This is a genomic window from Micromonospora sp. NPDC048170, assembly GCF_040652795.1.
Classification (GTDB): Bacteria; Actinomycetota; Actinomycetes; order Mycobacteriales; family Micromonosporaceae; genus Micromonospora.
In genome coordinates, this window is sequence record NZ_JBEZMR010000012.1 from 128,950 (window position 1) to 186,620 (window position 57,671).

Consider the following 57,671-nt stretch of genomic DNA (forward strand, 5'->3'; position numbering starts at 1 on the left):
GCCGACCACGTGCGCCGCGCCCCTGAGCTTGGCGATCTGGCCGACGAGGCTGCCCACCGCGCCGCCGGCGGCGGAGACGAAGACGCGCTCGCCCGGCTTCATCCCGGCGACCTCGAGCAGCCCGGCGTACGCGGTCAGGCCGGTCATGCCGAGCACGCTCAGGTAGGCGCTGGCCGGGGCGACCTCGGCGTCCACCTTGCGGGCGGCCCTCGCGTCGAGCAGCGCGTACTCGCGCCAGCCGAGGCCGTGCAGCACGGTGTCGCCGGGGTGGACGCCCTCGGCCTCGCTGGCCACGACCTCGCCGACCGCCCCGCCGTCCAGCGGCGCGTCGAGCGCGAACGGCGGCACGTACGACCTGACGTCGTTCATCCGCCCCCGCATGTACGGGTCGACCGACATGTACTGGTTGCGGACCACGATCTGACCCGGTCCCGGGGCGGGCACCTCGGTCTCCACCAGCCGAAAGTTGTCCGCCGTCGGCCAGCCCTCGGGCCGGGAGGCCAGGTGGATCTCGCGGTTGCGGGTGGTCACCGCGCCTCCCGCACGGTGTGGGCGACCTCGTCACGGCGGGTGGCGTACGGGTGGGGGCGGACCTGGTGCGCCCACCCGATGGGGGCCCAGGCTGATGCGGTGTGGAGCACCTGCATGGTGGTCGCGGCTCCTTCTGTCGGTGGATCAGGTGGCGCACAACGGTACGTCGGGCGGCACCGTCTCGGCGCGCTTCACCACCGTGCTCTGCGAGCCGAGCTGGCCGGAGCTCTCGATCGGCCTGGTCCGGAAGACCTTCAGGAAGAAGTTGACCACGTCGGCGACCACCTGCGGGATCGAGTAGCCGATGCCGTACCGCATGGTGACGTTGATCCCCGCACCCCGGCAGACGATGAGTCCGGCGCCCGAGCCCAGGGTCGCGCCGACGGTCGTGCGCAGCCCCACGTAGACACCGGCGCTGAAACCGAGCGCCCCGATCCCGACGGTGAACTTCACGTCGTAGCTGAGCAGCATCCCGTTCACGCCGATCGAGACACCCGTGATGGAGTTGGTCAGGCTGTCGCGGACCGCGAATCCGGCGGGCACCAGGGGCCCGAAGAACGGGCGACGGTACCCGTAGCCGACCGCTCCGGTCAGGGCGTATTCTCCGGCCGCCCGGAAGTACCCGTCCTTGGCGGTGAAGACGGTCCGGACCTCCAGCAACTGGTCCACGGTGGCGGAGAACGGCACCCCGAGGATGCTGCCGATCGGCACGCTGAACTGCACCGGCACCACGACGGACTTCGCCACGTTGCGGTCGTTGCCGACCCGGGTGGCGGCCTCGATCGAGACCCGGAGGCCGGCTCCCCCGGTGACGCTGAACTCGGCCCGGGTCACCGTGCCGCCGCTGATGGCCACGTCGAAGCTCGCCGTCGGCCGCCGCATCACGAAGGTGACCGCACCCAGCATCCGGATGTCACCGTCGTCGTAGGCGAAGCGCAGGCCGACCCCGTCGGCGCAGCACTGCGGGGTCAGCTTCATCCCGCCCGCCGTGGCGGCGGTCGACCCGCCCGAGCGGGCCGGCGGCTGCGGCGGCCGGGGCGCCGGACCCGCGCGGAGGGCCACGGCGCGACCGGGCAGGCGGGAACCGCCGGACGCGCCGCCCGCCACCGCCCCGGCGCTGTCGACCACCGCGCCGGCGCCGTCGGGCCCGGTCCCGGAGGGCGCCGGGAGCAGGCCGCCGCCCTTACCGCCACGGTCGGGCAGGTCAGCCGCCGCCCAGGCCGGCTCACCGGCGGCGTACGCGACGGGCCGGTCCAGCGGCACGGGCCGGTCGGTGCGGAAGGTGCCGTCCCGGACCACCTCGGTCAGGCTCACCGGGCCGATGGTCACCGCGAGGTCGTCGCCCTCCGGACGCACGTCCACCACCCGGCCGACCGCCCGTCCCGTCAGGAACATCACCCGACCCGGGGCGAGTTCGTCCGCCCGCTCCGCGTCCGGGTCGATCCGCCAGGTCAGGCCGTCGTCGGTCACCGACCGCACGGACCGCCCGCCGCCACCGACCAGCACCACGTCCGGCTGGTACGTCACGTCGGGATGCGGCTGCGGTGCCAGGCCGTGGCGGATCGCGTCGGCGTGGTACGGGTCCGACCGGTCCCCACCCGGCGGGGCGTCACGCTGGCAGGCAGCCGCCACCGCCACCAACAGGACCAGCACGGTCGCCGCCGCGAGCGACCGGACGACGGGATTCGTCCTCATCGCAGCCGCTCAGAGCCGTCCGGCCACGGTACGGGCCACGCGTTCCAGGGGTGCCTGGTTCTCCTCCGGGTCGTTGAGCCGGACCAGTCGCACCGACGCCCACCGGCCGGCCTGGTGGACGAAGACGGCCTCGTGGGTCGCGTACGCCTCGTCGCCGACCCCCGGCAGCGGCCGCAACTCGTGGCCCAGGTCCCGCTCGATGTCGAGGAACTTCTTGGCACCGTCGCCGACGAAGACCTCGACCTGGGCGGTCGGCCCGGTGACCGGACCGGTGTAGGTGCACGTCTCCCGCACCGGGTTGGCGTCGTCCAGCGGGGTGCCGGCGAGCTGCTCGGCCTCCCGTTTGGACACCAGCGCGCAGGGGTCCGGCGCCGCCGCTGCCGACGGTGCCGGGGGCTGCTCGGCCTCGGCGGTCGTGGTGACCACCTCCGGCGGCGCCTCGACACCGGCGGTCGGTGTCTGCTCGCTCCCGTCCCCACCGCAGCCGGCCACCGGCACGGCCGCCAGGCCGAGCAGCCCGGCCAGCAGCGCGGACCGCCCGTGACGGCGAATCTGCTTCAACACGACATCTCTCCCTTGTCGATGGTGGTCAGCTCCGCTCACCGACCAGGGCGGCGAGCCGGACCAGGGTGGGTCGTTCGGAGTCGTACGCCGCGAGGAGGGCGGCACGGGTCGGGTGACGGACGGGACGACGGCACGGTCATGGCCGGTCTCCCCGGGTCGACGGCGCCGGGCCCTCCGGCGCGGTGAGCCACTCGGCCGGGCCCAGCCGGTCGACCCGCCAGCCCACGGCGGCGGCCACCGCGGCGACCGTCTCCGCGTCCGGTCCCTCGACCAGCGCGAGCACCACCTCGTCGGCCACGATCCGCACCGCCGCCCGCAATCGGGTGGCGTCGGTGGTCAGCGCGCCGACCGGCCCGTCGGCGCACTCCCCCGCGACGCCGTCGTAGCGTTCGAGGACGAAGAGTCGAGTGGCCATACGTCGACGCTAGGTCGGCCCGCCGCCGGGGTAATCGGGTGTTTCCCTATCCTTCGCCGTCGGCGCGGGCCATCACGGCGCCGAGTTCGGCGCGGCTGGCGACCCCGAGCTTGCGGTAGATCCGCGCGAGATTCGCCTCGACCGTCTTGGGGCTGATGAACAGGGTGTCGGCGATGACCCGGTTGGTCCGTCCCGCGGCCGCGAGTCGGGCCACCTCCCGTTCGGTGCCGGTCAGCTGGCTCGGCGCCGCCGGGCGGCCCCCCGTGCGGTCGGCCTCCGCGCGGGCCCGGGCGGCGAGCGCTGCCGCGCCCAGCGCCTCGAACTCGACGGCGGCCGTGGTCAGCGCGTCCCGTGCCTCGCGCCGACGCCGGACCCGCCGGTACGCGATACCGGCCACCAGCAGGCAGCGGGCCCGGTCCAGGGGCAGCACGTCGGCGGGCACCTCGGCCCTGGCTGCGGCCAGCTCCGCCAGGGCGCCCGACGGGTCCCGGCCGAACGCGCCCGCGAGCAGCACCCGGCTGCGAGCCAGCCCGAGCGTGGTCCACGGCCGGGGCAGCCGCCGGTGCCGCACGGCCAGCCGGTCCAGCACGGCCTCCGCGGTGACCAGGTCGCCCGTCCCGACGCAGGCCTCCAGCCAGTCCGGCTCGAATCGCTGGGCGATGGGCTCCACCAGGCCCACCTCGTCGACCGTCGCGGCCAGCTCACCGTAGTGCCGGGCGGCCGCCGGCAGCCGGCCACCGGTCAGCGCGGCGAACCCGGCCAGCTGGGCGAAGATCCGGCGTCGCCAGCGGTCGTCCAGCTCGGCTGCCCGCCGCAGCCCGTCCTCGGCGATCCGGGTGGCCCCGGTCAACTGCCCCCGGTACGCCTGGAGCAGCCCGTCCAGCCAGTGCTCGCCGGCCGCGTCGCTGCCGTACTGCTCCCCCAGCTCGCGGGCGGCGGCGATGTGCGCCGCGGCGGCCGGGTAGCGGCCGGCGAGCAGCTCGCTCTCGCCCAGGTGGCAGAGGAGTTCGTGCTGGAACGGCTCGTCGCCGCGGGCGACGGCCCGGTCCAGCATCCGATGTAGCCGGTCGCGGGCCCGCCCGTGCTCGTCGACGGCCTTCCACCAGGCCGCCGGAACGATGCCCGCCAGCCAGGACGGGTCCTCCCCCTCCAGTACGAGCGCCCGCTCCAGCAGGTCGGTGCGGGCCGGCAGCCCGGCCCGGACCTCGTTGAAGAACAGCAGCAGCAGCGCCGCGGCCTGCACCGGACGGTCGTCGGGGCTGGCGGCCAGCAGGGCCACCGCCGCTTCCGCGTGCCGCCGCGCCGGGTCCGGAGCATCGCGGAACAGGCTGAGGTGGGCGTGGATGCGTCCCGCCAGCGTCGAGGCGTCCGGGGCCGCCGCCAGCGCCCGCTCGGCCGCCACCCGAGCCGCCTCCGGCGGTTCGTCGGAACTCCAGGCGACGACCGCCCGCAGCAGCAGCGCCTCCGCCCGGGCCGGGCCGGTCAACTCCTCGGCGGCGAGGTCGGCCGCCACCTTCGCGGCGGGATAGTCGCCGCTGTCGAACCGGCACTCCGCGGCGGCCAGCCGCCACCGCGCGAGTTCGTCGGGCACGTCCGGCGGGACGAGCCGGGCGGCCGTGTCGTACAGCCCCGCCGCCGTCTCGGGCGCTCCCCGGGCCCGTTGACGGGCGGCGGCCGCCGCGATCTCCGCCGCCGCCTCCGCGTCGGGTGCGCTGACGCAGCGGGCGAGCTGCCGGGCCCGCTCGTCCGGGTCGTGCGCGGTGTCGGCGAACAACCGGTGCAACCGGCGGCGCACCCCCGGCGGCACCTCGGCGCGGACCCCGGCGGCGTAGACGGGGTGGGTGAACGCGACGGCCTCCCCGGTGACGGTGACCAGGCCGGCCTCCTCCGCCGCGTCGAAGGCCGTCCCCGACACCCCGGCCCGGGCCAGCCCGACCAGCGTCGGCACGCCGGAGAGGGCGGCGAGACGGATCGCGTGCCGGGTGTCCGCCGGCAGGGCGGCCACCCGGTCGGCGACCAGCCGCCGCAGCGACGGCGCGGCCGGCAGGTCGGCGCCCGGGGCCGGCAGCTGCGGCATCCGCAGCACCGCGCGGGCCAGTTCGATGGCGAGCAGCGGGTTGCCCCCGGCCTCCTCGGCGATCCGTACCAGCAGGGGACGGGGCAGCGCGGTCCCGGTCTCGGTACGCAGCACGTGGTGCAGCGCGCCGACGCCGAGCGGGCCGAGTGCGATCCGGTCGAGCCGGGCACCGGTGGCGCCGTGATCGAGCCCCAGCGGGGCAGGACCCGTCCCCGCCGGCTCGGCGCGGGCGGTGACCAGGACGGCGACGCGCGGCACCAGCCGGCGCAGCGCGAACCGCAGGGCGCGCTCGCTCGGCGGGTCGAGCCACGGGGCGTCGTCCACGGCCACCAGCACCCGGGGCACGACCCGCTCGGCGGTGCCCGCATCGGCGGTAGCGGTGCCCGCATCGGCGGCGGCAGCGAGCAACGACGCGGTGGCGACGCCGACCGTCCGCTCGTCGACGGGCTGCGTCACCTCGCCGGAGAGGAGTACGCCGGCCAGCGCCGCGCGCTGTGGAGCGGGCAGCTCGGGAACCCGGGCGGCGAGTGGGGCGACCAGGTCGGCCAGCGCCGCGAACGGCAGCGTCGACTCCGACTCGGTCGGCGCGCAGGCCAGCACCAGCCAACCGGCCCGGTCGGCCGCGGCCAGCAGCGTCCGGTGCACGGCCGTCTTGCCGATCCCGGCGGGCCCCTCCACGAGGACCGGCCGTCCCTCGGCAAGGCTCCGCCGGACATGGTCGACCACCATGTCCCGACCGGCGGCCGCCCCGCTCACCGGCTCAGTCTGGCACCGGCCGACGACAACGGTCGAGAACCGGACGGCGGGTCGCGGGTGACCGGTCGGCCCGCATCCTCACCGCCGGGCTCAGCGGTCGCCGAGGTACGCCTCCAGCTCCACCTCGACCAGGTGGTCGGGGTCGAGCAGGCCGGCCACCACGACCATGGTGGCCGCCGGACGGACCGCGCCAAAGACCGCGTTGTGCGCCCGGCCCACCTCGTCGGCGTACGCCCGGTCGGTGACGTACATCCTGGTCCGCAGCACGTCCCCGGGCTCCGCGCCCACCTCGGCGAGCGCGTCCAGCCCGATCCGCAGGGCCTGGGCGGTCTGCGCCGCCGCGTCCCCGACGTGGGTGACCACGCCGTCCACGGTGGAGGTGCAGCCGGCCGTCAGGGCCCGGTCACCGGCCCGCACGACCCGGCAGTAGCCGTACAGCGACTCCCACGGGCCGCCCGAGCCGAGCCGCGTGACGGTCACGCCGCCGCCAGGGTTTCCAGCGCCTGCGCCACGGTGAAGGCGCCCGCGTACAGCGCCTTGCCGGTGATCACGCCCTCCACCCCGATCGGCTCCAGGGTGGCCAGCGCCCGCAGGTCGTCCAGGGTGGAGACGCCGCCGGAGGCGATCACCGGGGCGTCGGTACGGGCACACACCTCGCGCAGCAGGTCCAGGTTCGGCCCGCGCATGGTGCCGTCCTTGGTGATGTCGGTGACCACGTAACGCGTCGCGCCGGCCTTGTCCAGCCGCTCCAGCACCTCGAAGAGGTCGCCGCCGTCGCGGGTCCAGCCCCGCGCCGAGAGGGTACGACCCCGCACGTCCAGCCCGATCGCCACCCGGTCGCCGTACTCCCCGCACACCCGGTCGCACCAGACCGGGTCCTCCAGGGCGGCGGTGCCGATGTTCACCCGGGCGGCCCCGGTGCCGAGGGCGGCGTGCAGCGACTCGTCGTCGCGGATGCCGCCCGACAGTTCCACCTTCACGTCGAGCTGCCGCACCACCTCGGCCAGCAGGTGCGCGTTGGAGCCGCGGCCGAAGGCGGCGTCGAGGTCGACCAGGTGGATCCACTCGGCGCCGTCCCGCTGCCAGGCCAGCGCGGCCTCCAACGGGTCGCCGTACGTCGTCTCGCTGCCGGCGGCGCCCTGGACGAGTCGGACGGCCTGGCCGTCGGCGACGTCCACGGCGGGCAACAGGGTGAGGCTCACGGTTCTTCTCCTCGAAGTCAGGTACGACGGTCCAGGGCGATCACCACGATCGCCGGCAGTACGAGCAGCAACAGCACGACCAGCGCGATCCGCAGCGCCAGATCGTCGACGAACGTCCAGATCAGCGCCATCGCCGCCAGGGTCAGCAGCACGATGGCGGCGCGTTCGCCGCGGCTGTGCCGGGGCAACCGGCCCGTCCGCCCCCGGCGCAGCGACGGCGTCAACCGGCGGACCAACGCCCGGCGTCGCGACCGCCGGGCGGCCCGCCGCTCGCGTACGACCCGGTCCCGGGCGGCCTGCGCCTCCCGGGCCGCCCGGCGCCGGGCCCGCTCCTTGCTCACGACGTGCCCCGCCGGCGGGCGGGAGCGGGCCACAGCGGGCCCGCCGCACCGGCCGGACGCTCAGTCACCGGTGGGGAGCGTGGCGAGCCAGTTGCGCAGCAGCGCGGCACCGGTGTCGGCGGACTTCTCCGGGTGGAACTGCGCGGCGTGGAGCGGACCCCGCTCCACGGCCGCCACGAAGTCCGTCTCGTGGTGGGCGGTGGCGACCGTGGCACCGGCGTCCGCCAGCCCGCCCTGATCCCCCACCCCGTACGAGTGCACGAAGTAGAACCGGCTGTCCGCCGGCAGGCCGGCGAAGAGCACCGACCCCGCCGGTGCGGCGACCGTGTTCCAGCCCATGTGCGGCAGCCGGGCGGCGGCCAGCCTGGTCACCCCGCCGGGGAGCAGCCCGAGGCCCTTGGTCACCACCCCGTGCTCGTCGCCGTACTCGAAGAGCACCTGCATGCCCACGCAGATGCCCAGCACGGGACGGCCGGCGACGACGCGCCCGGCGATCACCGGCCCGGCGCCGAGGGACTCGATCCCGGCCATGCAGGCGGCGAAGGCGCCCACGCCCGGCACCACCAGCCCGTCCGCCTCGGCGGCGGCGGCCAGGTCGTCGGTCACCGTCACGTCCGCACCGGCGCGGGTCAGGGCCCGCTCGGCCGAACGCAGGTTGCCCGACCCGTAGTCGAGCACCACGACGCGGCTCATGTCGTCACCGCCCGCCGGTCGGCGCCGCGACGTCGCGGGCGGCGGCCCACGATCCGTCCGCTCACGCGCCCTCCCCCGGCAGCATCCAGAGCACGCCGGCGGCCGTGGCCAGGACGGCGAGCAGCGCGGTGACGATCACCGCGCCGCGCGGGGCGCCCTGCTTGTGCAGCGACCACGCCCCGCCGACCAGCACGCCGGCCAGGATCAGCAGCAACGACGGCAGCACCCCACCCATCAGAGCGCACCCTTCGTGCTGGGGATCGCGCCCGCCGCGCGCGGGTCGATCGCGGTGGCCTCGCGCAGCGCACGGGAGACCGCCTTGAACTGCGCCTCCACCACGTGGTGGGCGTCGGGGTGGCCGCCGGGGCGGGCCGCCCGCAGCACGTCCACGTGCAGGGTGATCCGGGCCGCCTGGCCGAAGGACTCCCAGACGTGCCGGGTCATGCTGGTCGGGTAGACCGGCCCGATGTACGGCGCCAGCGCCGGCTCGTCGTGCACCACGTACGGGCGGCCGGAGAGGTCGACCGCGGCCCGGACCAGCACCTCGTCCATCGGGACGGTGGCCGAGCCGTACCGCCGGATGCCGGCCTTGTCCCCCAGCGCCTGGTCGAAGGCGGCGCCCAGGGCGAGCGCGGTGTCCTCCATCGTGTGGTGGGCGTCGATCTCCAGGTCACCCGCGGTGCGCACGGTCAGGTCGAAGCCGCCGTGCCGGGCGATCTGGTGCAGCATGTGGTCGTAGAAGCCGACCCCGGTGCTGATCTCGGCCTGGCCGGTGCCGTCGAGGTCGATCTCGACGAGGACCTTCGTCTCCTTGGTGATCCGCTCCACGCGGGCGGTCCTGCTCATGCTGGGCAACCTTTCGTTCGCGACTGCGGGGCTCGCAACACCGGCTCACTCCTCGCGCTCACCGAGGCAACCTTTCGTTCGCGACTGCGGGGCTCCGCAGGACCGGCTCACTCCTCGCGCTCACAGCTTCTCCATCGCAGCGAGGAACGCGTCGGTCTCGGTGGGGGTGCCGGCGGTGACCCGCAGCCAGCCGGGCAGGCCGACGTCGCGCACCAGCACGCCGGCTTCGAGCAGGGTGCGCCAGGCGGCGGCCTGGTCGCCCCCGACCTCGAACAGCACGAAGTTGGCGTCGCTGTCGGCAACCCGGAACCCCCGGTCGCGCAGCCGCGCCACGATCCGGTCGCGCTGCTCGGAGATCGCAGCCACCGTGCCGAGGAGGGCGTCGCGGTGCGCCAGCGCCGCCCGCGCCGCGGCCTGGGTGAGCGCCGAGAGGTGGTACGGCAGCCGGACCAGCTGCACCGCCGCCACCACCGCCGGGTCGGCGGCCAGGTAGCCCAACCGGCCGCCGGCGAACCCGAACGCCTTGCTCATCGTCCGGGTCACCACCAGCCGCGGGTGCCCGGGCAGCACCGCCAGGGCGCTGACCGTGCCGGGGCGGGCGAACTCGGCGTACGCCTCGTCGACGACCACCATGCCGGGCGCGGCGTCCAGCACGGCCGCGACCACCGCCGGGTCGAGGGCGGTGCCGGTGGGGTTGTTCGGCGAACAGAGGAAGACCACGTCCGGGGCGTGCTCGCGGACCTGCGCGACCGCCTCGTCGGCGGTCAGCCCGAAGTCGACGCCGCGCCGGGCCGGCACCCACCGGGTGCCGGTGCCGAGCGCCAGCAGCGGGTGCATCGAGTACGCGGGGGTGAAGCCGAGCGCGCTGCGCCCCGGCCCGCCGAACGCCTGGAGCAGCTGCTGCTGGATCTCGTTGGAGCCGTTGGCGGCCCACACCCCGTCGACGGTGAGCCCGTGGCCGAGGTAGCCGGCCAGGTCGGCGCGGAGCGCCACGGCGTCGCGGTCCGGGTAGCGGTTGAGGTCGCGCAGCTCCGCCGCGAGGGCCTTGCCGATCGCGTCCACCACCGGCTCCGGCACCGGGTAGGAGTTCTCATTGGTGTTCAGCCGCACCGGCACGTCGAGCTGCGGCGCCCCGTACGGCGACAGCCCGCGCAGGTCGTCGCGGATCGGCAGGTCGCTCACGCCAGCTCCCCCGGGAAGCGCACCTGGACCGCCCGGCCGTGCGCGGGCAGGTCCTCCACGTTCGCCAGGGTGACCACGTGCGGGGCCACCTCGCGCAGCGCCTGCTCGGAGTAGTCGACCAGGTGCACGCCGCGCAGGAAGGACTGCACGGACAGCCCGGACGAGTGCCGTGCGCAGCCGCCGGTGGGCAGCACGTGGTTGGAGCCGGCGCAGTAGTCGCCGAGCGACACCGGCGACCAGGCGCCGACGAAGATCGCCCCGGCGTTGCGTACCCGCAGCGCCCACTCGCGGGCGTCCCGGGTCTGGATCTCCAGGTGCTCGGCCGCGTACGCGTCGACCACCCGCAGCCCCGCCGCCAGGTCGTCGACCAGTACGACGCCGCTCTGTTCACCGGTGAGCGCGGTGGTGACCCGTTCGGCGTGCTTGGTGGCGGGCACCTGCCGGGCCAGTTCCCGCTCGACCGCCTCGACCAACTCCACCGACGGGGTGACCAGCACGCTGGCCGCGAGGGGGTCGTGCTCGGCCTGGCTGATCAGATCGGCCGCGACGTGCGCCGGATCGGCGGTGTCGTCGGCCAGGATGGCGATCTCGGTCGGACCGGCCTCGGCGTCGATGCCGACGACGCCGCGCAGCAGCCGCTTGGCGGCGGTCACCCAGATGTTGCCCGGGCCGGTGATCATGTCGACCGGGTCGCAGTGGGCCGTGCCCTCGGCGTCGACCGCCGCGCCGTACGCCAGCATCGCCACGGCCTGGGCGCCGCCGACGGCGTAGACCTCGTCGACGCCGAGCAGGGCGCAGGCGGCGAGCACCCGGGGATCGGGCAGGCCGCCGTTGTCCTTCTGCGGCGGGCTGGCCACGACCAGCGAGCGCACCCCGGCCGCCTGGGCCGGCACCACGTTCATCACCACGGTCGACGGGTACATCGCCAGGCCGCCGGGGACGTAGAGACCGACCCGGTCGACCGGCAGCCAGCGCTCGGTCACCGTGCCGCCGGGCACCACCTGGGTGGTGTGGTCGGTGCGCCGCTGGTCGGCGTGCACCTTTCGGGCCCGGCTGATCGACTCCAGCAGCGCGGCGCGTACCTGCGGGTCGAGGGTGCCCTCCGCCTCGGCGATGGCCTCCACGGGCACCCGCAGCACCTCGGGCGAGACCCCGTCGAACCGCTCACTGGCGTCCCGGATCGCCGGGTACCCATGCTCCCGGACCGCCTCCACGAGCGGGCGGATCCTCTCGACCGCCACGGAGACGTCGAGCTGGGCACGGGGCAGCAGGCGGCGCGGGTCGCGGACGCCGCCACGCAGGTCGATCCGGTTCAACACCCTTGCGAGTCTAGGCGGCGCATCCGGACGACGGCCGGCACCGCCCGTACGCCGGGACGGTGAGCCGGGACACGCCGCCGCGCCAGGATCGGGCTACGCTCGACGCGTGACTGCGCGGCTGCCGGTGTTCCCGCTCGGAATGGTCCTCTTCCCCGGTCTGGTGCTGCCGCTGCACATATTCGAGGAGCGCTACCGCGCCCTGGTCCGGCACCTGGTCGCGCTGCCCGAGGACGCCCCGCGCGAGTTCGGCGTGGTGGCCATCCGGGCCGGCTGGGAGGTCGCCCCGACCGGGCCCGACGGCCAGCCGCTGCCCGGCGGCGACGTCACCCTGCACGAGGTGGGCTGCACCGCCGAGCTGCGGCAGGTCACCGAGCGCCCCGACGGGGGCTTCGACATCGTCACGGTGGGCAAGCGCAGGTTCCGCATCGCGGACGTCGACCGTGACGCCGAGCCCTACCTCACCGCCGCCGTGGAGTGGCTGCCCGAGCCGAGCGGGCCCGACGAGGCCGCCGACCTGCTCGCCGCCCGGGTGATCTCGGTCTTCCGGCAATACCTGGGCCTGATCCGCGCCGATCCGGAGGAGCTCTCCGAGCAGCTTCCGGAGGATCCGACGGTGCTGTCGCACCTGGTGGCGGCGACGGCCGTGCTGACCCTGGCCGACCGGCAGCGGCTGCTCGCCATCGACGACACCGCCGCCCGGCTCCGCGCCGAGCTGCGCCTGCTCAACCGTGAGGCGGCGCTGCTGCGCCAGGTGCGGGCGGTTCCGGTGCCGCTGGCGGAGCTGGCGTCCCCGCCGACCCCCAACTGAGTTCAGCTGGGCCGGGCTCGCGCTCCGGGCGCAGCGACGGCCACCGGGACCAGCCGGCCAGCAGGGTGTACGTCACGGCCGCGCCGAACGCGGGCAGCAGCAGGTTGCCGTGCGGCACCGGCAGCACGCCGAGCACCCAGTCGATCCCGCCGGCCCGCAGGTCGACCGGTTTACTGAAGGCCTGCCCGACCGGTGCGCTCTCCAGCAGCCGCTCATAGTCGGCCAGGCCCATCCGCCGGCCGACCTGCCAGGCGACCAGCGCCGCGCCGAAGGTGCCGAACACGGCGGCGAAGAGGCCGACCGGCCCCCGTACCCGGCGCAGCAGGAACCACAGCGCGAGCGCGACGAGCACCCCGAAACCCAGCCCCAGCAGGCTGAACCAGCCGTCGGCGGCGATCGGCTGCTCCGGCTGCGGCTCGGCGTAGATCGCGCCGTCGGGGACCTTGACCACCGGCGTGTCCGGCGCGAGCGCGGCCCAGAGCAGCCCGAGCGGCACCCCGAGCACGCTGGCCGCGAGCACCGCCAGCAGGGCGAGCCGCACCGCCCGCCCGCGCGGCAGGTCCGGCTCCGCCGGCGACGGGAACGGGTAGCCGGCGGCGTACTCCAGGCCGGTGCCACCCGGGGCGTACTCCACGGCGCCGCCCAGCGGCGGGGCGGCGGTGGCGGCGTACGGCGCGGGCTCCCGTTCGGTGGGGCCGCCCCGGGCCGGCGGGTCAGTTTCCGCCCGCGCGGCCGGTGCCCCCGGCTCGTCGGGCCGGTCGGGTTCGGGGGTGTCCGCGCTCACCCGGTGATCCTCTCAGGCCCGGGGGCGGCGTGGACGGCCGGTGGCGGCACACCCGCTCACCGGGCGAACGGCTCCAGCATCACCGCCGCCGCCTTCAGCCACGCCTGCCGGGTCTCCTGCTGGAGCTGGTGGTACTCGATCGAGGAGCCGGTCTCCAGCGCCGGGTCGTACGGCACCACGGCGACGGCCCGGGTGCGGGTGGCGAAGTGCCGCTCCAGGTCGTCCTGCAACGACGAGCGGCCCGGCGTGGGGCAGGAGATCAGGGTGACCGCGTTGTCGGCCAGCTCCCCCATCCCCACCTCGTGCAGCAGGTCCAGCATCCAGTCGGCGCTGAACGCGGCGTCCTCGCGCGGCACGGTGGTCACCACGAGCTGGTCCGCCGCCTGCATGATGGTGCGCCAGTTGGCGCTCTCCACGTTGTTGCCGGTGTCCACGCAGACCACGTCGTGGGTGCGCCGCAGCAGCTCCAGCACCCGCCGGACGGTGAACTGGTCGAGCCGCTGGGCGAACCGCGGGCTCTCCTCGCCGGCCAGCACGTCGTACGAGCCGTCGGAGGCGTGCCGCAGGTAGTCGTCCAGGTGGGCCAGCAGCTCGGGGCCCTCCTTGATCTCGACGTGGGCGAGATCGCTGACCAGGTGCCGGATCGTCCGGGCGTGCCGGGCGCTGCCGGCGCGCAGCCCGAGCGTGCCGCGCAGTTCGTTGTCGTCCCAGGCCAGCACGCCACGCCCGCGTACGCTGCCGACGGTCGCCGCGGCCAGCACGGTGGCGGTGGTCTTGTGCACGCCGCCCTTCGGGTTGGCGAACGCGAGCACCCGGGGGGTGCCCAGGTCGCGGCGGAGCACCCCGGCGGCGCGCTCCAGCTCGCTCTCCGTGCCGCGTGGGCGCCACTCGACGCGGGCCGGGTAGCCCCGCTCGGGGACCACCGGCGCGGGGGGCGGAGCCGGTGGTGGCGGCGGGGCCGGCGCCTGGCGGGCGCGCTGGGAGCGGTAGCCGTTGTCGAGCACCGCGTACCGGGACTCGACCGGGGGCGGCTCGGGCCGGTAGCCGTTGTCCAGCAGCGCGTAGCGCGACTCGGCCGGCCCGGGCCCCGGGCCCCGGCGTGGCTCGGACTCGACGCGGGGCGGCGGGGGCTGGGCGGGCACCCGGTACGCCGCCTCGGCCGGATACCCCGGTTCCACCCGGTAGGACGGCTCGACCGGCTCGGCCCGGTAGGAAGGCTCGACCGGTTCGGCCCGGTAGGACGGCTCGACCGGTTCGGCCCGGTAGGACGGCTCGACCGGCTCCACCCGGTAGGACGGGTCGAGCGGGTCCACCCGGTAGGCGGGCTCGACCCGGTAGGTGGCCTCGGCGCGGTAGCCCGCGTCGACCGGGCGGTCGAACTCCTGGCCGTAGGACGGCGGGCCGGGCTCCGGCGCGTACGGCGGCTCGGCGGCCCGCCCGATGGCCGGCACCCGCGCGGAGTAGCCGTTGCCCGACGAACGGCGGGGCAGCGGCTCCGGCGGGAGCGGTGGCGGCTCGGCGTGCCGGTCGGTTTCGGCCTGCTCGGCCGTGCGGCCGCCGTGGCGGGCCCGGTCGAGCAGCGCCCGCCACCGCGGTGCTTGTTCGGCCGGCCGCCCCCAGCCGGTCTCGCTGCCCTCCAAGGCTCGCCCTCCCAGCGCCATCGGTTCCCGCCTGACAGGCTACGAACGAAACCCTATTCGGACCACACCCGTCTACGCACCTTCGGTTCTTCCTTCCGTCACGGCGCGGGCCCCGGTGTGCGGCCGTCGCCGGCGTCCGTCGAGGTCGCCCGGGAGGCTGGCGGCGTTCCGCCGGGCGCCGCACCGGCCGTTTCCCGCGACGGATCCGTCACGGCGGGTGCGGGTTCCGACGTTTCACCCGTCGTCGGGGCCGCGTCGACGCGCCGGGCGAAGCCGGGTCGCGGCCGGTCGAGGGCGGTTCCGGGGCGAGGCCACCGTCGGCCGGGGGTCGGACGACCTCCCGCTGCTCGGGCAGCGGCGGCGTGAAGACGGTCCGGTCGAGGCGGCTGACCTCCGGTGCCGGGTCGACCGCGCGCACACCGGGTCGCGCGGCCACACCCCGCAGCGCCGCCGGCCCGGCGCGCACCACCGCGGCGTAGACGCAGGCGCAGCCGGAGCGGTACGCGACCGCCTCCGCCTCCGCCACCTCGGCACCGCTGGCGTACACCTGACGCAGCTCGCGCTCCTGGGGTCCGTCGCCGGTCAGCGTGGCAGCGCGGGCCCGATGGTCCGCGGCCTCGCGGTCCTTGCGCGCGGCGAGGTCGGCCAGTTGCGCGACCAGGTCGTCGGGCAGCCGCTGCGCGGAGATGCGGAAGATCTCGGTCTGCCGCTCGGCCAGCGGCACCCGGCCGAAGACGGTGGACACCGGCACATCGCCGAGGACCGCCGCCGCCCGCTGCGGGGTCAGGTAGGACGCGAGGGAGACCAGGGCGTACGTGCCATCGCCGGACCCCGGCGCGGCGGTCGGCAAGGCGGCCAGGTCGGCCGCGGCGGCGCGGACGTATCCGGGGATCGAGTCTCCCTCGGCCACCCCGACCCGGGTCACCTCGCCGACCGTCCGGTCGCCGGTCGGCTGCTCCCCGCCGGCCCACATGGCGGTGAGCAGCACGGCGGCGCAGGAGACCAGGGCGGCCACGGTGAGCACCTGACGCCGGGCCCGACCCGCGCCGGGCCGGGTCACCGTGCCGGCCGGTCGGCGCAGCAGTCGCTGCTCCAGCCGTCGCAGCAGGTCACCGGCGCGCACGGGCGGGGCCCCCTCGTCGGATCGTCTCGGGCGGGACGGTGCTCAGTCGCGCAGGATCTCGAGCGCGCGGTCCAGATCGTCAGGGTAGTCGCTGACGAAGCGCACCTCGTCCCCCGACCGGGGATGCAGGAAGCTCAACGACCGGGCGTGCAGCCACTGTCTGGTCAGGCCGAGCCGGGCGGACAGGGTCGGGTCCGCGCCGTACGTGAGGTCGCCCACGCACGGGTGGCGCAGCGTGGAGAAGTGCACCCGGATCTGGTGGGTACGCCCGGTCTCCAGCCGGACGTCGACCAGGCTCGCCGCCGGGAACGCCTCCACGGTGTCGTAGTGGGTGATGCTCGGTTTGCCGCCGGAGACCACCGCCCAGCGGTAGTCGTGGGTGGGGTGCCGGTCGATCGGGGCGTCGACGGTGCCGCGCAGCGGGTCGAGGTGCCCCTGCACCACCGCGTGGTAACGCTTCTCCACCTCGCGGTACTTGAACGCCCGCTTCAGCGAGGTGTACGCCTGCTCGCTCTTGGCCACCACCATGATGCCGGTGGTGCCCACGTCGAGCCGGTGCACCACGCCCTGCCGCTCGGCGGCGCCGCTGGTCGAGATGCGGTGCCCGATGGCGGCCAGCGCGCCGATCACCGTCGGGCCCGTCCAGCCGGGGCTCGGGTGGGCCGCGACGCCGACCGGCTTGTCCACCACCACGATGTCGTCGTCGGCGTACACCACCCGCAGCCCGGGCACCGCCTGCGGCACGACGGTGGGCGGGGCGGCCGGCGCGGGCAGGGTCACCTCGAGCCAGGAGCCGGCCTTGACCTTGTAGGAGTTGGCGCGGGCCACCCCGTCGACCAGCGCGTCGCCGGCGTCGATCAGGGTCGCGGCGGCGGTGCGGGACAGCCCGAACAGCCGCGACACGGCCTGGTCGAGACGGGTGCCGTCGAGGCCGTCGGGAACGGGCAGGGAACGGTGGTCGCCGCCGGCGGCGAAGGCGCTGGTCATGCCGGCCCCCGCTGCCCGGCGTCGGCCGGCGCCGCCTCGTCGGCGGGTTCGTCCTTGCCGATCCGGCTGCCGTCGCGCTGCCGGCCGGTCAGCTCCAGCAGGAGGGCGAGCACCACGCCGCACACCAGGGCGCTGTCGGCCAGGTTGAACACCGGGAACACCCGGCCGTACGGGGCGAAGACACTGATCATGTCCACCACGTGCCCGACGAACCAGCCCGGGGCACGGAAGACCCGGTCGATGAAGTTGCCCAGCGCCCCGCCCAGCACCAGGCCCAGCGAGATCGCCCAGGGCAGCGAGCGCAGGCGCAGCGTCATCCAGAGGATCCAGCCGACCACCCCGAGGATGATCGGCGGGAAGATCCAGGTGTAGTCGCCGCCGATGCCCCACGCCGCGCCGCTGTTGCGGATCAGGCTGAGGTAGACCGCGCCGCCGAGCAGCCGGACCGGCTCCCGGTCCTCCAGCGCGCCCAGGGCGAGGTGCTTGGTGACCAGGTCGGCCACGAGTGCGGTCAGCGCGATGCCGAACAGGATGGCGACGGCCCGGCGGTGGGACGTGCCGGCCCTCGGCTGGACGCTGCCGGCACCCGGCTCAGCGCTGCCGGGACCGGCGGGCGGTGCTTCGGACATCTGCTCCCCATCGACGCTCGCGGCGGCGCTGCCGCGCCGCCTCCCATGGCCGCCGGGGAGCGGGCCTCAGCGCCGCTCCTCCAGCTGCTTGCACGTCACGCAGAGGGTGGCCGACGGGAAGGCGGCGAGCCGCTCCACCGGGATGGGGTTGCCGCACCGCTCGCACCAGCCGTAGCCACCCTCGTCGAGCCGTTCCAACGCCCGCTCGACCTGCGTGGTCCGTTCCAGGATGCTGTTGGCGAGTGAGATCTCCTGCTCACGCTCGAACGTCTTGGTCCCGGTGTCGGCCTGGTCGTCCCCGGCCGAGTCGGTCAGCCGGTCGCGCTGCAGCTCGGTGATCTCGCTCAGCGTCTGATCGTACTCGGCGCGCAACTCGTCACGCCGCGCCGCCAGTGCCGCCCGGATCTTCTCGGTCTCCGCCGCGCTGCGGGTGGCCTTCGCCACCGGCTTCCGGCCGGCGGTCCTGGTGTCGGCTGGCTTCGCCATCGTCGCTCCCTCGGCCGCGGAACCGCGGCGGTCCGCGGCACCTGGACAGGGGCGCCAGCATCGGCGCCCCCAGGTACAAAAGGGGCGCGCGGCGACGGGGCCGCGCACTCCAGAGATTCGCAAGAATACGGAACGTACAGGCGCACGACAACGTGCCGCACCGACGGACCGGCGTTCGCCCTCGAGTCATGCCTAACTGGGGCAAAAGGAACGCTAGCAGATCACCCGTCGGGCCCTTGGCCGTACTCGCCAAACCAGCGGGCCAGCCGACCCCGCCGGCTGACCGCCCGCAGCCGCCGCTCCGCCTCGTCGCGCACCCCGGCGGTGGCCACGATCAACAGGCTGTCGCCGGTCTTGAGCCGGAAGTCCGGGCCGGGCACGACGCCCGTCCCGTCGCGCAGCACCAACGTCACCGAGGCGCCCAAAGGCAGCCGCAACTCGTCGACGTGCACCCCGGCCAGCCGGGACCCGGGCGGCACCTCCAGTTGGAGCAGGTCCGCGCCCATCCGCTCCAACGGCGCCGTCTCCACCCGGATCTCGGTCGCCTCGGCCGGCGCGGTCACCCGCAGCCGGCGGGCCACCGGGCCCAGCGTCCCGGTCTGCAACAGCGTGAAGATCACCACCAGCACGAAGACCGCGTCGAAGAGCCGGTCGGCACCGGGCACCCGCTCCGACAGCGGGATCGTGGCGAGCACGATCGGCACCGCCCCCCGCAGCCCCGCCCAGGACAGGAACGCCTGCTCGCGCAGGCCGAACCGGAACGGCAGCGCGGAGGCGGCAACCGACAGCGGACGCGCCAGCAGCACCAGCGCCAGCCCGGCGACCACGGCCGGCAGCACCGCCGAACCCAGCCGGCCCGGCGAGACGAGCAACCCGAGTAGCACGAAGAGCCCGATCTGGGCCAGCCACGCCAGGCCGTCGGCGAAACCGAGGATCGCCTGCCGGTGCGGCAGCCGGGCATTGCCGAGGACCACGCCCGCCACGTAGACGGCGAGGAAGCCCGAGGCGTGCAGCACCGCGCCGGCGGCGTAGGCGAACACGGTCAGCCCGACCGCCGCGATCGGGTAGAGCCCCGCCGACGGCAGCGCGGCCCGGCGCAGCGCCCACCGCCCGCCGACGCCCGCCGCGAAGCCGACCGCCGCGCCGACGCCCAGCTCGTAGCTGACCAGGGAGATCTCGTACCACCACGGGTGGGTGATCCCCTCCCGGGACAGCAGCACCACCAGCAGCACGACCGGGGCGTCGTTCATCCCCGACTCCGCCTCCAGGGTGGCCACCAGGCGGGGCGGCAGCCGCAGCCGGCGCAGCGTGGCGAAGACCGCCGCCGCGTCGGTCGAGGAGAGCACCGCGCCGTAGAGCAGGGCCAGCCGCCAGTCCAACCCCAGCAGCAGGTGTACGACGAGGCCGACGACGAGAATGCTGACCACCACGCCGACCGTGGAGAGCAGCGCGGCCAGCCCCAGCACCGGGCGCAGGGTGCTCCACCGGGCGGTCAGCCCGCCCTCGGCGATGATCACGATGAGCGCGCAGAAGCCCAGGGTCCGGGTCAGCTCCACGTCGTCGAAGCGGATGCCCAGCCCCGACTCCCCGATCGCCACCCCGAGGGCCAGGTAGGCCAGGAGGCTCGGCACGCCGAGCCGGGTGGAGAGACGGACCGCGCCGACCGCGACCAGCAGGACACCCGCACCGAGCAGGAGCGCGAGATCCAGCCCCGGCGTCACCGCCGCCCGGCCTCGGCGTCCGTCACCCGGCGGCCCCGTCGCGCAGCCGGCGCAGCAGCTCGGTCAGCTCAGGGGCGGGGCCCTCGACCAGGAACAGCTTGTCGCGACTGGCCGCGCCGGCCCGCAACGACACCATGGCCGGCCGTACGCCCAGCGCGCCGGCCAGCGCCCGCCGGGCCGCCTCGGTGGCCCGCCCGTCGACGGCCGGGGCGTTCACCGCGATCACGAGGGCAGGCCCGTGCGGCCCGTCGAAGCAGCCGCCGACACGGGCCCGCGCGGAGCCGGGCTTCACCCGGACGGCGACGGTCAGCGTGTCGTTCACGGAAACCCTCCCGCCACTCAGGCCCGACCGACGTCGGCGAGCAGGGCGGTGACGGGCGCGCAGCGGGCGCACGGGGTGAAGCCGAGGTCGACGGCCTCGGCCACCGGCAGCGGCTCGTGCTCCCGCAGGGTGAGGTGGGGGCAGTCGGCCAGGTGGTAGCGGGGCCGCCCGTCGACCACCCGCACCCCGGCGTCGAGGCGGGCCACCCGGGCGGCCTCGATCGGCGTGACGTCCTGGGCGGGCGGCTCGTCGTCGTACGACACGGCCCCGCCGGCCCCGGGCGCGGCGGCCGGTACGTCGCCGTCGGTCACCGGCGGCCCGGGCGGTTGCCGCCACCCGGTGCCGTCGACGTCGACCGTGGAAGGAACGTGCTGGACGGGGATCTCCGGCTCTGCCGGCGGCCCGCCGGCGAAGGCCGGCCCCGCCGGACGGGTCGCCTGACGAGGTCGCCACCCCGACCGGCCCGGATCCGCCGCCGCCCGGTCCGCAGCCGCCTGGCGGGCGCCCGCGACCAGCGCGACGGCGGCCAGCAGGCTGGCCGCGATGGAGATGGTCAGGAGAGCGCTGGAGCCACCGGCCAGGCCGAGCACCAGCAGCACCACCGCGACGAGGATGAGCAGGAGACTGGCGACTGTCACAGCTCACCCCCGCCGCGTCGTGCTGATGAGGCGAGGTCGGCGACCGTCATGGGGGCGACGGCCGCCGACCGGTGGTTCAGCGACCTGCTTCGAGGGCGCCGGAGCGACCGCCGCCGTAGGAGCCGGCGAGACCCGCGGCGGCCAGCCCGTTGCCGCCGGCGGCCCGGGTGCCCTCACCACCACGGGTCATCTCGACCTCCAGGCCCTGGCCGCGGCCGTCGAGGTCACGCAACTGGCTCTCCAGGTAGGCCTTGAGCCGGGTGCGGTACTCGCGCTCGAACTGCTTGAGCTCCTCGATGTGCTTCTGCAGGGCGGTGCGCTTGGCGTCCAGGCCGCCCATGGCCTCCTGGTGCCGCTGGCGGGCGTCGCGCTCCAGGGCGTCGGCCTTGGCGCGGGCCTCGCGGGTGACCTCCTCGGCCTTGGAGCGGGCCTCGGAGAGCAGCTGGTCGGCCTCGCGACGGGCGTCCGAGACGTGGTCGTCGGCCGTCCGCTGGGCCATCATCAGCACCCGCAGCGCCTGTTGCTCGCCGTCAGCGCCGCCCGCCGGGCCACCGGCGGTACGGACCTGCTCCAGCTCGGCCTGCATCGCGCGGGCGGCCTGCTCGGCCGCCGCCTTGTCGCGCTGCACCCGGTCGAGCTGGGCCTTGACGTCGTTGAGCTCCGCCGCGAGGCGGGCGTCGCCGCCGGGGCCGGCGGGGGCGCCACCACGGCCGCCGCGCTCCACCTGGGCACGCAGCTCGTTGTTCTCCTCGATGAGACGGGCAAGCTCCCGCTCGACCTCGTCCAGGAAAGCGTCGACCTCCTCCTCGTCGTACCCCCGCTTGCCGATCGGCGGCTTTTTGAAGGCGACGTTGTGGACGTCGGCCGGGGTCAGCGGCATCGAAACTCCTCGGGTCAGTTGCGGCCGCGAAAGCGCGTCGGTCATCAGACGGTGCCGATGATCGACCGCCTCAACACGAACTCCATCAGCACGAACAGGATAACCAGGAGCACAAGTGAGGCCAGGTCGATGCTCACGGTACCAATTCGCAACGGAGGGATCACACGCCTCAACGCGTTGAGGGGGGGATCAGTGACGCTCCACACGATTTCCAGCCCCACCGATGCCCCGCGTCCCGGCTGCCAGCGGCGGCCGTACTGGAGAACGGCGCTCAGGACGAAGCGGGCCAACAGGACGAGCAGGAAGAAGTAGAGCACCAGATACAGCACTTGCAGCACGATCGACAACACGGCAGGCGACGTCCCTCGGGTCGGGCGGGGCTAGCTCAGGCTGAAGAAGCCGCCCTCGGCGATCTTGGCCTTGTCCTCTGCGGTGACCTGGACATTGGCCGGTGAGAGCAGGAACACCCGATTGGTCACGCGCTCGATCGTACCCCGCAGCCCGAACGCGAGGCCGGCGGCGAAGTCGACAAGTCGACGCGCGTCCGCCTCGTCCATCTCCGTGAGGTTGATGATCACCGGAACCCCGTCGCGGAAGTGCTCGCCGATGGTGCGCGCCTCGCGGTACGTGGTGGGGTGCAGCGTGGTGATCTGGTAGCGCTGCTCCTCCTCGGCGATCACCGCGCGCTCCCGGGGCTGCGACTGCGGCGCCAGGGCCAGGTTGTCGCGGGTGTGGTAGGTCAGCGCGCCCGAGGTGTCACCGGCGGACGGCCGGGTGATGGAGCGGACGCTGGACCGCTCACCCCGCTCCGGGCGGTCGGTGTCGCCCCGCTCGGCGTCGGCCGCCCGGGAGGTGGCGCGCTCGGAGAGCCGGCCACGGTCGCCGAGCCGCGACCGGGGGGCCGGCGGCTCCTCGGCGTCGTCCTCGTCCTCGTCGGCGAACTCCTCCGAGTACCGGCTCTGCCGGTAACGCGAATCGCGGTAGCCACTCTTGTCGTAGCCACCGTCGTCGTAGGCCCGCTCGTCGTCCTCTTCGACCAGACCGAGCCAGACCCCCGCCTTGCGCAGTGCACCCATCCCGCGCCCTTCCCGTCCGCCGTGCGGCACGCGCCCCCGTGCCGTGTCGCTTGTCGCGAGTGGAACACTTCTGCCCACCGGAGCGGAACGGCAATCCCCCGGCACGCGATTCGCGTCGCGCGCCACGACCCCCGACAACGGGACGCCGCTCCCTCAAACAACAACGATGTAATTTGCTTCTCGCGGTCAGGCTACCGCAGCGTGGGGCGCATTCCGAGCAACGCGCTGCCGACGCGGACATGTGTCGCGCCGTACCGGATCGCGATTTCCAGATCGCCGCTCATCCCGGCGGAGAGCGCGGTGGCTCCCGGATGGACCGCACGGAACGCGGCGGCCACCTCGGCCAGTCGGGCGAACGCCCGCTCCGGCTCCCAGCCCAACGGCGCCACCGCCATCAGCCCGGTCAGCCGCAGGGCCTGCGCGCCGGCCACCGCCTCGGCCACCGCGCCGAGCCCGGCGTCGGGGTCGGCCGAGTCCGGCAGCGCCCCGCCCCGGGCCGCGTCCCCGTCGATGCTCACCTGGATGAGCGCCGCCAGCGGCCGGTCCCGCGTCGCCGCCGACGCCGTGTCCAACGCCCGCGCCAGCCGGACACTGTCGACCGAGTGCACGACGTCGGCGTAGCGGACCACCGACCGGGCCTTGTTGCGCTGCAACTGCCCGATGAAGTGCCACCGTGGAGTCACTCCCGCCGCGGCCACCTCGGCCGCCTTGACGGACGCCTCCTGGTCGCGGTTCTCCCCCACGTCCACGACGCCGAGCCCGGCCAGGGCCACCACGTCCCCGGCCGGGTAGGTCTTGGTCACCGCGATCATGGTGACCTCGGAGTCGTCCCGTCCCGCGGCGGCACAGGCGTCCGCGACCCGGGACCGTATGGCGGCCAGACCGGCCGCGATCTCGGCGCGCCGGTCCGGGCGCACCGTGGCTGGGCTGTCGGTCATCGGCGCGGCTCAGGAACCGTTCTTGAGGAAGTCGGGCACGTCGACGTCGTCGAAGAGCACCCGGCGGGGCGACTGCTGCGGGGCCGGCATGGTGGCCGGCGGCGCGACCGGGGCACCCGACTGCGCGGGCTGGTTCTGGTTGCTCTTGCGGGGCGGCTCGGCGGCCTTGTACGCCGGCGCACCCCCGTCGAAGCCCGCCGCGATGACGGTGACCCGCACCTCGTCGCCGAGGGCGTCGTCGATGACGGCGCCGAAGATGATGTTGGCGTCCGGGTGGGCCGCGTCGGTGACGAGCTGGGCCGCGTCGTTGATCTCGAACAGGCCCAGGTCCGACCCGCCGGCGATGGAGAGCAGCACGCCGCGCGCGCCGTCCATGCTCTGCTCCAGCAGCGGGCTGGAGATGGCCGCCTCGGCCGCCTCGACGGCGCGGTTCTCGCCACGCGCGCTGCCGATGCCCATGAGCGCGCTGCCCGCACCGCTCATCACGCTCTTGACGTCGGCGAAGTCCAGGTTGATCAGACCCGGCGTGGTGATCAGGTCGGTGATGCCCTGGACACCGGAGAGCAGCACCTGGTCGGCGGTGCGGAACGCGTCCATCATGCTGATGTTGCGGTCACCGAGCGCCAGCAGCCGGTCGTTGGGGATGACGATCAGCGTGTCGCACTGGTTGCGCAGCTCGTCTATCCCGGACTCCGCCTGCACCTGGCGGCGCTTGCCCTCGAACGAGAACGGCCGGGTGACCACGCCGATGGTCAGCGCGCCGAGCTTGCGGGCGATGTTCGCCACCACGGGCGCCCCGCCGGTGCCGGTGCCGCCGCCCTCGCCGCAGGTCACGAAGACCATGTCGGCGCCCTTGAGCACCTCCTCGATCTCGTCGCGGTGGTCCTCGGCGGCGTTCTTGCCGACGTCGGGATTGGCGCCGGCGCCGAGCCCACGGGTCAGCTCACGGCCGACGTCGAGCTTCACGTCGGCGTCGCTCATGAGCAGCGCCTGCGCGTCGGTGTTGATCGCGATGAACTCGACGCCCTTGAGCCCAACCTCGATCATCCGGTTGACGGCGTTGACGCCGCCGCCACCGATGCCGACGACCTTGATGACCGCCAGGTAGTTGTGCGGAGGTGTCATCTCCGGTCCTTTCCCTTCGAGATTGGCATGGGCCGACCGGTTACGGCTTGGCCAGACCAGCGGCCGACGTCAGCTGTCACCAGCGAGGATCAGGGTTAAACCCTCACCCTCTACTAGAGGCTTACAGTTATGTCAACCACTGATCCCCTTCGGGGCAACGTAAGCGCCCTCACGCGATGAGCCAAGGACCCGCCCGGCGTGTCGCCGCCGGAGCGGGACGGGTCACGTCCCAGGCCACGCAACCCGGTCACCGCAGGGTCACCACGTCCGGCGCGCTGACGTCGATGGTGTCGGCCTTCCGGTCGAGCAGGGCGCTGGCCACCCGGGCCTTGTCCGCGCCCCGGGTCGCGTCCCCCCAGACCACCACCCGGTCGCCGCGCAGCCGCAGCGTGATCCGGGCCAGCCCCTCGACGGTCACGTCCACCAGCTCGGCGCGCAGTTCCGGGGTGAGCGCGCCGAGCACCTCCAACGCGGCCCGGGTCGACCCGTCGCCCGGCCCCGGCTCGGCGAGCCGTACCACCGGCAGGCCGTCCGGCGGCCGTGGCACGGTCCGGAAGACCACGCCCGCGCGATCGATCACCACGAACTGCTCCCCGCGCGGCACCACCGCCACGCCGGAGCGCTCGGTCACCCGTACCACCAGCGTGTCCGGCCAGTCCCGGGTCACCACCGCCTGCTCCACCGCCGGCAGCCCGCCGACCCGCCGGGCGGTGGCGGCCAGGTCCACCCGGGCCAGCGGCGCGTCGTCGGGCACCGCGGCCGCGTCGCGGACCTGCACCGCGGTGACCAGGTCGGCGCCCTCGACGCGGACCTCGCGCACCCCGAACAGGCCGGTGCCGAGCAGCGCCCAGACGACCAGCCCGGCCACGCCGAGCACGCCCGCGGCGATCGCCCACGGCAACGCCGCGCGCATCCGACGCTGCCGGGCCCGGGCCATGAACCGGCGGGTCGAGGTGGGGACGGCGTCGCTGCCGGCCCGGACCAGCTGCCACCGCCGCACCGGCCCACGCCGGCCGCCGCCGTCCGCGCCGGTGGTGCGCCCCCGCGCCGGGCCGGGACTCATCCGGCCGAGGGCGCCGCGCCGTCCGGGACCCCGCCGCCGGCACCGCCGACGCCGGGGACGCTGCCACCGATGGTCGTCGCCCCGCCCGCCTCACCGCCGGGCGTCGTGCCCGTCGGCGTCGCCGGATCCGCGGTACGCGCCGACAGCGCGGCCAGCAGCTGGTCCCCCATCAGCGAGATCGGTGGGGCTCCCATGGTCACCACGACGTCGCCGGGGCGGGCCCGCCGGGCCACCTCCACCGGCGCGGCCTCCCACGAGTCCACGAAGACCTTCCGCTCCGCCGGCAGCGACACCGCCTCGACCAGCGCCGCCGACCCCTCCCCCGGCTCACGCAGCTCGCCCGGGCCGAAGACCTCCAGCAGCACCACCTCGTCGGCGATGGCCAGCGACTCGGCGATCTCCGCCTGGAGGTCGCGGGTGCGGTAGAGCCGGTAGGGCTGGAAGACCACGATCAGCCTGCCGTCCCCGGCCACCTCGCGCAGCGTCTGCAAGGCCAGCGTCATCGAGGTCGGGTGGTAGGCGTACTCGTCGTAGACCAGCACGTCGTCCGCGACGCCCTTGCGCTCGAAGCGCCGCCGCACGCCGGGGAACGCCGCGAGCGCGCCCTCCGCCGCCTCCAGCGGCAGGCCGAGCAGGTACTCGGTCAGCACGGCCGAGGCGCTGTTGAGCCCCATGTGCCGCCCCGGCACCGGCAGCCGGAACTCGCCGAGCGACCGCCCGTCGATGCCCGCCAGGTAACGCACGCCCCGGGCCGACGAGGCGATGTCGGTCAGCCGCAGGTCAGCGTCGGCAGCCTCGCCGTACGTGTGCACCCGGCGGCCCTCCGCCCGCAGCGTCTCGGCCAGCCGTCGCCCGCCCGCGTCGTCGGCGCAGGTGATGATGAAGCCGTCCGGGTCGGTGAGCCGGGCGAAGTCGGCGAAGGCCGCCTCCAGCGTGGCGAGGTCGCCGTAGGTGTTCAGGTGGTCGGCCTCGACGTTGGTGATGATCGACACATACGGCCGGTAGATCAGGAAGGAGCGGTCACTCTCGTCCGCCTCGACCACGAAGTACTCGCCCGTGCCGTGGTGGGCGCCCGAGCCGACCTCGGAGATCTCCCCGCCGATCACGAAGGACGGATCCTGTCCGGCCTGCTGGAGCACCATGGTGACCATCGAGGTCGTGGTGGTCTTGCCGTGGGTGCCGGCGACCGCCACCGTCCGGCGACCCGTCATCGCGGCGGCCAGGGCCTCGGAGCGGTGCAGCACGCGCAGGCCACGCCGGCGTGCCTCCACCATCTCCAGGTGGTCCTGCGGAATCGCCGAGGAGTAGACGACCGTGTCGACGCCGTCGAGGTTGGACGCCTCGTGGCTCATGTGGATGGTCGCGCCGAGAGCGCGCATGCCGGCCAGGGAGGGCCACTCCCGCAGCTCGCTGCCGGAGACCGGGATGCCCCGGGTGAGGAAGAGCCGGGCCAGCCCGCTCATGCCGACCCCACCGACCCCGATCAGGTGGATCGTGCCCAGGTCCTCGGCGGTGAGCGTGCCGGCCGGGGTGAACTGTGCGGTGTTCATGACGCGTACCTTCCCGTCGCGGCGCCCCCACTCATCGGGCCACCGCCTCGTAGACGAAGTTGAGCAGCGCCTCGTCGCCGTCGCGGCGCCCGTACGCGGCCGCGGCGGCGCCCATCGTGTGCAGCCGGTGCGGGTCGCGGATCAGCGGGATGACCGTCCGCTCCACCCAGTCGGGGGTCAGCTCGGCGTCGTCGACGAGCAGCCCGCCGCCCGCCTCGACCACGGGTAGCGCGTTGCGCTTCTGCTCCTGGTTGCTGTGCGGGTACGGCACGTAGATGGTGGGCAGCCCGATCGCCGCCACCTCCGCGCAGGTCATCGCCCCGCCCCGGCCGAGCATCAGGTCCGCCGCGGCGTACCCGGCCTCCATCTCGGACAGGTACGGCAGCGTCACGTACGGGACCGGCAGGTCGGTGGGGACCGGCACCGGCTCGTTGCGGGCGCCGATCACGTGCAGCACCTGCACCCCGTTGCGGGCCAGTTCCTTGGCCGCGCCGGAGACGGCGAGGTTGATCGAGCGGGCGCCCTGCGAGCCGCCGGCGACGAAGAGCACCGGCAGGTCGGGACGGAGCCCGAAGTGGGCCCGCGCCCGGTTGCGCATGGCGACCCGGTCCAGCCCGGCGATGCCCCGGCGCAGCGGCACGCCGACCACCCGGGCGTCGCGCAGGGCCTCGGCCTGGGCGGGCTGGTGCGGGAAGCCGACCGCCACGTGCTTGGTGAACCTCATACCCAGCCGGTTGGCCACCCCCGGCGGCACGTTCACCTCGTGGATCACGATCGGCAGCTCGCGGCGCCAGGCGGCGAGGTAGGCCGGCACGGAGACGTACCCGCCGAAGCCGACCACCACGTCGGCGCGCACCTCGTCGACGACCTTGCCCGCGGCGCGGGCCGCGGTCCACATCCGGCCGGGCGTCTTGACCAGGTTCATGTTCACCGACCGGGGCAGCTGGTAGGCCGGGATCTGACGCAGGTCGTAGCCCTGCGGCGGGATCAGCTCGTTCTCCAGGCCCCTCGGTGTGCCCAGGCAGGTGATCCGGACGCCGGGGTCGTGTCGGCGCAGGCAGTCGGCGAAGGCGAGCAGCGGGTAGATGTGCCCCCCGGTGCCACCTCCCGCGAGCACCACCGAACGCAGCGGACCCATCAACGTCTCCTCTCGTCCGCCGACCCGCGGCGGGTCCGGGCCAGCCGGCCCCCGCGCGGTGCGGCCAGGTCGTCCGGCCGCCGCTCCCGCGACCGGGGCACGGACCCTCGGGCAGCCGGGGGCGCCGCCGGACGGCGGCGTCGCCCGGGAAGCGGCGGCAACGGGGCCCAGAGTAGTCGGACCCATCGGGCCGGCGGACGGGCATGCAGCGCTCTGGCGGCGTCGGGTTCGGCACGGGCGAAGGAGGCGAGCATCCCGATCGCGGCGAGGGTGACGACCAGGGCGCTGCCGCCGTCGGAGATGAACGGCAGCGGCAGGCCGGTGATCGGCAGCAGCCCGACCACTCCGCCGATGTTGATCACCGCCTGGCTGACCAGCCAGGTGGTCACCGCCGCGGCGGCGAGCCGGCGGAACGGGTCGTCGACCCGGCGGGCGATGCGCAGCCCGGTGTAGGCCAGCACGGCGAACAGGCTGAGCACCACCACGCAGCCGACCACGCCCAGCTCCTCCGCGATGATCGCGAAGATGAAGTCGTTGTGCGCCTCCGGCAGCCAGCCGAACTTCAGGCTGGACTTGCCGAGCCCGACGCCGAACCAGCCGCCGTGCTCGATGGCGAGCCGCCCCTGGTAGATCTGGAAGCAGCCGTCGAGCTTGCACTCGTCCGGGGCGGGCGGGTTGAAGAACGACATCAGCCGGGCCAGGCGGTAGTTCTCCTCGCCCCGCTTCCCGGAGCCCGCGCCCAGCGAGGCGACGGCGATCAGCAGCCCGACGCCGATCAGCCCGAGCACGGACAGCATGCCGAAGACCCGCTTGCGTACCCCGGCCGCCCAGAGCAGCCCCACCACCAGGGCGAGCAGGCAGAGCATCGTGCCCAGGTCGTTGTAGCCCACGAGGACGAAGAGCAGGCCGACCACCGGGAAGAGCGGGGTGGCCAGCTCGCGCCACCAGCCGAGCGCGGCGCCCTTGCGGGCGATCACGTGGGCTCCCCAGAGCACCAGGGCGAACTTCGCCAGCTCGGAGGGCTGCACCTGGATGCCGCCCACGAACAGCCACAGCAGCCGGGCCTCGAGCGGGCCGATCCGGGCCGACTCCTGGTTGGTCAGCCGGGCGTACGCGAGCAGCAGGTTGAGCACCAGCAGCAGGCCGATCGCCGTGAACAGCAGCGGCCGGCCCAGCGCCCGGTAGGTGGTCGCCGGTAGCCGTTGGCAGGCCCAGAAGGCGACGATGCCGATCACCGCGAAGATCGTCTGCTTGACCAGGGACGCCGAGGCGTTGCCGTTCTCCGCGTAGTCCCGGACGCTCGTCGCCGAGAAGACCATGGTGAGGCCGATCAGCAGCAGCAGGCCGGCGCTGGAGAGCAGCAGGTAGTAGGAGGCCAGCGGGCGGTCCAGCAGGCCGCGCAGCGCGGCCAGCCCGCCGGCGGCGTCCAGCCCGCGCAGCGCGGCCAGCCCGCCGGCGGCGTCCAGCCCGCGCGGCACCTGGGGACCGGGGTCGTCCGGCCCCCGCGTCGCGGCGGGCGCGTCGCGGATACGCCTGCCGCGCGGTGACCGCCCGGACGGACCCTCTGTCGTGACCTTGATGCCTCGTCCCTCCCCCACGGCACCATCATGGCGGTTTTGCGAGGCCACCACCGGCGCAACCGACCGGTCGGCGTGTCGGGCTTTCGCCCGGCCGCGCGCGCCGCCGCGCCGGGCGGACACGCCGCGGGGCCCGGACGACGCGCGCCCGGACCCCGCGGCGGTGCCTGTCGGCCGGCTCAGGTCATGTTGGCGAGGAACTCGCTGTAGAACAGGCCCAGCGCGATGGCCACGCCGATGCCGGCGATGATCCAGAACCGGACCACGATGTTGACCTCGCTCCACCCGGCGAGCTCGAAGTGGTGCTGCAACGGCGACATCCGGAACACCCGCTTGCCGGTGGTCCGGAACGAGATAATCTGGATCACCACGGACATCGTGATGATCACGAAGAGGCCACCGATGATCGGCAGCAGCAGGATCGTCCGGGTGGACATCGCCATGCCGGCGATCAGGCCGCCGAGGCCCAGCGCCCCGGTGTCGCCCATGAAGATCCGCGCCGGCGAGGTGTTCCACCACAGGAAGCCGACGCAGGCCCCGGCCGCCGCGCCGGCGATCAGCGCGATCTCCAGCGGGTCCCGGACCGAGTAGCAGTAGTCCTGGGTGTAGTTCGGGTCGGCGCACCAGTGCCGGTACTGCCAGAAGGCGATCAGCGCGTACGCGGCGAGGACCATCACCGAGGCGCCGGTCGCCAGGCCGTCGAGGCCGTCGGTGAGGTTGACGCCGTTGGTCGCGGCCATCACGACGAAGATGAAGATGACCACCGCGCCGATCTTGCTGACGTCCAGCGCCGGGATGTCCCGGATGAAGCTGAGCGTCGTGCTGCCCACCGTCTCGGTGTTGGTCACCGCGCCCGAGGCGTCGGTCATCGTGCTCGGGAAGTAGAGCGCCACCACGCCGAAGACCGCGCCGACCAGGATCTGGCCGAGCAGCTTGCCGCGCTTGTTGAGCCCGCCGCTGTGCCGCTTGCGCACCTTGAGGAAGTCGTCGATGAAGCCGACGGCGCCGGAGAAGACCATCAGCCCCAGCAGCACCAGCGCGGTGATCGTCGGCTCGACCTGGGCGATCTGCGCGTCCGGCAGGGTGGTCAGGGCCAGGTGACCGGCCACGTACGCGATGACCGTGGCGAGGATGAACACCACGCCGCCCATCGTCGGCGTGCCCTTCTTGCCCTCGTTGCTGGCGAGCCCGAGGTTTGATCGGATCGGCTGGCCGGCTTTCAGCCGGGCGAACACCTTGATCGCGATCGGGGTGCAGAGCAGCGAGACCAGGAAGGCCACCCCGATGGCGACGATGACCGCCCTCATGCGGCGCCGCCCCCCGTCCCCGGCGGGTTGGTCCCGCTGCCGGCGGCGTCCGCGCGCAGCGCGTCGGCCACCTCCCAGGTGCGGTACCGGGAGCCCTTCACCAGGACGACGTCGCCCGGTCGTAACTCGCTCCGCAGCACCTCGACGGCCGCCGCCTGATCGGTGAGCAGCACCGACTCTCCTCCCCAGTCACCTACCGATGTCGCGCCTTCGTGGATCGGCGCGGCCGGCTCGCCCACCACGAGCAGCCGGTCGACGCCCAGCTCGGCCGTGAGCCGGCCGACCTCGGCGTGCCCGTCGCGTTCGAACGGGCCCAGCTCCGCCATGTAGCCGAGCACCGCGACGGTGCGCCGCTCCCGCCCGATGCCGGCCAGCGCGCGCAGCGCGACCGCCATGGAGGCGGGGTTGGCGTTGTACGAGTCGTCGATCACGGTCACCCCGTCGACGCGCTCGAAGACGTCCATCCGACGGGTGGAGACCAGCCCCAGCGCACCCAGCGCGATGGCCAATTCCGCCAGCGGCATGCCCAGCTCGCGGGCCACCGCGGCGGCGGCGAGCGAGTTGGACACCTGGTGCCGGCCGGTCAGCCCCAGCCGCACCGGCGCGGTCCCCTCCGGGGTGATGAGGGTGTACGCGGGCCGCCCCCGGTCGTCCAGCGTCACGTCCTCGGCCCGCACGTCGGCGTGCGCCGCCTCGCCGTAGCGGATCACCCGGGCGGCCGTCCGGTCGGCCATCGCGTCGACCAGCGGGTCGTCGGCGTTCAGCACGGCCAGGCCGTCGGCGGGCAGCGCCTCGACCAGCTCGCCCTTGGCCAGCGCGATCGTCTCCACCGAGCCGAACTCGCCGATGTGTGCCACCCCGACGTTGAGCACCACGGAGATCCGGGGCGGCACCACGTCGCAGAGGTAGCGCACGTGCCCCACCCCGCGGGCGCCCTTCTCCATCACCAGGTAGCGGGTCTCCGACCCGGCCTGCAACGCCGTGTACGGGTGCCCCAGCTCGTTGTTGAACGACCCGGGCGGGGCCACGGTCGGGCCGAGCCGCGCCGTGAGCTGGGCGATCAGGTCCTTGGTGGTGGTCTTGCCCGACGAGCCGGTCAGACCGATGACGGTGAGCCCGGGCAGCCGGTCGACCACCGCGCGGGCCAGCCGGCCCATCGCGGCCAGCGCGTCGTCGACCAGCACCATCGGCACGCCGGGCACCTCCCGGGTGCCGAGCACGGCCACCGCGCCGGCCTCCACGGCCCCGGCGGCGTAGTCGTGCCCGTCGACCTTCTCGCCGGGGAAGGCGACGAAGAGCGCGCCCGGGCGCACCTTGCGCGAGTCGAACTCCACCGGCCCGGTGACCCTGGCCTGCGGGTCGGCGCCGGCCAGCCGCCCGTCGACCGCCGAGGCGACCTCGGCCAGGCTGAGCGCGATCACCGCTGCCCCGCCGGGTCGGCGAAGCGGGCGCGCAGCGCGTCGGCCAGCTCGGTGCGGTCGTCGAACGGAAGCACCTCGCCGCCGATCTCCTGGCCGCGCTCGTGGCCCTTGCCGAGCACCGCGACCACGTCGCCCGGTCCGGCCAGCCGGACGGCCGCGTCGATCGCCGTCCGCCGGTCGGCGACCTCCTCGATCCGGGCCGCCGCGCCGGCCCCGCGGGCACCGGCGAGCACCTCGGCCCGGATCGCCGCCGGGTCCTCGGTGCGCGGATTGTCGTCGGTCACCAGCACCACGTCGGCTCCCTCCGCCGCGGTGGCGCCCATCACCGGCCGCTTGCCCCGGTCCCGGTCGCCGCCGGCACCGATCACGCAGATCAACCGGCCCGCGCCGAACTCCCGCAGCGCGGACAGCGCGGCGACGATCGCGTCCGCCTTGTGCGCGTAGTCGACCACGCCCAGGACCGGGCCGGGGGCGCTCACCAGCTCCAGCCGGCCGGGAACCCCGCCGCAGGCGGCGACCCCGCTGGCGGCCGTCTGCGCGTCCACGCCGGCGGCGACCAGCACGGCGATGGCCAGCAGGGCGTTGGCCACGTTGTGCCGCCCCGGCAGCGCCACGCCGGCCGGCAGGGCCAGCCCGTCCGGGCCGTGGGCGGTGAACCGCTGCGCGTACCCCTCGCCACCGGCCTCGTCCGCCCACCAGGTGGCGGTCGGGTCGCCGGCCGCCGAGTAGGTCACGGTCGCCGGGCCGTACAGCGGCTTCAGCGCCGGGTCGTCGTGGTTGAGCACCTCCACCGCGCAGCGCCCGTCGAAGAGCTGCGCCTTCGCGGCGAAGTAGTCCGCCGAGTCGGCGTGGAAGTCCAGGTGGTCGGAGCCGAAGTTGGTGTAGCCGCCGACGGTGAACCGGACGCCGCCGACCCGGCCCATCGCCAGGGCATGGCTGGAGACCTCCATGACCACGGCGGTGACGCCGCGTTCGCGGGCGGCGGCCAGCATGGCGTGCAGGTCGGTGGCCTCGGGCGTGGTGCGCACGCTGTCGATCACCAGGTCGCCGAGGCGGGTCTCGACGGTGCCGATCAGGCCGGTGGTGTGGCCGGCGGCGCGCAGGCCGGACTCGACCAGGTAGGCCGTCGAGGTCTTGCCCGCCGTGCCGGTCACCCCGATCACCGTCAGCTGATCGGTCGGGTCGCCGTAGACGGCCGCGGCGAGGGTGCCCAGCACCGCACGCGGGTCCGACACCACCAGCGCCGGCAGGCCCGCCTCGGCCACCGCCGGGGCACCCGCCGGATCGGTCAGCACGGCCACCGCGCCGGCCGCCGCCGCACCGGCGGCGAACTCCGCGCCGTGCCGGCGGGCGCCCGGCAGGGCCGCGTACAGGTCGCCGGGGCGAACCTCCTGGCTGGCGTGGGTCACCCCGGTCACCACCAGCTCGGCGGCGCCCTCCGGGGGCTCGACGGCGAGCCGGGCGGCGAGGTCGCCGAGCCGGACACCGATCACGGTACGGGGACGAGGATTGCCGGGCACGGCGTCAGACCCTACCCGGTCGTCCGGTTCCGGCCGCACAGCCGCCCCGGTGGTTTCGTCCGCACTCACCGATGATGTCCCGGGATGGCCGCTCAGCGCGGATAGACGGTGAACTTCGGGGCCTTCTCCCCGCTCGGCGGCACGCCGTTCTGACGCAGCGTGAACTGCATCATCTCCCGGAACGCGGGGGCCGCGATGGCCCCGCCCCCGCCGGAGGGCGTGTGCGCGAAGACCGCGATCACGTAGCGGGGTTTCTCGGCCGGGGCCATCCCGATGAACGAGGCCACCTCGCCGGGCTGCTTGCGCCCGTCGACCAGCCGCCAGCCGGTGCCGGTCTTGCCGGCGACCCGCCACTCCGGGATCGCCGCCGGCGTGCCGGTGGCGTCCTCGACCGTGGTGACCGCCTCCAGGATGTGCCGCAGGGCGGCCGCGTTCTCCGGGCTGAGCACCGACCGGGTGACCGGGGGCTCCGTCGGCGTACGCTTTCCGTCCGGCCCGATCACGGCCTTGACCAGGCGCGGCTGGACGTACGTGCCGTTGTTGGCGATCGTCGCGTACGCGGCGGCCATCTGGAGCGGCGTGGCGTCCACGCTGTGCCCGATCGGCACCGACCCGTGCGACGATCCGCTCCATTCGTCGGCAGGCAGGAGCCGTCCGCTGGCCTCGCCGGGCATGCCGACCCGCGTCGGTTCCCCGAGGCCGAACCGCTTCTGGTAGTCGATCAGGCGTTCCGGGCCGAGCTTCTCGGCGATCTGGATCGTGCCGACGTTGGACGAGTACGCCATCATCCCGGGCAGGCTCATCTGCTTTCCGTTGGCCCGGTGGGTGTCGGCGAACCACGTGTCGCCCTTCTTGATCGCGTTGGCGATCGGCATCGTGGTGTCCGGGGTGATCACGCGCTCCTGGAGCGCGGCGCCGAAGGTGATCGCCTTGTGCACCGAGCCGGGGTCGACCACGAAGCTGGTGGCCGCGTCCTCCCGGTCGGTCGGCTCGCTCGGCACGGGCTTCGCCGCGTTGTAGGTGGGGTGGCTGGCCTGGGCCAGCACCTCGCCCGAGGGAATCTCGATCACCACGGCCGCACCGGTGCTGCCCTTGCTCTGCGCCATGTGCCGGCTGAGCATCCGCTGCACCATGAACTGGAGGTCGCGGTTGATGGTGAGCTGGAGGGAACTACCCGGCTTGGCCTTGGTCGTCTCGCTGTAGCCGCCGGGGATCGGGGCGGCCAGGTCGCCGACGCCGACCTCGTAGACCCGCTTGCCGTCCTTGCCGCGCAGCAGGTCGTCGTAGCGGGCCTCCAGCCCCTCCAGCCCGACCATGTCCTGGCTGGTGAAGCCGAGCAGGTTGGCGGCGAGGTCGCCGCCGGGCACCTCGCGCCGCTCGTCGCGGTGCGTGTAGATGCCGTCGAGCTCCAGCTCCGTGATCCGCTTGGCCTGGTCGATGTCCACCCCCCGGGCGAGGTACTCGAACTGCGAGTCCTTGCCGTTGTCCCGCTTGCGGGGCTGCATCTTCTTGGCCAACTCCGAGGCCGGGATGCCGAGCAGCGGGGACAGCGCCTTGGCGGTGCCCTGCTGGTCCTTGATCTGGGTGGGGTCGGCGTAGACGTACCGGGCTTCGACGCTGCGCGCCAGCGGGGCGCCGAACCGGTCGTAGATGGCGCCGCGCGCCGCCGGCAGGGTCACGTTGCGCAGCCGCTCGGCGACGCCGCCGCCGGCGTACGCCGGGGTCTCCACGGTCTGGAGGACGACCAGCCGGATGCCGATGACGGCGAAGAGCGTCAGGGTGAGCACGGTGCCCAGCCGCAGCCGGCGCCGGGGATCGGCCAGCCGGGGCGGCTTCGGCGGCTTGCGCGACGGCCGCCGGGCGGCCTGGCGGTCCGGCCGGCGCGCGGGGCGCGGGGCGGCGCGGCGGCGCGGCGGCGGAGACTCGTCGTCGTGGCGTGGGGTACGTGGCGTGACGGTGCGGACGACGCCGGGGCGGCCCGCCGTCTCCCGCCGCCCGGCCCGGCCGGCGCCCGCGCGCCCGCCGTCGAGCACCTGCAGGGCGGGGCGGAACGGGTCGCCGGAGCGGGTGCTGCGCGGGGTACGGCGCTGCTCGGCGGGGCCGGCGTCGGCGCCCCGCTCGGCGCGCCCGCCGGCGCGCTGCTCGCGCACGGTGCGCCCGCGCGGTGTGTACGCCCGGGCGTCGGAGATGCCACCGACCCCCGGCTCGCCGGAGCGCGGTGGGGTGCCCCGGCCACCCGCGTCACGGGACGAACCGCGCCGGGAGCCTGTGGCGTCCCGGCGCGGTTCCTCCGATCTCGGCGGCACTGTCGTCAGCCTCCCGCGCCCTGCTGGCTGGTGATCGAGGGCTGGCCGTCGGCCGGCTGCGGCACGCCGATCACCTTGCCGTCGGGCAGCCGGATGTAGGCCGGCTCGCCCGCCTCCACCAGACCGAGCCTGCGGGCGTGGGCCTCCAGGTTGCCCGGGGCCTCCGCGTCGGCGATCTGCTTGTTCAGCTGCTGCTGCTCCACGTCGAGCTTGGCCTGCTGCTCCTGGAGCTTCTCCAACCGGAAGGCGTTCTCGTTGATCTTCGTGTTGACCAGCAGGATGCCGAGCACCCCGCCGACCACCAGCACCAACACCAGCGCGGCGAACGGCGCCCGCGGCACCCTCACCGGCGGCGGCGGTGCCACCCGCAGCCGGGGCGTACGCGCCCTGTCGGCGTTGTCCCGCTCCGCCGGCCGAAGCGCGGCGCTGCCCTGGGTCGGAAACTCGCGCGCCCCCCGGGCGCGAGTCTCCCGCTGCGGGCTCACCCGGTCCGCGCGCGGCGTGCCGGTCCCGATGCGCGTGGTCCGCTCCGCCGCGGTCCGGCCCCCCGACCGCGGTGTGCGCTGCCCGCCGCCGGTTACGTCCCGGCGGTCGCGCTTGTCAACACTCATGTCCCTCCCCCTCTTCGTCCGTCCCTGTCCCGTCTCCCGGGGTCCGTCGGATCCGGGTCGGATCCGGGGGTCCCCGCCCCTGGTTGGTGCATCGCCTTGACCCGCCGGCGGTACCGTTCGCGGTCGGTACGCCCCTGCTGTGCCGCGTCCGGGTCGAGCCGCTCCGCGGCCCGCAGCCGCACCGAGGCGGCCCGCGGGTTCGCGGCGACCTCCGCCTCCCCGGGCAGTTCGGCGCCCCGGCTGAGCAGCCTGAACGTCGGACCGGACCCGGGCAGTTCGACCGGGAGGTCGATCGGGCCCTTACTGCGGACCCGGTCGGCGAGCGCGGCCTTGGTGAGCCGGTCCTCCAGCGAGTGGTAGGACAGGACCACCATGCGACCGCCCACGTTGAGCTTGTCGAGCGCGGCCGGCAGCGCCGTCTCCAGCGCTGCCAGTTCCTTGTTTACCTCGATCCGTAAAGCCTGAAACGTTCTCTTAGCCGGGTGTCCACCGGTTCGTCGGGCCGGTGCCGGAATGGACTCCCTGACCAGTTCGGCCAGCCGCGCCGACGAGGTGATCCGGGCCCGCTCGCGCTCGCGGATGATCGCCGAGGCGATCCGACCCGCGAACTTCTCCTCGCCGTAGACCCGCAACACCCGGGCCAGGTCCGGGTGGGCGTAGGTGTTGACCACCTCCTCGGCGGTCACCCCCCGGGTCTGGTCCATCCGCATGTCCAGCGGGGCGTCCTGCGCGTAGGCGAACCCGCGGTCGGGCGCGTCGAGTTGCAGGGAGGAAACGCCCAGGTCGAACAGAATCCCGTCGATCCCCGGGTAGCCCAGCCGGTCGAGCACCTCCGGCAGTTCGTCGTAGACGGCGTGCTCCAAATGGACGCGGTCGGCGAAGCGGGCCAGCCGGACGCGCGCGTGGGCGAGCGCCTCGGTGTCCCGGTCCAACCCGATCAGCACCGTCTCCGGATGCGCCTCGAGTACCGCCTCGGCGTGCCCGGCCAGCCCCAACGTCGCGTCGACGTGGACCGTCCGCCCGCCCCGGCCCAGCGCGGGGGCCAGCAACTCGAGACACCGCTCGAGTAGCACCGGCACGTGCGTGCCGCGTAGCTCCCCCATGTCGACCCCCACTGGTGTGAACCTTCGTCCTTCATGCGTCCGTCGTCGGACGACGCCGTGCCGTCGTACCGCCAGATCCCCATCCGCTCTCGCCCGTCGGAGGCCGCGGCCCTCCGATCGGATCGTGCGCCTGGCACCGGGGAAGGGGTGCCAGGAACTCGAAAGCGGGTGGAGATCTCGCAGTACGTCGGGCGTCGTCACGCCCTACAGACCGCCGGGCAGCACCCCCTCCTCGATGTCGGCGAAGTCGTCTTCGCTCTCCGCGAGATAGGTCTCCCAGGCAGCCTTGTCCCAGATCTCCACCCGGGTGCTCGCGCCGATCACGACCAGATCCCGGTCGAGAGCGGCGTACGCCCGCAGGTGGGCCGGGATCGTCACCCGGCCCTGCTTGTCGGGCACCTCGTCGTGCGCGCTGGCGAAGAAGACCCGGCTGTAGGCCCGGGCCGCCTTGTGCGTCATCGGCTGCGCTCGCAACTGCTCCGCGATCCGCTGGAACTCGGGCATCGGGAAGGCGTAGAGGCAGCGATCCTGCCCTTTGGTTATCACGACACCCCCCGCCAACTCGTCCCGGAACTTCGCCGGAAGGATCAACCGGCCTTTGTCGTCCAGGCGTGGGGTGTGGGTGCCGAGAAACACGGCCCAACCCCCTCGCCCTTGAGCGGCGTTCGCGGCGCCGCTGACCCCCCGGGCCGGTGGGCCCTCCCGGCCTCACCAATGCGCCCCACTCTACTCCACTTCCCTCCACCCGCAACCAGAATCGCCCGCGTGGCGCGGCGTTTTGGCTCGCAAAACCGCACGTCAACGGGGGTGGAGCGGAGTGGAGGGCCGCGGGGCCCGCCGGGCCGGTCCGCTTTCCGACATAGATCGACTCCATCCGGCCGAGTACGGTTCGACCGCCCCGCCGGACCACCCCGGCCGAACGGTTCGCCGTCGGCGGCGATCTGGCGGGGTCGCCTGTCCGGTAACCTCGCTCGGGTGACGGACGCGAAGATGCCCCTGCGGGCAAAGGTGGCCAGCTCGGTGTCGCGGACCGCCGCGGCGCTGTCGCGGGCCGCGGGGCGCGGTGACGGCTCGGTCATCGGCGGCTGGATCGGACTCAAGATCGACCCGGACCTGCTGGCCCACCTGTCGGCCGGGCGCGCCATCGCCCTGATCTCCGGCACCAACGGCAAGACCACCACCACCCGGCTCACCGCGGCGGCCGTCGGGGTGCTCGGCCGGGTCGCCACCAACTCCTTCGGCGCCAACATGCCGACCGGGCACACCTCGGCGCTCGCCAAGGCCGGCAGCACGCCCTACGCGGTGCTGGAGGTGGACGAGCACTACCTCGCCCAGGTGCTCGACGCCACCGAGCCGCACGTGGTGGCGCTGCTCAACCTCTCCCGCGACCAGCTCGACCGGGCCAAGGAGGTCGCCATGATGGCGCAGCTCTGGCGCGCCGCGCTGGTCCGGCACACCAACGTGCGCATCGTCGCCAACGCCGACGACCCGATGGTGGTGTGGGCCGCGACCCCGCCGCCCAACCACGACCACCGCATCGCCCCGCCGCACGTCACCTGGTTCAGCGCCGGGCAGCGCTGGCACGACGACTCCTGGGTCTGCCCCGAGTGCGGCTCCACCATCCAGCGCTCCGGCGACCAGTGGTGGTGCAGCGGCTGCCCGCTGCGCCGGCCCGAGCCGCAGTGGACTGTGGAGGACGACGGCGTGGTCGACCCGACCGGCGCCTGGCACAAGGTCAAGCTCCAGCTCCCCGGCAAGGTCAACGTCGGCAACGCCGCGACCGCGCTGGCCGTCGCCGCCGAGTTCGGCGTCCGGCCCGTGGACGCGGTGCTCCAACTCGGCACCGTCACCTCCGTCGCGGGCCGCTACGCGCAGGTCGACCGGGACGGGCGCAACATCCGTCTGCTGCTGGCGAAGAACCCGGCCAGCTGGCTCGAGGCGTTCGACATGGCCGACGTCGCCCCGACACTGCTCTCCATCAACGCCCGGGACCCCGACGGGATGGACACCTCCTGGCTCTTCGACGTCGACTTCGCCCCGCTACGGGGCCGGCAGGTGCTGATCACCGGCGACCGCGCGTACGACCTCGCGGTCCGGCTGGAGGTCAACGACGTGCCCTTCCAGCACGTGCGGACGTTCGACGACGCCGTCCGGTCGGTGCCCCCGGGGCGCCTGGAGGTCATCGCGAACTACACCGCGTTCCAGGACATCCGAGCGGAGTTGGACCGTGTCAACTGAGAGCCTGCGCATCGTCTGGATCTACCCCGACCTGCTCTCCACCTACGGCGACCGGGGCAACGCGCTGATCCTCGCCCGCCGGGCGCGGCAGCGCGGCTTCCCGGTGGAGGTGCTGGAGGTGCGCTCCGACCAGCGGCTCCCCTCCACCGCCGACATCTACCTCATCGGCGGCGGCGAGGACGGCCCGCAGGCACTCGGCGCGCAGCGGCTGCTCGCCGACGGCGGACTGCACCGGGCGGTCGCCCAGGGCTCGGTCGTGTTCGGCGTCTGCGCCGGCTACCAGCTCCTCGGCACCTCCTTCTTCGCCAAGGGCACCCTCTGCGCCGGGCTGGAGCTGCTCGACCTCTCCTCCGACCGGGGGCCGACCCGCGCCGTCGGCGAGCTGGCCGGTGACATCGACCCGCGGCTGGGCGTGCCGGCGCTGACCGGGTTCGAGAACCACGGCGGGCGCACCCACCTCGGCCCGGGGGTTTCCCCGCTGGCCCGGGTCACCGCCGGGGTCGGCAACGACGGCGCCACCGAGGGGGCGTGGCGGGGCAAGCTGCTCGGCACGTATTCGCACGGCCCGGCCCTGGCGCGCAACCCCGCCCTGGCAGACCTGCTGCTGCGCTGGGCCACCGGCGTGCACCAGCTCCCGCCACTGGACGACACCTGGCCGGACCGGCTCCGCGCCGAACGCCGTGCCGCGGTGGCCGCAGCCCGGGCATGATCCAGGCCGTCCGGCGGCTGTCACGGCAGCCGTCGGCCGTCCGGTTCGCGCTGCTGCTGCTCCTGCTCGCCACCTTCGGCGTGGTGCTGCTCGTCGTCGACCTGCCCGAGACGGCCGAGCTGCCCGGGCTGGCCGACCGGCTGGGCCGGCTCGCCCCCGTGGCGGCGGTCGGCGGCGGAGCGCTGCTGCTGGTCGCGCTGGTCCCCCGGACCTTCATAACGCTCGCCTCGGGGGCGATCTTCGGCGCGCTCGAGGGCGCCGCGTACGCGCTGGGTGCCGCGCTGCTCGCGGCGGCGCTGGGCTTCGCGGTCGGCCGCCTGCTCGGGCGGGAGTTCGTCGCCGCCCGGGTACGCGGCCGGCTGGCCCGGCTGGACGGCTGGTTCGCCCGGCAGAGCGTCCTCGGTGTGATCACCGTACGGCTGCTGCCGATCGCCGGGTTCGGGCTGGTCAGCTACGGCTACGGCACCACCGGCGCCCGGGTGCTGCCGTTTCTCGTCGGCAGCGTGATCGCCTCCACGCCCACCGCCTTCGGCTACGCGGCGGTGGGCGCGGCGGTCACCTCCCCGGGCGACGTCAACTGGTTCGGCGCGGCCCCGGCCGTGCTCGGCCTGGTCGCCAGCGTCGTGCTGATCCGCCGCTGGTGGCGTGCCGAACGGCAGCGCCGGCTCGATCCGGCCTGAGGCCGCGGCATCCCCGCCCCATCCCGCCGGGGCAGAAGCGCGGATGCACGCCTCATCCCGCCGGGGACACCAGCCCCGCCTCGTAGGCGGCGATGACGAGGTGCACGCGGTCGCGGGCGCCGAGCTTGGTGAACAGCCGGGCCACGTGCGCCTTGGCGGTGGCCGCGCTGATCACCAGCTCGGCGGCGATCTCGCCGTTGGACAGTCCCCGGCCGACGAGGGTGAGCACCTCGCGTTCCCGCTCGGTGACGCCGCCGAGGGTCCGGGTCGGAGCGGCGAGGGTGGGCCGACGGGCGAACTCGGCGATGAGCCGGCGGGTCACCCCGGGGGCGATCAGCGCGTCTCCGGCGGCGACCACCCGGACGGCACCGAGGATGTCGTCCAGCGCCATGTCCTTGACCAGGAACCCGCTCGCGCCGGCGCGCAACGCGGCGTGCACGTGCTCGTCGTCGTCGAAGGTGGTGAGCACGAGGACGCGGGTGGATCCGCCGTGCGCGGTGATCGCCCGGGTGGCCTGGATGCCGTCCATCCCGGGCATCCGCAGGTCCATCAGCACCACGTCCGGCACGACCTCGCGGACCAGCCGCACCGCCTCGGTCCCCGTACCCGCCTCGCCGACGACGTCGATGTCGGGGGCGTCGGCGATGAGCACCCGCAGGCCGGCCCGGACCAGTGGCTGGTCGTCGACGAGCAACACCCGGACGCTCACCGCTCCCCCGTCCCGGCCCGCGATCCGACCGGCTCCGCCGCCGGTGATGCCGGTGGCACCGGCAGCCACGCCGCCACCCGGAAGCCGCCCTCCGGGCGCGGCCCGGCGTGGAACCGGCCGCCGGTCAGCGCGACCCGTTCACGCATGCCGACGAGCCCGTGCCCCTCACCGCCGACCGTGCCGCCCCGGCCGTCGTCGAGGATTTCCACCGCGACCTCGTCGGGGCCGTGGGTGACGGTGACCCGGCACCGGTCGGTGCCCGCGTGTCGTACCACGTTGGTGAGGGCCTCCTGGACGATCCGGAACGCGGCGAGGTCGAGGTCGGCCGGGACGGGCCGCCGCTCGCCGCCGCGCCGCAGGTCCACCCGCACCCCGGCGTCGGCGGCGGCCGAAACCAGCCGGTCGAGGTCGTCCAGCCCGGGCGTCGGATCCAGCGACGCCGACTCCGACTGCGGGCGGCGCAGCGCGCCGAGCGTACGGCGCAGGCCCGCCAGGGTGTCGCGGCTGGTCGCCTCGATGGTGGCCAGCGCGGCGCGGGCCTGGGCCGGTTGGGTGTCGATGACCCGGGCCCCCACGCCGGCCTGGATGGCGATCACCCCGATGCTGTGCGCGACCATGTCGTGCAGCTCGCGGGCGATGCGCAGCCGCTCGGCGGTGACCGCCTCGGCGGCGGTGTGCGCCCGGACGGCCTCGGCGTAGCCGCGCCGGGCCCGCACGGAGTTGCCGACCGTCCACGCCGTGACGACCGCCAGCACGGAGAGCACGGCCCGACTCACCGGATCGGTGGCGGGGTTGACGAAGCTGGCGGTCATCTGCACGGCGAGCACCCCGACGGCCACCGGCACCGAGACGCGGCGGGGCCTCCTCGCCGCGATCAGCCCCACCACCAGGTCGATCGCCAGGAACTGCGCGTACCAGATGTCGGTCAGGTAGCCGCCCTCCGGGATGTTGACGGCCACGGTGACCACGCACGCCGCGACGAGCATCAACGTCAGGGCCAGCACCGGCCGGCGCCGCAGCAGGCCGGCGGGCAACCCCACGGCCAGCAGCGGCACCAGGTAGCGCTCGGCCAGCCACCAGTCGCCGAACCCCACGCCGTCCCGGCTCCGCGCCATCACCGGGGCCATGACCACGGCGACCGGCAGCAGCGCGACGCCGACCCAGGGCAGCACCGCCCGCGCCAGCGACGAGGCGCGGCGCGACAACGGCCGGGTGGCGTCCATGCGCCCACGGTAGTCAGCCGGCCGCCGCCGACGCATCGGCCCACGGGCGTACGCCCCGGGGCGGGGGGTCCGCCCACCGGATGTGGCCGCCGGGGCGACGCCGCGCCGGCCACCGCGCGGCAACGTGGGACAGGTGATCGAACTTCGAGCCCTGACGAGACGGTACGGCCCCAGGACGGCCGTCGACGACCTCACCCTGACCGTGCGCCCCGGCCACGTCACCGGGTTCCTCGGCCCCAACGGGGCCGGCAAGTCCACCACGCTGCGAATGATCCTCGGGCTCACCACGCCCACCAGCGGCACCGTCACGGTGGACGGGGTCCGCTTCGCCGACCGGCCACGCGGCCTACGCCACGCCGGCGCCCTGCTCGACGCCGGTGACGTGCACGGTGGACGCAGCGCCGTGGCCCACCTGTCGGCCCTGGCCCGCAGCAACGGCATTCCGCGCGCCCGCGTCGACGAGGTCCTGCGGGAGGTGGGGCTGGCCGGCGCCGCCCGGCGCCGGATCGGTGGTTTCTCACTCGGCATGCGGCAGCGGCTCGGCATCGCCGCCGCGCTGCTCGGCGACCCGCCCGTGCTGCTCTTCGACGAGCCGTTCAACGGCCTCGACCCGGAGGGAGTGCGCTGGGTGCGGGACCTGTTCCGGCGGCTGGCTGCCGAGGGACGTACGGTCTTCGTCTCCAGCCACCTGATGAGCGAGATGGAGCACTGCGCCGACCGCCTCGTCGTGATCGGCCGGGGCCGGCTCATCGCCGAGCAGAGCCTCGCCGAGTTCGCCGCCCGGAGCACCCGGTCCAGCGTGGCCGTCCGTACGCCCGACCCGACGACGCTGGCCGCCGTGCTGGCGGCCGAGGGCGCGGACGTCCGCCCGGCCGACACCGGGGCGCTCGTCGTGACCGGCCTGACGGCCGCCCGGATCGGCGACCTCGCGCTCGCCCACGGCATCGGGCTGCACGAACTCGCCACCCGTACCGCCTCGCTGGAGGAGGCGTTCATGGAACTCACCGCCGACAGTGTCGAGTACCTCGCCGGGGAGGAGACCCGATGACCGCCGTGACCCAACTGGCCCCCCGACCGACCGTGACCGACGCACCGGCCCGCTTCCGCGACCTGCTGGCAGCCGAGTGGATCAAACTGTGGTCGCTGCGCTCGACCCTGTGGACCCTGCCGCTGGTCTTCCTGTTCGTGGTCGGGGTCAGCGTCAACGCCAGCCTCGCCGACCACCGGAACTGGCCGGCGTACCCGGCGGAGCGGCGGGAGATGTTCCGCATGTACGGGCCCGTGCGCGACGCCTTCCCCGAGGCCGGCTACCTGCTGCTGATCCTCGCCTCGGCCACCATCGGCGCCCTGACCATCGTCGGCGAGCACCAGAGCGGGCTGATCCGGGCCACGTTCGCCGCCGTCCCCGACCGCCGGGCGGTGGTCGCGGCGAAGGCCGCCGTACTGGCCGGGGTCATGCTCCTTCTCGGCACGGTCACCGCGGCGACCTCGTTCTGGGTGTCCCAGGCGATCCTCGCCGACCGCGACGCCGGCTGGTCGATCGGCGAGCCGGGCGTGTTGCGCGCCGTCGTGGCGAGCGCCGTGCTGGTACCCGTGTGCGCGCTGGTCGGAATGGGTCTGGGCGCAGTCACCCGGCACGCCGCCGCAGCCGTGTTCGCGGCCACGACAGTGCTCGTGCTGGCGCCGCTCGTGGTGGACAGCGACGAGCACCGGTGGATCGCCGAGCTGTACAACGCCCTGCCCCTCGCCGCCTGGCTACGACTGATCGAGGTGCATCCCGACATCGTCAACCGGGACCCGTACCCGGCCACGGTCACCGGTTCCTGGCTGACCCTCGCCACCTGGTCCCTGGCCGCGATACTGACGGCCGTAACCCTCACCCACCGCCGCGACCCATAACCCCCACCCCGCCCTCCCCACCCGGCCCCGCCCCGGCCCCGGCCCGGCCCCCGCGATCTTGCAGTTATGGCCCAGACATCTCACCCGAAAGGGGCAAGTCAGGGGCCACAACTGCAAGATCGCGAGCGGGGCGGGGCGGGGCGGGGTGAGGGGTGGGGCCGGGGCGGGGTGAGAGGCGGGGGCGGGCGGGTCAGGCTACGACGGAGACCATGCGGCCCTTGATGACGATGACCTTGCGCGGGGTCTTGCCGGCCAGGGACGACGTGACCGCCTCCAGGGCCGCCGTGCGGACGGTCTCCTCGGACGCGTCGGCGGGCACCTCGATCCGGCCCCGCACCTTGCCGTTGATCTGCACCGGGTACGTCACCGTCTCCGCCACCAGCAGCGCCGGGTCGGCGGTCGGGAAGTCCGCGTACGTCAGGGAGGTGTCGTGCCCCAGCCGCCGCCACAACTCCTCGGCCACGTGCGGGGCGAACGGCGCCACCATCAGCACCAGCGGCTCGGCCACCTCGCGCGGGGTCTCCGACAGTCGGGTCAGCCCGTTGGTCAGCTCGATCAGCTTGGCGATGGCGGTGTTGAACCGGATCGCCTCCATGTCGCCGCGGACCCCGTCGACGACCTTGTGCAGCAGCCGCAGGGTCGCGGAGTCGGCGGGGGCGTCGGTGACCCGCAGCGCGCCGGTCTGCTCGTCGACGACCGCCCGCCAGACCCGTTGCAGGAACCGGTACGACCCGACCACCGCCCGGGTCTCCCACGGGCGGGACACCTCCAGCGGACCCATCGACATCTCGTAGACGCGGAACGTGTCCGCCCCGTACGCGGCACACATCTCGTCGGGCGTGACCACGTTCTTCAGGGACTTGCCCATCTTGCCGTACTCACGGTTGACCGCCGTGTCGCCCAGGTAGTAGCCACCGTCGCGCTCGGTCACGTCCCCGGCCGGCACGTAGGCGCCCCGGGCGTCGGTGTACGCGTACGCCTGGATGTAGCCCTGGTTGAACAGCTTGCGGAACGGCTCGAACGACGAGACGTGCCCCAGGTCGTACAGCACCTTGTGCCAGAACCGGGCGTACAGCAGGTGCAGTACGGCGTGCTCGCCGCCGCCGATGTACAGGTCGGTGCCCCCGCAGTCGCCCTCGCCGCGCGGCCCCATCCAGTACCGCTCGTTCTCCGGGTCGACGAACCGCTGCGAGTTCGTCGGGTCCAGGTAGCGCATCTCGTACCAGCACGAGCCGGCCCACTGCGGCATCACGTTGGTCTCGCGGGTGTAGCGCTTCGGGCCGTCGCCCAGGTCCAGCTCCACCTCGACCCAGTCGCTGCGGCGCGACAGCGGGGTCTCCGGGTTGCTGTCGGCGTCCTCCGGGTCGAACGTGCGCGGCGAGAAGTCGTCCACCTCGGGCAGCTCGACCGGCAGCATCTCCTCCGGCAGCGCGATGACGGCCCCGGTCTCGTCGTACACGATGGGGAACGGCTCGCCCCAGTAGCGCTGCCGGGAGAACAGCCAGTCGCGCAGCCGGTAGGTCACCGCGCCGGTGCCGTGCCCGTTGGCCTCCAGCCACCCGATGATCCGGGCCTTGGCCTCGGCCACCCCCAGGCCGTTCAGGTCCGGGCCGCCCTCGGGCGCGGCGCTGTTGATGGCCGGACCGTCCCCGGTGTACGCCTTGCCGTCGAAGCCCTCCGACGGCTGCACGGTGCGCACGATCGGCAGCTCGAAGACCTCGGCGAACGCCCAGTCCCGCTCGTCCTGGCCGGGCACCGCCATGATCGCGCCGGTGCCGTAGCCGGCCAGCACGTAGTCGGCGACGAAGACCGGGATCTGCGTCCCGGTGACCGGGTTGGTGGCGTACGCCCCGACGAAGACGCCGGTCTTCTCCTTCGTCTCGGCCTGCCGCTCGACGTCGGTCTTGGCCGCCGCCGCCTTGCGGTACGCCTCCACGGCGGCGCGCGGGTTGGCGTGCCCGCCGGTCCACGCGTCCTTCGTCCCGTCCGGCCAGGCGGCCGGCGTCAGCGCGTCGACCAGCTCGTGCTCGGGCGCCAGCACCATGTAGGTGGCGCCGAAGACGGTGTCCGGCCGGGTCGTGAACACCCGGATCGGCTCGACCGTGGTGGGGAAGTCGATGTGTGCGCCGGTGGAGCGGCCGATCCAGTTGCGCTGCATCAGCTTGATCGGCTCGGGCCAGTCCAGCGTGTCCAGGTCGTCCAGCAGCCGGTCGCCGTACGCGGTGATCCGCATCATCCACTGCTTCAGGTTGCGCTTGAAGACCGGGAAGTTGCCCCGCTCGGAGCGGCCGTCGGCGGTGACCTCCTCGTTGGCCAGCACGGTGCCCAGCCCCGGACACCAGTTGACCGGCGCCTGCGAGACGTACGCCAGCCGGTGGTCGTCGACGACGGCCCGGCGCTCGGCGACGGTCAGGTCCGCCCACGGGCGGCCGTCGGGGGTGGCCCGGCTGCCGCCCTCGAACTCGGCGATCAGCTCGGCGATCGGCCGGGCCCGCTTCGCCTCGGCGTCGTACCAGGAGTTGAAGATCTGCAGGAAGATCCACTGCGTCCAGCGGTAGAAGTCGGTGTCGATGGTGGCCACCGAGCGGCGCTCGTCGTGGGCCAGGCCCAGCCGGCGCAGCTGCGCCTTGTACCGCTCGATGTTGGCCACGGTGGTGGTCCGCGGGTGGGTGCCGGTCTGCACCGCGTACTGCTCGGCGGGCAGGCCGAACGCGTCGAAGCCCATGGCGTGCAGCACGTTGCGCCCCGCCATCCGCTGGTAGCGGGCGAAGCAGTCGGTGCCGATGTAGCCCAGCGGGTGCCCGACGTGCAGGCCCGCGCCCGACGGGTACGGGAACATGTCCAGGACGTACAGCTTCTCCGCCCCGGCGCGGGGGTGGTCGGGGTCGGCCAGCGGGCCGGTCGGGTTCGGGGCGTGGAACGTCCCCTCCCGCGCCCAGACGTCCTGCCAGCGCTGTTCGATCTCCTCGGCCAGGGCCGCGGTGTACCGGAACGGGGGAATGTCGGCCGGTGCTGCCTCGCTCATGGCGTCTCCTCGCTTCGCTCGTCGCCGCCGGCCACGCCACGGCCGGGCTGGGTGCTGACCTCGCTCGGCGCGGTCATGTCGGTATGGCTCGCATCTGCCCGCCGCCGGCGCCGCACCGCCCGAGGGCCGGCGCCGGTGCCGGTGCCAGCCGCCGGGGCGTCCGGCTTGGGGCACAAAAAAGCCCCTCGCGCAGGAGGGGCCGCCGTGCTGTCGCGCGTCAGCGCATCAGCACGGCCCGGTAAGAAGCAGGAAGAATCCGGCCATGACCGGGAGTGTACCCGCCGCCGCTCCCGCACGCCGCCCGCCACCACGGGCCGGGACGGCCGACCCGCTCGCCCGCGCCGCAGCCGCGCTTCGTGATCATGGCCGACACCGAGAGCGACCGCCGCGTCCCCCGACCCGGCGAATATTCGGTACGTAACCCACCGTCTACCTGCGGGGGTCGGCGACAGCGACAAACATGGTTAGCCTGAGATACCAGTGAGATTCCTGCGGCAGACGAGGCTCGACGTCGCGAACCCTACGGCGGGTCCAACCGCTCTATTCAGAGCTGCCGTCCGGCGACGAGGAGGAGGCCCGTGACACAACAGACCAGGGACGAGGTGGGCGGCCTGCTGCCGCACGACGAGTTCCGCGCCGCCAGCGAAGCGATCGTGTCGAACATCGAGCAGGTCATCGAGGGCAAGACCGCCACCGTGCGGCTCGCCCTGGCCGTCCTGCTCGCCGAGGGTCACCTGCTCATCGAGGACGTGCCCGGGGTCGGCAAGACCAAGCTCGCCAAGGCCATGGCCCGGTCGATCGACTGCTCGGTGCGCCGCATCCAGTTCACCCCCGACCTGCTGCCCAGCGACGTCACCGGGGTCAGCGTCTACAACCAGGAGACACACGACTTCGAGTTCCGCCCGGGCGCGGTCTTCGCCAACCTGGTCGTCGGCGACGAGATCAACCGTGCCTCGCCGAAGACCCAGTCCGCGCTGCTCGAGTGCATGGAGGAGCGACAGGTCACCGTCGACGGGGTCACCTACCACCTCCAGACACCGTTCATGGTCATCGCGACCCAGAACCCGATCGAGATGGAGGGCACCTACCCCCTCCCCGAGGCGCAGCGCGACCGGTTCACCGCCCGCATCGCGATGGGCTACCCGGACCCGAGCGCCGAGCTGGCGATGCTCGACGGGCACGGCGCGACGGATCCGCTGGACGAGCTGCGGCCGGTCTCCGACGCCAACACCGTGCGGCAGCTGATCGCCCACGTCCGGCAGGTGCACGTCGCCGACGCCGTCAAGCAGTACGCGATCGACCTGGTCACCGCCACCCGCGAGGCCCCCGACCTGCGCCTCGGCGCCTCCCCCCGGGCCACCCTCCAACTGCTGCGCACCGCCCGCGCGGTGGCCGCCCTGGAGAGCCGCGACTACGTCCTCCCCGACGACCTGCAGGCGCTGGCCGTGCCGGTGCTCGCACACCGGATCATCCCGACCGCCGACGCCCAGCTCGCGCGGCGCACCACCGACGCGATCGTCTCCGACCTGGTGCACCGGCTGCCGCTGCCGCACGACCGCGGGCGCTCCCCGTACGACACCCGTCCCACAGGCGAGGGCAACGGCCGAGCCACGTACGAGCCGCGGAGGCGGTGACGTGCGCGACGGGCTGCGAGGGCTGACCACCCGCGGCCGTTCGTTCCTCGCGGCGGCGCTCGCGGCGGCGATCTCGGCCGGCATCCTCGGCGAGAAGGACCTGCTCCGGGTGGCCGTGCTGCTGGCCATCCTGCCGCTGCTCGCCGCGGCCTACGTCGGGCGCAGCCGCTACAAGCTGGCCTGCAACCGGTCGCTGGACCCGCACCGGGTGCCCGTCGGGGCGAACTCCCGGGTGGTGCTGCGACTGCAGAACATGTCCCGGCTGCCCACCGGCACCCTGCTGCTGGAGGACCGGCTGCCGTACGCGCTGGGCAGCCGGCCCCGGGTGGTGCTGGAGCGGCTCGGTGCCCACCAGGCCAGCTCGGTGGCCTACACGGTGCGGGCCGACGTGCGGGGCCGCTACGAGGTGGGCCCGCTGGTGGTCCGGATGACCGACCCGTTCGGATTGTGCGAGCTGAGCCGCGCCTTCCCGAGCACCGACCATCTGACGGTCATCCCGCAGGTCACCCCGCTGCCCTCGGTGCGCCTGCCCGGCGAGTACGCCGGCAGCGGCGACAGCCGGGCCCGCTCGGTCGCGGTGCACGGCGAGGACGACGCCGCCACCCGGGAGTACCGGATGGGCGACGACCTGCGCCGCGTGCACTGGAAGTCGACCGCGCGCACCGGCGAGCTGATGGTCCGCCGCGAGGAGCAGCCCTGGGAGAGCCGGGCCACCGTCGTGCTGGACACCCGCGCGTACGGTCACCGGGGCGACGGGCCGACGGCCTCCTTCGAGTGGGCGGTCTCCGCCGCGGCGAGCATCGCGGTGCACCTGCGGCAGGCCGGCTACAAGCTGCGCCTGGTCACCGGTTCCGGCGCCGACGTGGACGCGTCCGAGGCGACCGGCGACGGGCTGCTGCTCGACCATCTCGCCGAGGTCCGGCTCGACAAGGTCGGCGAGCTCACCACCCTCGTGCAGCGGGTCCGGCAGCGGTCTGACGGCGGCCTGATCATCGGCCTGTTCGGCTCGGTGAGCACCGCCGAGGCCGAACTGCTGGCCGGGCTGCGGGGCAACGGCGCCACCTGCGTCGGCTTCCTGCTCGACAGCTCCACCTGGCTCAACCTGCCCGCCAAGGCCCGGGCCGAGGCCGACCACGCGCACGGCGCCGCCGCGCTGGCCATGTTGCAGAGCGGCTGGCGGGTCATCGGGGTCGAGCACGGTGCCGGGCTGCCCGCACTGTGGCCGCAGGCGGCCCGCGGTTCGCAGGGCTTCGCGCTGCGGGCGGCCATGGCCGAGACGGTGGCCGGCGGCATGCGATGAACGGAAGGGTCTCCTCATGATCGCCCACCGGAACCTGGGCTTCGTGGCCGCCGCGGCGACGCTGCTCGCCGCCGCGCCGCTGTCTGCCATCTTCGAACGCTGGACGTGGCTGATCCAGGCGACGATCGCGGTGGCCGTGGTCGCCGCCGTGGCCGCGTTCGCCCGGCTGGCCCGGGTTCCGCTCTGGGGCCAGGCGCTGGCCATGCTGGCCGGCCTGACGCTGGCCCTGACCTGGATCTTCCCCGGCGGCGGCGAACTGTTGGGCATCGTGCCCACCCCGTCGACCTTCACCCACTTCGGCCAACTGCTCGACAGTTCGCTGGAGGACATGCGCTCGTACGGCGTCAAGGTGCCCGACACCGACCCGCTGCTGTTCGTCACGGTGCTCGGCATCGGCGGGGTCGCCGTGGTGGTCGACGTGCTCGCCGTGGGGCTGCGCCGGCCGGCGCTGGCCGGGCTGCCGATGCTGGCGATCTACTCGGTGCCCGTCGCGGTCTACGTGGACAGCGTCCCGGCGGTGCCGTTCGTCGTGGGCGCCGCCGGCTACCTCTGGCTGCTGGTGACCGACAACGTCGACCGGGTCCGCCGGTTCGGCCGGCGGTTCACCGGCGACGGGCGCGACGTCGACGTCTGGGAGGCCTCGCCGCTGGCCGCCGCCGGCCGGCGGCTGGCAGCGGTGGGTGTGGCGCTGGCCGTGGTGCTGCCGCTGGCCGTGCCGGGAATGACCGGCGGGCTGCTGGACACCCTGGGCGCCGGTTCCGGCAACGGCAACGGCAACGGGCGTCCCGGGCAGGGTGGCGCTCCCGGCAGGATCGACCTGTTCGCGGCGTTGAGCGGGCAGCTCAACCAGTCGCAGGTCACCGATCTGGTCAAGGTGACCACCGACGAGACGGACCCGTTCTACCTGCGCTTCGGGGTGGCCGACAAGCTCGAGGGGGGCGGCTTCCGGGTGGGCACCCCCACCGGCCGGCCCGTCGACGACCTGCCGGCGCCGTCCGCGCGGGGCGTCGAGCAGCGGACGTACCGGGCCACGGTCGAGGTGTCGAAGAACCTCACCATGCCGCTGCTGCCGGTCTACGCCGAGCCCGTGCGCACCGAGGACCTGAACAGCAACTGGTTGTACGACCCGAGCCTCCAGGTGGTCTTCTCCAACCGCGACAACGCCCGCGGCAAGCGCTACGCGTTCGACTACGTGCGCTCGACGTACACGCCGGCTGCCCTGCGCCGGTCCCAGCCGCTGCCGGCCGACCACGCGGTACGGCGGCTGCATCCCGCGCCGCCGCCGGTGCCCGAGGTCGAGGAACTGGTCTCCGCCCTGGTACGCGGCAAGAACACCGAGTACGACAAGGTCCGCGCGATCTACGACCACTTCTCCGCGGACAACGGCTTCACCTACTCGCTCAGCACCAAGGGGGGCACCAGCGGGCAGGAGATCGTCGACTTCCTCAACAACAAGGTCGGCTTCTGCCAGCAGTACGCCGCCGCGATGACGTGGCTGGTCCGGGCCGCCGGCATCCCGGCCAGGGTGGCGTTCGGGTTCGCCAACGGCAGCAACTCCAGCAACGGCACGTACACCCTGACCAACCGGAACCTGCACGCCTGGACGGAGGTCTACTTCAACGACGTCGGCTGGGTGCCCTTCGACGCCACTCCGGCGTACGGCGTGCAGGGCTCGACCCGGTCGGCGTGGGCGCCGAACACCGACGCCCCGGAGGAGGACACGCCGACTCCCGGCTCGTCGAGCGCGCCCGGCGGGGTCGACCCGTCGGCGGGCCCGGCGGGGCCGGAGGGCCCCGAGGAGGACGTCGACTCGGGCCTGGCCGTCGGCGGCGAGGCCCCGGCTGAGCAGGCCCCGGTCTGGCCCTGGTACGCGGCCGGCGCGGTGCTGGCCCTGCTGGCCCTGCTCGCCGTGCCGGCACTGCGCCGCGCGGCCCTGCGGCGGCGGCGCAGCGGCCCGGCGGCACCGGCCGCGGCGGCGGTGCGCCCCGGGGCTTCCGGCGATGCCGGGGACACGACCGCGCACGGGCGGCGCATGGTGGTGCTGGCGGACGCGGAGCGGGCGCGGGCGGACGCGCACGCCGCCTGGGACGAACTGCTGGACACGCTGGTGGACTACCGGGTCCGGGTGGACCGGACGGAGACCTCCCGGGCCACCGCCGACCGGTTGTCGCGGGAGTCGCTCACCGCCGACGCGGGGGCGACCACGGCGGTACGCCTGCTCGGCCGCGCCGAGGAACGCGCCCGCTACGCCCGTGATCCGCTGACCGGCGAGCAACTCCCGCCGGCCCTGCGCGCCGTGCGCGCCGCGCTCGCCGCCCGGGCCGACCGGCGTACCCGCGTGGTGGCGGCGGTGTTGCCGCCGTCGGTGCTGCTGCGCTGGCGCCTGGCCACGGCCGAGGCGTCGTCCCGGCTGGTGGCGGCGGGCGGGCGGGCCCGTCATCTGCTGCTGCGCTGGAATCCGCGTCGCCTGCTGGCCAACCGCATGGCCCGCTGACCGACGGACGAACGGGCCGGTAGGGGCGATCCCGCCCCGCACCGGCCCGTCGCGTTCGCAGGGGACGCCTCGCGGCACCTCGCGGTCACGTGGCCCGGACGGACGACGCGCCGGTGCTGGATGATCCGGCGCGAGACGGCGGCTCACGGCAGGGCCGCGGGGCTACCGGAGGGGGTGCCGGGCCGCCGCGCTGTCGGGGCAACGTGAGAACGCACGCCCGGGGACGTGCGGGATCGTCAGGGGCCGCCGGGGTGTCCCGGCGGCCGGCTCGTCTCCGCGCGACCCGCCCTAGCGGCGGGCCGGGCTCAGCGGTGCCCCTCCGGGCGTTGCCGCCACCGGTCCTCCATCCGATCCAGGATCGAGGATCGGCGACCCGACCGGCCGCGGGGGCGACGACGACTTGTCGTCCCGCCCACGACGTGCAGGTCAGGTGACTGCGCCCGGCGATGCGACTGCACCGCGAACGCGGCCGAGGCCAGCATGACGACGAAACCCGCCACTGCCAGCGGCGGAGTCTTGATCACCGCGCCGTAGACCAACAGGGCCAGCCCAGCGATCATCACGCCGGCAGCGACGAGCAGGCGACGCCGCGCGTGGAAGCGCGGATCGCTGGCGCGCACGGCCGAGGCGAATTTGGGGTCCTCGGCAAGCGACCGCTCGATCTGCTCGAACAGCCGCTGCTCGTGCTCCGAGAGCGGCACGGCACTCCTCCCCGGTCACGTTGGTCGGCCCGGTCGGGCCGACAGACCGTGGCAGCCATCCGGCTGCTTACCCGCAAGTCTACGAGGGCCCTCGCGCGTCGGAAAGCGGGACGACCTACGGCCGGGGTGGATTTTCATTTCGTCGCCCGTCGCGGACCCCGAGCAGACTGGCCGGACCTATGACGGACCGCCCGAAACGGGCAGCCGCGGCGTCGGCTGCCGCCTCCGCCTCACGCCAGCCCCGCTCGGGCGCGCCGAGGGTCAGCTGTCGCGGGGTCTCCTGCGCGGCGGCCAGCCCTTCGACCCGTACGCCGACCAGCCGAACCCGCTCACCGGGGTCGAGCACGGTGTAGAGCGCCCAGACGGTGTCGAAGATCTCCCTGGCGACGTCGGTCGGCACGCCCGTCGTGCGGGACCGGCTGACGGTGCGGAAGTCGGCCATCCGCACCTTCAGCGACACGGTCCGCCCGACCTGCCCGGCCCGGCGCAACCGGATGCCGACCTTCTCGGACAGGGCGAGCAGCGCCCGCCGGATCTCCAGGGGATCGGCCACGTCGGCGTCGAAGGTCACCTCGGCGCCGATCGACTTCTCCACCTGCTCGGGACTGACCCGGCGCGGGTCCCGCCCCCAGGCCAGCTCGTGCAGGTGGGCGGCCGACGCCTCGCCGAGCGCCTTGCGCAGCATGCCGATCGGCGCCTCGGCGAGGTCGCCGATGGTGGCCAGGCCCAGCCGCCGCAGCGTTTCGGTGGACCGCTCCCCCACCCCCCACAGCGCCGACACCGGCAGCGGGTGCAGGAAGTCGAGCACCCGGTTGGCCGGGACGACGAGCAGGCCGTCGGGTTTGGCGCGGGTCGAGCCGAGCTTGGCCACGAACTTGCTCGGGGCGACCCCGACCGAACACGTCAGGCCCTGCTCCCCGGCCACCCGCTCGCGGATGCGCCGGGCGATGGCGGCCGGTGGGCCGAACAGCCGCCGGGCCCCGGCCACGTCGAGGAACGCCTCGTCCAGGGAGAGTGGCTCGACCAGCGGGGTCACGTCCCGGAAGATCTGCATGACCGCCTGGGAGGCCGCCGAATACTGCGTGAAGTCCGGCGGCAGGTAGACCGCGTGCGGGCAGAGCGCCCGGGCCCGGGCGGTGGGCATGGCGCTGCGCACGCCGTAGCGCCGGGCCTCGTAGCTGGCGGAGCTCACCACCCCGCGCGGGCCGACCCCGCCGACGACGACGGGCCGGCCGCGCAGCTCCGGCCGGCGGCGGACCTCGACCGAGGCGAAGAAGGCGTCCATGTCGACGTGCAGGATGGGGCAGCCGGAATCGTCGGCGTCCGGCCCGAACCGGGGATCGCCGCCCCGGGGCAACGACTGGCTGCGACCCATTCCCGCAGGCTAGCCCGGACCTGCGACATTCCGCCCGCACGGGGTGGCGACAGCTGCCCGCGTGGTTCCGGGACGGGCGCCCGGTCAGTGCGGGCCGGAGGGCGTGGTTCCGGCGGGGACCCGCCATAGCGCGACGGCGGTGACGAGCGCGCCGAGGAGAAGGATCGCCGCGCCGATGACGGCGGTGACCGTGAAGCCCTCGGTGAATGCGGCGAACGCCCGGCCGAGCAGCGCGCCGGCCGCCTCGGCCGGAACCTGGCCGGCCACGGCGAGGGCACCACCGACGGTCTCGGTCGCGGTGTGGGCGAGTTCGTCGTCGAGGCCGGCCGGCACCGTGGTGTCCATCTCCGCCCGGTACGTGGCGGCGGCGATGCTGCCCAGCACCGCGATACCGAGCGCGCCGCCGAACTCGGTGCTCGTCTCGGAGATCGCGGAGGCGGAGCCCGCCCGCTCGGGCGGCGCCGTGGTGAGCACGAGCGAGGTCGCCAGCGTGCTGGTCATCCCGACGCCGAGGGTGAGCACACCGTAGCTCCCGATCAGCCACCAGACCGGCGCGTCCACCCGCATGGTGCTGACCAGCAGGAAGCCGCCCGCGGCGAGGACGAGGCCCGCGGCGACGAGGACGGCCGGCCGGGTGCGCGGGGCGAGCGCGGACGCGAGGGCGACCCCGATGACGCTTCCCAGGATGGTCGGGAGCATCCAGAGCGCGGCGTCGAACGGGCTGAGGCCGAGCACCGTCTGCATGAACGTGACCGCGAGCAGGCCCATGCCCGCGCTCGCGAAGGTGATCGCCGTGTTCGCCCCGATGGCGGCGGAGAAGGAACTCGTCGAGAAGAGCCGTACGTCGATCATCGGATGTTCGCTGCGGCGCTGCCGGCGTACGAAGAGGGCGCCCACGGCGAGGCCGACGAGGAGGGCGACCAGCGACGACGGGTTGGCCCCGTCCTCGGCGAAGTGCTTGACGGCGTAGATGACCGGCAGGACGGCCGCCAGGGAGAGCACGGAGCTGAGCGGGTCGAACCGGCCCGGGCCCGGGTCCTTCGACTCGCGCAGCAGGAACGGGCCGACGACGAGCAGCAGGAGCATGACGGGAACGTTGATGACGAACACCGAGCCCCACCAGTACCGCTCCAGCAGGAGGCCGCCGACGATGGGGCCGATCGCGATGCCGCCGGTGAAGGCGGCCGTCCAGATCCCGATCGCGGTACGGCGCTGGTCGTCGTCGGCGAACATGCCGCGGATGAGCGAGAGCGTCGACGGCGCGAGGGTCGCCCCGCCGATGCCGAGCAGGGCCCGCGCGGCGATGAGCA

The 57,671-nt window shown here is 74.3% G+C and carries 51 protein-coding genes and 2 pseudogenes (2 of these 53 only partly in view); 9 read left to right on the plus strand and 44 right to left on the minus strand.

What is annotated here, in order from left to right:
• The 13 genes from AB0D32_RS17895 to hisD all read right to left on the minus strand — a co-directional run.
• Positions 1–531 carry the 5' portion of an NADP-dependent oxidoreductase gene (locus tag AB0D32_RS17895; protein WP_357090950.1) on the minus strand. Its footprint begins 471 nt before the window's first position, so the window shows 531 of its 1,002 coding nt (coding positions 1–531); it begins with the start codon at positions 529–531; its stop codon lies beyond the left edge, outside the window.
• A 144-nt stretch (positions 532–675) separates the two neighbouring features.
• Entirely contained in the window at positions 676–2,226 is a 1,551-nt protein-coding gene (locus AB0D32_RS17900; protein ID WP_357090952.1) for a hypothetical protein, read from the minus strand.
• Positions 2,227–2,235: 9 nt separating this feature from the next.
• The gene (locus AB0D32_RS17905) at positions 2,236–2,790 is read right to left on the minus strand and encodes a hypothetical protein (RefSeq protein ID WP_357090954.1); all 555 of its coding nucleotides are present in this window, start codon (positions 2,788–2,790) and stop codon (positions 2,236–2,238) included.
• 136 nt (positions 2,791–2,926) lie between these two features.
• Positions 2,927–3,205 (minus strand): hypothetical protein, encoded by a 279-nt coding sequence (locus tag AB0D32_RS17910; protein ID WP_357090956.1) that lies wholly within the window; start codon positions 3,203–3,205, stop codon positions 2,927–2,929.
• Between the two features lie 46 nt (positions 3,206–3,251).
• Complete coding sequence (locus AB0D32_RS17915) at positions 3,252–6,038, minus strand: LuxR C-terminal-related transcriptional regulator (RefSeq protein ID WP_357090958.1); 2,787 nt, start codon at positions 6,036–6,038, stop codon at positions 3,252–3,254.
• 90 nt (positions 6,039–6,128) lie between these two features.
• Positions 6,129–6,518 carry a RidA family protein gene (locus AB0D32_RS17920; RefSeq protein ID WP_357090960.1) on the minus strand — a complete coding sequence of 130 codons (390 nt, stop codon included), beginning with the start codon at positions 6,516–6,518 and terminating at the stop codon, positions 6,129–6,131.
• A complete protein-coding gene (gene priA, locus AB0D32_RS17925; RefSeq protein WP_357090962.1) occupies positions 6,515–7,240 on the minus strand; it encodes a bifunctional 1-(5-phosphoribosyl)-5-((5-phosphoribosylamino)methylideneamino)imidazole-4-carboxamide isomerase/phosphoribosylanthranilate isomerase PriA in 726 nt (241 codons plus the stop codon). The genes AB0D32_RS17920 and priA overlap by 4 nt, the downstream gene beginning before the upstream one ends.
• Before the next feature lie 17 nt (positions 7,241–7,257).
• On the minus strand, positions 7,258–7,581 hold the full coding sequence (locus AB0D32_RS17930; RefSeq protein WP_357090965.1) for a hypothetical protein: 324 nt from the start codon (positions 7,579–7,581) through the stop codon (positions 7,258–7,260).
• A gap of 60 nt (positions 7,582–7,641) precedes the next feature.
• Positions 7,642–8,274 carry an imidazole glycerol phosphate synthase subunit HisH gene (gene hisH, locus AB0D32_RS17935; protein ID WP_357090967.1) on the minus strand — a complete coding sequence of 211 codons (633 nt, stop codon included), beginning with the start codon at positions 8,272–8,274 and terminating at the stop codon, positions 7,642–7,644.
• A 61-nt stretch (positions 8,275–8,335) separates the two neighbouring features.
• On the minus strand, positions 8,336–8,509 hold the full coding sequence (locus AB0D32_RS17940) for a hypothetical protein (RefSeq protein WP_357090969.1): 174 nt from the start codon (positions 8,507–8,509) through the stop codon (positions 8,336–8,338).
• Positions 8,509–9,120, minus strand: coding sequence for an imidazoleglycerol-phosphate dehydratase HisB (gene hisB, locus AB0D32_RS17945; RefSeq protein ID WP_357090971.1), 612 nt, complete (start codon positions 9,118–9,120; stop codon positions 8,509–8,511). Before hisB ends, AB0D32_RS17940 begins: the two co-directional genes overlap by 1 nt.
• A 120-nt stretch (positions 9,121–9,240) precedes the next feature.
• On the minus strand, positions 9,241–10,302 hold the full coding sequence (locus tag AB0D32_RS17950; protein ID WP_357090973.1) for a histidinol-phosphate transaminase: 1,062 nt from the start codon (positions 10,300–10,302) through the stop codon (positions 9,241–9,243).
• Complete coding sequence (gene hisD / locus AB0D32_RS17955) at positions 10,299–11,621, minus strand: histidinol dehydrogenase (protein WP_357090975.1); 1,323 nt, start codon at positions 11,619–11,621, stop codon at positions 10,299–10,301. Before hisD ends, AB0D32_RS17950 begins: the two co-directional genes overlap by 4 nt.
• Before the next feature lie 106 nt (positions 11,622–11,727).
• Here hisD and AB0D32_RS17960 point away from each other — a divergent pair, with 106 nt between their 5' ends.
• Complete coding sequence (locus AB0D32_RS17960; protein ID WP_357090977.1) at positions 11,728–12,429, plus strand: LON peptidase substrate-binding domain-containing protein; 702 nt, start codon at positions 11,728–11,730, stop codon at positions 12,427–12,429.
• On the opposite strand, the gene AB0D32_RS17965 is transcribed toward AB0D32_RS17960, so the two are convergent.
• From AB0D32_RS17965 to mraZ, 25 genes and pseudogenes are all read right to left on the minus strand, one after another.
• The gene (locus AB0D32_RS17965; protein ID WP_357090979.1) at positions 12,344–13,213 is read right to left on the minus strand and encodes a DUF2567 domain-containing protein; all 870 of its coding nucleotides are present in this window, start codon (positions 13,211–13,213) and stop codon (positions 12,344–12,346) included. The two genes, AB0D32_RS17960 and AB0D32_RS17965, sit on opposite strands and share 86 nt — an antisense overlap.
• Positions 13,214–13,269: 56 nt before the next feature.
• Complete coding sequence (locus tag AB0D32_RS17970; protein WP_357090982.1) at positions 13,270–14,874, minus strand: AAA family ATPase; 1,605 nt, start codon at positions 14,872–14,874, stop codon at positions 13,270–13,272.
• Positions 14,875–14,951: 77 nt separating this feature from the next.
• A pseudogene (locus AB0D32_RS17975) lies at positions 14,952–15,976 on the minus strand (hypothetical protein).
• Positions 15,977–16,018: 42 nt separating this feature from the next.
• Positions 16,019–16,963, minus strand: a complete 945-nt coding sequence (locus tag AB0D32_RS17980) for an RluA family pseudouridine synthase (protein ID WP_357090984.1) — start codon at positions 16,961–16,963, stop codon at positions 16,019–16,021.
• On the minus strand, positions 16,960–17,592 hold the full coding sequence (gene lspA, locus AB0D32_RS17985; RefSeq protein WP_357090987.1) for a signal peptidase II: 633 nt from the start codon (positions 17,590–17,592) through the stop codon (positions 16,960–16,962). Before lspA ends, AB0D32_RS17980 begins: the two co-directional genes overlap by 4 nt.
• A gap of 66 nt (positions 17,593–17,658) precedes the next feature.
• On the minus strand, positions 17,659–18,078 hold the full coding sequence (locus tag AB0D32_RS17990) for a TraR/DksA C4-type zinc finger protein (RefSeq protein ID WP_357090989.1): 420 nt from the start codon (positions 18,076–18,078) through the stop codon (positions 17,659–17,661).
• Positions 18,079–18,299: 221 nt separating this feature from the next.
• Positions 18,300–19,799 (minus strand): potassium/proton antiporter, encoded by a 1,500-nt coding sequence (locus AB0D32_RS17995; protein ID WP_357090991.1) that lies wholly within the window; start codon positions 19,797–19,799, stop codon positions 18,300–18,302.
• A 22-nt stretch (positions 19,800–19,821) separates the two neighbouring features.
• Complete coding sequence (locus tag AB0D32_RS18000; protein ID WP_357090993.1) at positions 19,822–20,121, minus strand: DUF167 domain-containing protein; 300 nt, start codon at positions 20,119–20,121, stop codon at positions 19,822–19,824.
• A 17-nt stretch (positions 20,122–20,138) separates the two neighbouring features.
• Positions 20,139–20,759 (minus strand): hypothetical protein, encoded by a 621-nt coding sequence (locus tag AB0D32_RS18005; RefSeq protein ID WP_357090995.1) that lies wholly within the window; start codon positions 20,757–20,759, stop codon positions 20,139–20,141.
• A gap of 76 nt (positions 20,760–20,835) precedes the next feature.
• Positions 20,836–21,639 carry a DivIVA domain-containing protein gene (locus AB0D32_RS18010; RefSeq protein WP_357090997.1) on the minus strand — a complete coding sequence of 268 codons (804 nt, stop codon included), beginning with the start codon at positions 21,637–21,639 and terminating at the stop codon, positions 20,836–20,838.
• A gap of 44 nt (positions 21,640–21,683) precedes the next feature.
• Positions 21,684–21,989: a YggT family protein gene (locus AB0D32_RS18015; RefSeq protein ID WP_088999245.1), complete on the minus strand. Its 306-nt coding sequence runs from the start codon at positions 21,987–21,989 to the stop codon at positions 21,684–21,686.
• Positions 21,990–22,019: 30 nt separating this feature from the next.
• A complete protein-coding gene (sepF, locus tag AB0D32_RS18020; protein WP_357090999.1) occupies positions 22,020–22,715 on the minus strand; it encodes a cell division protein SepF in 696 nt (231 codons plus the stop codon).
• 191 nt (positions 22,716–22,906) lie between these two features.
• Positions 22,907–23,653, minus strand: a complete 747-nt coding sequence (locus AB0D32_RS18025; RefSeq protein ID WP_357091001.1) for a YggS family pyridoxal phosphate-dependent enzyme — start codon at positions 23,651–23,653, stop codon at positions 22,907–22,909.
• Between the two features lie 9 nt (positions 23,654–23,662).
• Positions 23,663–24,778 (minus strand): cell division protein FtsZ, encoded by a 1,116-nt coding sequence (gene ftsZ / locus AB0D32_RS18030; RefSeq protein WP_357091003.1) that lies wholly within the window; start codon positions 24,776–24,778, stop codon positions 23,663–23,665.
• Between the two features lie 247 nt (positions 24,779–25,025).
• Positions 25,026–25,841, minus strand: a complete 816-nt coding sequence (locus AB0D32_RS18035; RefSeq protein ID WP_357091006.1) for an FtsQ-type POTRA domain-containing protein — start codon at positions 25,839–25,841, stop codon at positions 25,026–25,028.
• Positions 25,838–27,391: a UDP-N-acetylmuramate--L-alanine ligase gene (gene murC, locus AB0D32_RS18040; RefSeq protein ID WP_357091008.1), complete on the minus strand. Its 1,554-nt coding sequence runs from the start codon at positions 27,389–27,391 to the stop codon at positions 25,838–25,840. Before murC ends, AB0D32_RS18035 begins: the two co-directional genes overlap by 4 nt.
• A gap of 31 nt (positions 27,392–27,422) precedes the next feature.
• A complete protein-coding gene (murG, locus tag AB0D32_RS18045; protein ID WP_357091010.1) occupies positions 27,423–28,529 on the minus strand; it encodes an undecaprenyldiphospho-muramoylpentapeptide beta-N-acetylglucosaminyltransferase in 1,107 nt (368 codons plus the stop codon).
• The gene (locus AB0D32_RS18050; RefSeq protein ID WP_357091078.1) at positions 28,529–29,941 is read right to left on the minus strand and encodes a putative peptidoglycan glycosyltransferase FtsW; all 1,413 of its coding nucleotides are present in this window, start codon (positions 29,939–29,941) and stop codon (positions 28,529–28,531) included. The genes murG and AB0D32_RS18050 overlap by 1 nt, the downstream gene beginning before the upstream one ends.
• Positions 29,942–30,285: 344 nt before the next feature.
• Positions 30,286–31,413 carry a phospho-N-acetylmuramoyl-pentapeptide-transferase gene (gene mraY, locus AB0D32_RS18055; RefSeq protein ID WP_357091012.1) on the minus strand — a complete coding sequence of 376 codons (1,128 nt, stop codon included), beginning with the start codon at positions 31,411–31,413 and terminating at the stop codon, positions 30,286–30,288.
• The gene (gene murF / locus AB0D32_RS18060) at positions 31,410–32,834 is read right to left on the minus strand and encodes a UDP-N-acetylmuramoyl-tripeptide--D-alanyl-D-alanine ligase (protein ID WP_357091014.1); all 1,425 of its coding nucleotides are present in this window, start codon (positions 32,832–32,834) and stop codon (positions 31,410–31,412) included. Before murF ends, mraY begins: the two co-directional genes overlap by 4 nt.
• Positions 32,831–34,393, minus strand: coding sequence for a UDP-N-acetylmuramoyl-L-alanyl-D-glutamate--2,6-diaminopimelate ligase (locus AB0D32_RS18065; protein WP_357091080.1), 1,563 nt, complete (start codon positions 34,391–34,393; stop codon positions 32,831–32,833). The genes murF and AB0D32_RS18065 overlap by 4 nt, the downstream gene beginning before the upstream one ends.
• Positions 34,394–34,446: 53 nt before the next feature.
• A complete protein-coding gene (locus AB0D32_RS18070) occupies positions 34,447–36,660 on the minus strand; it encodes a penicillin-binding protein 2 (protein ID WP_357091016.1) in 2,214 nt (737 codons plus the stop codon).
• A gap of 5 nt (positions 36,661–36,665) precedes the next feature.
• Positions 36,666–37,271, minus strand: a complete 606-nt coding sequence (locus AB0D32_RS18075) for a hypothetical protein (protein ID WP_357091018.1) — start codon at positions 37,269–37,271, stop codon at positions 36,666–36,668.
• Positions 37,261–38,374: pseudogene (rsmH, locus tag AB0D32_RS18080) on the minus strand (16S rRNA (cytosine(1402)-N(4))-methyltransferase RsmH). The gene AB0D32_RS18075 and the pseudogene rsmH overlap by 11 nt, the downstream one beginning before the upstream one ends.
• A 204-nt stretch (positions 38,375–38,578) precedes the next feature.
• Positions 38,579–39,010, minus strand: a complete 432-nt coding sequence (gene mraZ, locus AB0D32_RS18085) for a division/cell wall cluster transcriptional repressor MraZ (RefSeq protein ID WP_357091020.1) — start codon at positions 39,008–39,010, stop codon at positions 38,579–38,581.
• Between the two features lie 354 nt (positions 39,011–39,364).
• Between mraZ and AB0D32_RS18090 the strand changes: the two genes are divergently transcribed.
• From AB0D32_RS18090 to AB0D32_RS18100, 3 genes are read left to right on the plus strand one after another with little or no spacing between them, the layout of a single operon-like run.
• Positions 39,365–40,612 (plus strand): MurT ligase domain-containing protein, encoded by a 1,248-nt coding sequence (locus tag AB0D32_RS18090; protein WP_357091082.1) that lies wholly within the window; start codon positions 39,365–39,367, stop codon positions 40,610–40,612.
• On the plus strand, positions 40,602–41,321 hold the full coding sequence (locus AB0D32_RS18095; protein ID WP_357091022.1) for a glutamine amidotransferase: 720 nt from the start codon (positions 40,602–40,604) through the stop codon (positions 41,319–41,321). The genes AB0D32_RS18090 and AB0D32_RS18095 overlap by 11 nt, the downstream gene beginning before the upstream one ends.
• Entirely contained in the window at positions 41,318–42,001 is a 684-nt protein-coding gene (locus tag AB0D32_RS18100; RefSeq protein ID WP_357091025.1) for a VTT domain-containing protein, read from the plus strand. Before AB0D32_RS18095 ends, AB0D32_RS18100 begins: the two co-directional genes overlap by 4 nt.
• Before the next feature lie 52 nt (positions 42,002–42,053).
• Here AB0D32_RS18100 and AB0D32_RS18105 read toward each other — a convergent pair whose 3' ends face one another.
• Positions 42,054–42,710 (minus strand): response regulator transcription factor, encoded by a 657-nt coding sequence (locus tag AB0D32_RS18105; RefSeq protein WP_357091027.1) that lies wholly within the window; start codon positions 42,708–42,710, stop codon positions 42,054–42,056.
• Positions 42,707–43,933, minus strand: a complete 1,227-nt coding sequence (locus AB0D32_RS18110) for a histidine kinase (RefSeq protein WP_357091029.1) — start codon at positions 43,931–43,933, stop codon at positions 42,707–42,709. The genes AB0D32_RS18105 and AB0D32_RS18110 overlap by 4 nt, the downstream gene beginning before the upstream one ends.
• 124 nt (positions 43,934–44,057) lie before the next feature.
• Here AB0D32_RS18110 and AB0D32_RS18115 point away from each other — a divergent pair, with 124 nt between their 5' ends.
• Together AB0D32_RS18115 and AB0D32_RS18120 are read left to right on the plus strand one after the other, a co-directional pair.
• Positions 44,058–44,981, plus strand: coding sequence for an ABC transporter ATP-binding protein (locus AB0D32_RS18115; RefSeq protein ID WP_357091031.1), 924 nt, complete (start codon positions 44,058–44,060; stop codon positions 44,979–44,981).
• A complete protein-coding gene (locus AB0D32_RS18120) occupies positions 44,978–45,832 on the plus strand; it encodes a hypothetical protein (protein WP_357091033.1) in 855 nt (284 codons plus the stop codon). Before AB0D32_RS18115 ends, AB0D32_RS18120 begins: the two co-directional genes overlap by 4 nt.
• A gap of 190 nt (positions 45,833–46,022) precedes the next feature.
• On the opposite strand, the gene leuS is transcribed toward AB0D32_RS18120, so the two are convergent.
• Entirely contained in the window at positions 46,023–48,857 is a 2,835-nt protein-coding gene (leuS, locus tag AB0D32_RS18125; RefSeq protein ID WP_357091035.1) for a leucine--tRNA ligase, read from the minus strand.
• A 578-nt stretch (positions 48,858–49,435) separates the two neighbouring features.
• On the opposite strand from leuS, the gene AB0D32_RS18130 reads away from it, so the two are divergent.
• Genes AB0D32_RS18130 through AB0D32_RS18140 form a run of 3 tightly spaced genes read left to right on the plus strand, consistent with a single transcriptional unit; the run spans position 49,436 to position 54,285 of the window.
• Positions 49,436–50,491, plus strand: a complete 1,056-nt coding sequence (locus AB0D32_RS18130; protein WP_357091037.1) for a MoxR family ATPase — start codon at positions 49,436–49,438, stop codon at positions 50,489–50,491.
• Between the two features lies 1 nt (position 50,492).
• Entirely contained in the window at positions 50,493–51,791 is a 1,299-nt protein-coding gene (locus tag AB0D32_RS18135) for a DUF58 domain-containing protein (RefSeq protein WP_357091039.1), read from the plus strand.
• A 16-nt stretch (positions 51,792–51,807) separates the two neighbouring features.
• Entirely contained in the window at positions 51,808–54,285 is a 2,478-nt protein-coding gene (locus tag AB0D32_RS18140) for a DUF3488 and transglutaminase-like domain-containing protein (RefSeq protein ID WP_357091041.1), read from the plus strand.
• 305 nt (positions 54,286–54,590) lie between these two features.
• On the opposite strand, the gene AB0D32_RS18145 is transcribed toward AB0D32_RS18140, so the two are convergent.
• From AB0D32_RS18145 to AB0D32_RS18155, 3 genes are all read right to left on the minus strand, one after another.
• The gene (locus tag AB0D32_RS18145; RefSeq protein WP_357091043.1) at positions 54,591–54,986 is read right to left on the minus strand and encodes a DUF3040 domain-containing protein; all 396 of its coding nucleotides are present in this window, start codon (positions 54,984–54,986) and stop codon (positions 54,591–54,593) included.
• 115 nt (positions 54,987–55,101) lie between these two features.
• Positions 55,102–56,361, minus strand: a complete 1,260-nt coding sequence (locus AB0D32_RS18150; RefSeq protein ID WP_357091045.1) for a DNA polymerase IV — start codon at positions 56,359–56,361, stop codon at positions 55,102–55,104.
• Between the two features lie 84 nt (positions 56,362–56,445).
• Positions 56,446–57,671: the 3' portion of an MFS transporter gene (locus tag AB0D32_RS18155; protein WP_357091047.1), read on the minus strand. It continues 313 nt past the right edge of the window; 1,226 of the gene's 1,539 nt are visible here — the last part of the coding sequence; the start codon falls outside the window, past its right edge; its stop codon occupies positions 56,446–56,448.

What these genes read in the sequence shown, in the direction of transcription:
- AB0D32_RS17900 (WP_357090952.1), bottom strand. Translation starts at nt 2,226, where the DNA reads ATGAGGACGAATCCCGTCGTCCGGTCGCTCGCGGCGGCGACCGTGCTG.
- AB0D32_RS17910 (WP_357090956.1), bottom strand. Translation starts at nt 3,205, where the DNA reads ATGGCCACTCGACTCTTCGTCCTCGAACGCTACGACGGCGTCGCGGGG.
- hisH (WP_357090967.1), bottom strand. Translation starts at nt 8,274, where the DNA reads ATGAGCCGCGTCGTGGTGCTCGACTACGGGTCGGGCAACCTGCGTTCG.
- AB0D32_RS17940 (WP_357090969.1), bottom strand. Translation starts at nt 8,509, where the DNA reads ATGGGTGGGGTGCTGCCGTCGTTGCTGCTGATCCTGGCCGGCGTGCTG.
- hisB (WP_357090971.1), bottom strand. Translation starts at nt 9,120, where the DNA reads ATGAGCAGGACCGCCCGCGTGGAGCGGATCACCAAGGAGACGAAGGTC.
- AB0D32_RS17970 (WP_357090982.1), bottom strand. Translation starts at nt 14,874, where the DNA reads ATGGCGCTGGGAGGGCGAGCCTTGGAGGGCAGCGAGACCGGCTGGGGG.
- AB0D32_RS17980 (WP_357090984.1), bottom strand. Translation starts at nt 16,963, where the DNA reads ATGACCAGCGCCTTCGCCGCCGGCGGCGACCACCGTTCCCTGCCCGTT.
- lspA (WP_357090987.1), bottom strand. Translation starts at nt 17,592, where the DNA reads ATGTCCGAAGCACCGCCCGCCGGTCCCGGCAGCGCTGAGCCGGGTGCC.
- AB0D32_RS17990 (WP_357090989.1), bottom strand. Translation starts at nt 18,078, where the DNA reads ATGGCGAAGCCAGCCGACACCAGGACCGCCGGCCGGAAGCCGGTGGCG.
- AB0D32_RS18010 (WP_357090997.1), bottom strand. Translation starts at nt 21,639, where the DNA reads ATGCCGCTGACCCCGGCCGACGTCCACAACGTCGCCTTCAAAAAGCCG.
- sepF (WP_357090999.1), bottom strand. Translation starts at nt 22,715, where the DNA reads ATGGGTGCACTGCGCAAGGCGGGGGTCTGGCTCGGTCTGGTCGAAGAG.
- AB0D32_RS18025 (WP_357091001.1), bottom strand. Translation starts at nt 23,653, where the DNA reads ATGACCGACAGCCCAGCCACGGTGCGCCCGGACCGGCGCGCCGAGATC.
- ftsZ (WP_357091003.1), bottom strand. Translation starts at nt 24,778, where the DNA reads ATGACACCTCCGCACAACTACCTGGCGGTCATCAAGGTCGTCGGCATC.
- AB0D32_RS18035 (WP_357091006.1), bottom strand. Translation starts at nt 25,841, where the DNA reads ATGAGTCCCGGCCCGGCGCGGGGGCGCACCACCGGCGCGGACGGCGGC.
- murC (WP_357091008.1), bottom strand. Translation starts at nt 27,391, where the DNA reads ATGAACACCGCACAGTTCACCCCGGCCGGCACGCTCACCGCCGAGGAC.
- murG (WP_357091010.1), bottom strand. Translation starts at nt 28,529, where the DNA reads ATGGGTCCGCTGCGTTCGGTGGTGCTCGCGGGAGGTGGCACCGGGGGG.
- mraY (WP_357091012.1), bottom strand. Translation starts at nt 31,413, where the DNA reads ATGAGGGCGGTCATCGTCGCCATCGGGGTGGCCTTCCTGGTCTCGCTG.
- AB0D32_RS18075 (WP_357091018.1), bottom strand. Translation starts at nt 37,271, where the DNA reads ATGAGTGTTGACAAGCGCGACCGCCGGGACGTAACCGGCGGCGGGCAG.
- AB0D32_RS18090 (WP_357091082.1), top strand. Translation starts at nt 39,365, where the DNA reads ATGCCCCTGCGGGCAAAGGTGGCCAGCTCGGTGTCGCGGACCGCCGCG.
- AB0D32_RS18100 (WP_357091025.1), top strand. Translation starts at nt 41,318, where the DNA reads ATGATCCAGGCCGTCCGGCGGCTGTCACGGCAGCCGTCGGCCGTCCGG.
- AB0D32_RS18110 (WP_357091029.1), bottom strand. Translation starts at nt 43,933, where the DNA reads ATGGACGCCACCCGGCCGTTGTCGCGCCGCGCCTCGTCGCTGGCGCGG.
- AB0D32_RS18120 (WP_357091033.1), top strand. Translation starts at nt 44,978, where the DNA reads ATGACCGCCGTGACCCAACTGGCCCCCCGACCGACCGTGACCGACGCA.
- leuS (WP_357091035.1), bottom strand. Translation starts at nt 48,857, where the DNA reads ATGAGCGAGGCAGCACCGGCCGACATTCCCCCGTTCCGGTACACCGCG.
- AB0D32_RS18140 (WP_357091041.1), top strand. Translation starts at nt 51,808, where the DNA reads ATGATCGCCCACCGGAACCTGGGCTTCGTGGCCGCCGCGGCGACGCTG.
- AB0D32_RS18150 (WP_357091045.1), bottom strand. Translation starts at nt 56,361, where the DNA reads ATGGGTCGCAGCCAGTCGTTGCCCCGGGGCGGCGATCCCCGGTTCGGG.